Annotated in this window: 50 protein-coding genes, 2 pseudogenes and 1 riboswitch (1 of these 53 running past the window's edge); of the genes and pseudogenes, 6 read left to right on the forward strand and 46 right to left on the reverse strand. The window is 37.4% G+C overall.

The window, feature by feature from the left end:
* The 19 genes and pseudogenes from RCG17_RS09225 to RCG17_RS09315 all read right to left on the reverse strand — a co-directional run.
* Positions 1–1,082, reverse strand: partial view of an acyl-CoA dehydrogenase family protein gene (locus RCG17_RS09225; protein WP_308174878.1) — the 5' portion only. It extends 61 nt beyond the left edge of the window; only the first 1,082 of its 1,143 coding nucleotides appear in the window; the start codon lies at positions 1,080–1,082; its stop codon lies beyond the left edge, outside the window.
* Between the two features lie 248 nt (positions 1,083–1,330).
* Entirely contained in the window at positions 1,331–2,899 is a 1,569-nt protein-coding gene (locus RCG17_RS09230; protein ID WP_308174879.1) for a flagellin N-terminal helical domain-containing protein, read from the reverse strand.
* 251 nt (positions 2,900–3,150) lie between these two features.
* Complete coding sequence (gene csrA / locus RCG17_RS09235; RefSeq protein ID WP_308174880.1) at positions 3,151–3,369, reverse strand: carbon storage regulator CsrA; 219 nt, start codon at positions 3,367–3,369, stop codon at positions 3,151–3,153.
* A gap of 5 nt (positions 3,370–3,374) precedes the next feature.
* Positions 3,375–3,799 (reverse strand): annotated as a pseudogene (gene fliW, locus RCG17_RS09240) (flagellar assembly protein FliW).
* A gap of 15 nt (positions 3,800–3,814) precedes the next feature.
* On the reverse strand, positions 3,815–4,369 hold the full coding sequence (locus RCG17_RS09245; protein ID WP_308174881.1) for a DUF6470 family protein: 555 nt from the start codon (positions 4,367–4,369) through the stop codon (positions 3,815–3,817).
* A 48-nt stretch (positions 4,370–4,417) separates the two neighbouring features.
* The gene (gene flgL / locus RCG17_RS09250) at positions 4,418–5,308 is read right to left on the reverse strand and encodes a flagellar hook-associated protein FlgL (protein ID WP_308174882.1); all 891 of its coding nucleotides are present in this window, start codon (positions 5,306–5,308) and stop codon (positions 4,418–4,420) included.
* 9 nt (positions 5,309–5,317) lie between these two features.
* Positions 5,318–6,868, reverse strand: a complete 1,551-nt coding sequence (gene flgK / locus RCG17_RS09255; RefSeq protein WP_308174883.1) for a flagellar hook-associated protein FlgK — start codon at positions 6,866–6,868, stop codon at positions 5,318–5,320.
* Between the two features lie 16 nt (positions 6,869–6,884).
* Positions 6,885–7,355, reverse strand: coding sequence for a flagellar protein FlgN (locus tag RCG17_RS09260; protein WP_308174884.1), 471 nt, complete (start codon positions 7,353–7,355; stop codon positions 6,885–6,887).
* Positions 7,356–7,366: 11 nt separating this feature from the next.
* Complete coding sequence (gene flgM / locus RCG17_RS09265) at positions 7,367–7,630, reverse strand: flagellar biosynthesis anti-sigma factor FlgM (RefSeq protein WP_308174885.1); 264 nt, start codon at positions 7,628–7,630, stop codon at positions 7,367–7,369.
* Positions 7,631–7,687: 57 nt separating this feature from the next.
* Positions 7,688–8,086, reverse strand: a complete 399-nt coding sequence (locus RCG17_RS09270; RefSeq protein WP_308174886.1) for a TIGR03826 family flagellar region protein — start codon at positions 8,084–8,086, stop codon at positions 7,688–7,690.
* A 183-nt stretch (positions 8,087–8,269) separates the two neighbouring features.
* The gene (locus RCG17_RS09275) at positions 8,270–8,845 is read right to left on the reverse strand and encodes a DUF6609 family protein (protein WP_308174887.1); all 576 of its coding nucleotides are present in this window, start codon (positions 8,843–8,845) and stop codon (positions 8,270–8,272) included.
* Positions 8,826–9,299 (reverse strand): hypothetical protein, encoded by a 474-nt coding sequence (locus tag RCG17_RS09280; RefSeq protein ID WP_308174888.1) that lies wholly within the window; start codon positions 9,297–9,299, stop codon positions 8,826–8,828. Before RCG17_RS09280 ends, RCG17_RS09275 begins: the two co-directional genes overlap by 20 nt.
* Positions 9,300–9,416: 117 nt before the next feature.
* Positions 9,417–9,692, reverse strand: coding sequence for a hypothetical protein (locus RCG17_RS09285; RefSeq protein ID WP_308174889.1), 276 nt, complete (start codon positions 9,690–9,692; stop codon positions 9,417–9,419).
* Positions 9,693–9,753: 61 nt separating this feature from the next.
* Complete coding sequence (locus RCG17_RS09290; RefSeq protein ID WP_374120909.1) at positions 9,754–10,338, reverse strand: ComF family protein; 585 nt, start codon at positions 10,336–10,338, stop codon at positions 9,754–9,756.
* 241 nt (positions 10,339–10,579) lie between these two features.
* Positions 10,580–12,073 (reverse strand): ATP-dependent helicase ComFA, encoded by a 1,494-nt coding sequence (locus RCG17_RS09295; RefSeq protein ID WP_308174891.1) that lies wholly within the window; start codon positions 12,071–12,073, stop codon positions 10,580–10,582.
* Positions 12,074–13,036: a nuclease-related domain-containing protein gene (locus RCG17_RS09300; protein ID WP_308175804.1), complete on the reverse strand. Its 963-nt coding sequence runs from the start codon at positions 13,034–13,036 to the stop codon at positions 12,074–12,076.
* A gap of 258 nt (positions 13,037–13,294) precedes the next feature.
* Positions 13,295–14,140 carry a DegV family protein gene (locus tag RCG17_RS09305; RefSeq protein ID WP_308174892.1) on the reverse strand — a complete coding sequence of 282 codons (846 nt, stop codon included), beginning with the start codon at positions 14,138–14,140 and terminating at the stop codon, positions 13,295–13,297.
* A 104-nt stretch (positions 14,141–14,244) separates the two neighbouring features.
* Positions 14,245–14,937 (reverse strand): response regulator transcription factor, encoded by a 693-nt coding sequence (locus RCG17_RS09310; RefSeq protein ID WP_308174893.1) that lies wholly within the window; start codon positions 14,935–14,937, stop codon positions 14,245–14,247.
* 85 nt (positions 14,938–15,022) lie between these two features.
* Positions 15,023–16,162 carry a sensor histidine kinase gene (locus RCG17_RS09315; RefSeq protein ID WP_308174894.1) on the reverse strand — a complete coding sequence of 380 codons (1,140 nt, stop codon included), beginning with the start codon at positions 16,160–16,162 and terminating at the stop codon, positions 15,023–15,025.
* A gap of 344 nt (positions 16,163–16,506) precedes the next feature.
* On the opposite strand from RCG17_RS09315, the gene RCG17_RS09320 reads away from it, so the two are divergent.
* On the forward strand, positions 16,507–17,145 hold the full coding sequence (locus tag RCG17_RS09320; protein WP_308174895.1) for a YigZ family protein: 639 nt from the start codon (positions 16,507–16,509) through the stop codon (positions 17,143–17,145).
* Positions 17,146–17,595: 450 nt separating this feature from the next.
* Here RCG17_RS09320 and RCG17_RS09325 read toward each other — a convergent pair whose 3' ends face one another.
* From RCG17_RS09325 to RCG17_RS09375, 11 genes are all read right to left on the reverse strand, one after another.
* Positions 17,596–18,672: a glycosyltransferase family 4 protein gene (locus RCG17_RS09325; RefSeq protein ID WP_308174896.1), complete on the reverse strand. Its 1,077-nt coding sequence runs from the start codon at positions 18,670–18,672 to the stop codon at positions 17,596–17,598.
* A gap of 97 nt (positions 18,673–18,769) precedes the next feature.
* On the reverse strand, positions 18,770–19,831 hold the full coding sequence (locus tag RCG17_RS09330) for a glycosyltransferase family 4 protein (RefSeq protein WP_308174897.1): 1,062 nt from the start codon (positions 19,829–19,831) through the stop codon (positions 18,770–18,772).
* Between the two features lie 417 nt (positions 19,832–20,248).
* Positions 20,249–21,094, reverse strand: a complete 846-nt coding sequence (rfbD, locus tag RCG17_RS09335; protein ID WP_308174898.1) for a dTDP-4-dehydrorhamnose reductase — start codon at positions 21,092–21,094, stop codon at positions 20,249–20,251.
* Positions 21,095–21,096: 2 nt separating this feature from the next.
* A complete protein-coding gene (rfbB, locus tag RCG17_RS09340) occupies positions 21,097–22,119 on the reverse strand; it encodes a dTDP-glucose 4,6-dehydratase (protein ID WP_308174899.1) in 1,023 nt (340 codons plus the stop codon).
* A 9-nt stretch (positions 22,120–22,128) separates the two neighbouring features.
* A complete protein-coding gene (rfbC, locus tag RCG17_RS09345; RefSeq protein WP_308174900.1) occupies positions 22,129–22,689 on the reverse strand; it encodes a dTDP-4-dehydrorhamnose 3,5-epimerase in 561 nt (186 codons plus the stop codon).
* Between the two features lie 10 nt (positions 22,690–22,699).
* Complete coding sequence (gene rfbA / locus RCG17_RS09350; protein WP_308174901.1) at positions 22,700–23,572, reverse strand: glucose-1-phosphate thymidylyltransferase RfbA; 873 nt, start codon at positions 23,570–23,572, stop codon at positions 22,700–22,702.
* Between the two features lie 230 nt (positions 23,573–23,802).
* A complete protein-coding gene (locus RCG17_RS09355) occupies positions 23,803–24,510 on the reverse strand; it encodes a glycosyltransferase family 2 protein (RefSeq protein ID WP_308174902.1) in 708 nt (235 codons plus the stop codon).
* A 12-nt stretch (positions 24,511–24,522) separates the two neighbouring features.
* Positions 24,523–25,284: a glycosyltransferase gene (locus RCG17_RS09360; protein ID WP_308174903.1), complete on the reverse strand. Its 762-nt coding sequence runs from the start codon at positions 25,282–25,284 to the stop codon at positions 24,523–24,525.
* Positions 25,285–25,320: 36 nt separating this feature from the next.
* Positions 25,321–26,565, reverse strand: a complete 1,245-nt coding sequence (locus RCG17_RS09365; RefSeq protein WP_308174904.1) for an O-antigen polymerase — start codon at positions 26,563–26,565, stop codon at positions 25,321–25,323.
* Positions 26,566–26,639: 74 nt separating this feature from the next.
* Entirely contained in the window at positions 26,640–27,254 is a 615-nt protein-coding gene (locus RCG17_RS09370) for a YveK family protein (protein ID WP_308174905.1), read from the reverse strand.
* 100 nt (positions 27,255–27,354) lie between these two features.
* Positions 27,355–28,143: a glycosyltransferase family 2 protein gene (locus RCG17_RS09375; RefSeq protein WP_308174906.1), complete on the reverse strand. Its 789-nt coding sequence runs from the start codon at positions 28,141–28,143 to the stop codon at positions 27,355–27,357.
* Positions 28,144–28,410: 267 nt separating this feature from the next.
* Between RCG17_RS09375 and RCG17_RS09380 the strand changes: the two genes are divergently transcribed.
* Positions 28,411–29,403 (forward strand): LCP family glycopolymer transferase, encoded by a 993-nt coding sequence (locus RCG17_RS09380; protein WP_308174907.1) that lies wholly within the window; start codon positions 28,411–28,413, stop codon positions 29,401–29,403.
* Between the two features lie 54 nt (positions 29,404–29,457).
* Here the strand turns inward: RCG17_RS09380 and RCG17_RS09385 are convergent, their stop codons facing one another.
* The 13 genes from RCG17_RS09385 to galU (RCG17_RS09445) all read right to left on the reverse strand — a co-directional run bounded on the left by RCG17_RS09385 (position 29,458) and on the right by galU (RCG17_RS09445) (position 47,011).
* Positions 29,458–32,034: a YfhO family protein gene (locus RCG17_RS09385; RefSeq protein WP_308174908.1), complete on the reverse strand. Its 2,577-nt coding sequence runs from the start codon at positions 32,032–32,034 to the stop codon at positions 29,458–29,460.
* A gap of 93 nt (positions 32,035–32,127) precedes the next feature.
* Entirely contained in the window at positions 32,128–33,102 is a 975-nt protein-coding gene (locus RCG17_RS09390) for a glycosyltransferase family 2 protein (RefSeq protein WP_308174909.1), read from the reverse strand.
* Positions 33,103–33,269: 167 nt separating this feature from the next.
* A complete protein-coding gene (locus tag RCG17_RS09395; protein ID WP_308174910.1) occupies positions 33,270–35,813 on the reverse strand; it encodes an Ig-like domain-containing protein in 2,544 nt (847 codons plus the stop codon).
* Positions 35,814–36,131: 318 nt separating this feature from the next.
* Positions 36,132–38,840, reverse strand: a complete 2,709-nt coding sequence (locus RCG17_RS09400; RefSeq protein WP_308174911.1) for a YfhO family protein — start codon at positions 38,838–38,840, stop codon at positions 36,132–36,134.
* A gap of 1 nt (position 38,841) precedes the next feature.
* On the reverse strand, positions 38,842–39,249 hold the full coding sequence (locus RCG17_RS09405) for a GtrA family protein (protein ID WP_308174912.1): 408 nt from the start codon (positions 39,247–39,249) through the stop codon (positions 38,842–38,844).
* Positions 39,246–40,178 (reverse strand): glycosyltransferase family 2 protein, encoded by a 933-nt coding sequence (locus RCG17_RS09410; RefSeq protein ID WP_308174913.1) that lies wholly within the window; start codon positions 40,176–40,178, stop codon positions 39,246–39,248. Before RCG17_RS09410 ends, RCG17_RS09405 begins: the two co-directional genes overlap by 4 nt.
* 5 nt (positions 40,179–40,183) lie before the next feature.
* Positions 40,184–40,606, reverse strand: a complete 423-nt coding sequence (locus RCG17_RS09415) for a sugar 3,4-ketoisomerase (RefSeq protein WP_308174914.1) — start codon at positions 40,604–40,606, stop codon at positions 40,184–40,186.
* Positions 40,593–41,108, reverse strand: coding sequence for a GNAT family N-acetyltransferase (locus RCG17_RS09420; RefSeq protein ID WP_308174915.1), 516 nt, complete (start codon positions 41,106–41,108; stop codon positions 40,593–40,595). Before RCG17_RS09420 ends, RCG17_RS09415 begins: the two co-directional genes overlap by 14 nt.
* A 12-nt stretch (positions 41,109–41,120) precedes the next feature.
* Complete coding sequence (locus RCG17_RS09425) at positions 41,121–42,215, reverse strand: DegT/DnrJ/EryC1/StrS family aminotransferase (protein ID WP_308174916.1); 1,095 nt, start codon at positions 42,213–42,215, stop codon at positions 41,121–41,123.
* A 223-nt stretch (positions 42,216–42,438) separates the two neighbouring features.
* Positions 42,439–43,857, reverse strand: coding sequence for a lipopolysaccharide biosynthesis protein (locus tag RCG17_RS09430; protein ID WP_374120910.1), 1,419 nt, complete (start codon positions 43,855–43,857; stop codon positions 42,439–42,441).
* 18 nt (positions 43,858–43,875) lie between these two features.
* Positions 43,876–44,838, reverse strand: a complete 963-nt coding sequence (locus RCG17_RS09435) for a glycosyltransferase family 2 protein (RefSeq protein ID WP_308174918.1) — start codon at positions 44,836–44,838, stop codon at positions 43,876–43,878.
* A 30-nt stretch (positions 44,839–44,868) separates the two neighbouring features.
* Positions 44,869–45,849: a glycosyltransferase family 2 protein gene (locus RCG17_RS09440; protein ID WP_308174919.1), complete on the reverse strand. Its 981-nt coding sequence runs from the start codon at positions 45,847–45,849 to the stop codon at positions 44,869–44,871.
* 289 nt (positions 45,850–46,138) lie between these two features.
* Complete coding sequence (gene galU, locus RCG17_RS09445) at positions 46,139–47,011, reverse strand: UTP--glucose-1-phosphate uridylyltransferase GalU (RefSeq protein ID WP_308174920.1); 873 nt, start codon at positions 47,009–47,011, stop codon at positions 46,139–46,141.
* A gap of 478 nt (positions 47,012–47,489) precedes the next feature.
* Here galU (RCG17_RS09445) and RCG17_RS09450 point away from each other — a divergent pair, with 478 nt between their 5' ends.
* Complete coding sequence (locus RCG17_RS09450; RefSeq protein ID WP_308174921.1) at positions 47,490–50,129, forward strand: N-acetylmuramoyl-L-alanine amidase; 2,640 nt, start codon at positions 47,490–47,492, stop codon at positions 50,127–50,129.
* 796 nt (positions 50,130–50,925) lie between these two features.
* On the opposite strand, the gene RCG17_RS09455 is transcribed toward RCG17_RS09450, so the two are convergent.
* The 3 genes and pseudogenes from RCG17_RS09455 to RCG17_RS09465 form a co-directional block, all read right to left on the reverse strand.
* A complete protein-coding gene (locus RCG17_RS09455; RefSeq protein ID WP_308174922.1) occupies positions 50,926–51,990 on the reverse strand; it encodes a phosphodiester glycosidase family protein in 1,065 nt (354 codons plus the stop codon).
* 260 nt (positions 51,991–52,250) lie between these two features.
* Positions 52,251–53,123 carry a UTP--glucose-1-phosphate uridylyltransferase GalU gene (galU, locus tag RCG17_RS09460; RefSeq protein ID WP_308174923.1) on the reverse strand — a complete coding sequence of 291 codons (873 nt, stop codon included), beginning with the start codon at positions 53,121–53,123 and terminating at the stop codon, positions 52,251–52,253.
* Between the two features lie 488 nt (positions 53,124–53,611).
* A pseudogene (locus RCG17_RS09465) lies at positions 53,612–55,159 on the reverse strand (YifB family Mg chelatase-like AAA ATPase).
* Positions 55,160–55,439: 280 nt separating this feature from the next.
* On the opposite strand from RCG17_RS09465, the gene RCG17_RS09470 reads away from it, so the two are divergent.
* The 3 genes from RCG17_RS09470 to RCG17_RS09480 all read left to right on the forward strand — a co-directional run bounded on the left by RCG17_RS09470 (position 55,440) and on the right by RCG17_RS09480 (position 57,584).
* On the forward strand, positions 55,440–55,640 hold the full coding sequence (locus RCG17_RS09470; RefSeq protein WP_308174924.1) for a hypothetical protein: 201 nt from the start codon (positions 55,440–55,442) through the stop codon (positions 55,638–55,640).
* 50 nt (positions 55,641–55,690) lie between these two features.
* Positions 55,691–56,419 (forward strand): SGNH/GDSL hydrolase family protein, encoded by a 729-nt coding sequence (locus RCG17_RS09475; RefSeq protein WP_308174925.1) that lies wholly within the window; start codon positions 55,691–55,693, stop codon positions 56,417–56,419.
* Between the two features lie 199 nt (positions 56,420–56,618).
* Positions 56,619–56,704, forward strand: a riboswitch (cyclic di-GMP riboswitch).
* A gap of 283 nt (positions 56,705–56,987) precedes the next feature.
* Positions 56,988–57,584 (forward strand): DUF5317 domain-containing protein, encoded by a 597-nt coding sequence (locus tag RCG17_RS09480; RefSeq protein WP_308174926.1) that lies wholly within the window; start codon positions 56,988–56,990, stop codon positions 57,582–57,584.
* Positions 57,585–57,671: the final 87 nt, after the last annotated feature.

The following is a 57,671-nucleotide window of genomic DNA, read 5'->3' on the forward strand; positions in this document are numbered from 1 at the left end:
TTATGAAGTCCAGCGCGGACGTTTTGATAATAGCGATGAAGCGGATTTTGCTGTGACAAGCTTCTTGCACCAACAATCCTCATTGCAAGATCAACAATTTCCATCGCATTATTCGTCACAAACGTTTTAACTGCCGCCATTTCAACTTTAAAATCCTTGTCTTGATTTTCTTCATATTGTTTGGCAATTGAATACATAAACTCTCGGGAAGAAATTAATTTTAATTCCATTTCACCGATTTGCTGCTGCATATTTGGCAAGGTACCAATCGGTTTATCGAGACTTGTCGGCACATAGGTTGCGGCAAATTTAACTGCATAGTCACGGGCCGCACCAGCAATTCCAAGATAACAGGCAGGAATATGAAGCAGCCAGCCTTTACGACGTAATTTACTTTCTGTCGTTGAGTATTCATTTAAGTAGTTAACAGAAACTTCTACATGATCAAGAACGAGGTCATGACTAGCTGTTCCGCGCAATGCTACACTATCCCATGTTTCACGGATTGAAACCCCTTCTAGATTTCTTGGAACAAGGAAATTCGCAACCTGTCCATCCTCTAAGGTTGCCGTTACGAAAAAGTAATCGAGTACAGGTGATGCTGAAGTGAATATTTTTTCACCTGTAATAATGTAGGATTGCTTGTCTTCCGATAAGACAGCGGTTGTTCTAGGTTTGGCACCGCGAAGGGGACTGCCGGCATTTCGTTCACTGGCAGCTGAATTGATCAAGGCACCATCTAAAAATGCTTCAGTCAAAAGTGGGATCAGATCGATATTCCAGTGATGGTGTTCGGCGAATTCTAGTATCGTTCCCATATGCCAGCCAATTGACAATGCTGTGGAGCCGCATCCCTTGGCGATTTGTTCTTGGAAGAGAAGAAAATCCGTTAAAGTCATTCCTTCACCGCCGAATTCTTTTGGTAGGGTTAGGGTGGTATAACCGATTGCTTTTAGGTCTTCGATGTTTTTATATGGGAAAGAGTTCAGTTGATCTAATTCGGGTTCGCGTTTTTGGAAAACTGGGGTTAGTTCATGTAGTTTTGAGAGTATAAGTTTTCTTGCATCTATTGGAGCAGACATTAATTGTTCCCCTTCTTTAACTAAGCTTATTTGTATAGTCGGATTACTAAGCTATTAATCCTCTATTAATCAATAGGTGATACATTTTCAAAACAATTGAATTCCTCTTTGATTATAACACGCTGTTTTGGATGGGCATAACTTAGTGAATTTATTTATTTTTTGTTTATACATGTACGTCTATAATGAAAAAGAGCCAGAGTGATTTTCACCCTGACTCCTTTGTATTACTAATAAAAGTTTATCAATTAACGCAATAATTGAAGAACCTGTTGTGGTTGTTGGTTGGCTTGAGCTATCATAGCTTGAGCAGCTTGAGCAAGAATATTGTTCTTAGAGAATGTTGCCATTTCTTTAGCCATATCAACGTCTCTGATTCTTGATTCAGAAGCTGTTAAGTTTTCACTCGATGTTCCTAAATTAGCTATTGTATGTTCTAATCTGTTTTGGAAAGCACCAAGTTTTGCTCTCTCTGTTGAAACTTTCTGTATAGCATTATCTACCACTGTTGTTGCTGTTTCAGCACCTTGTTGAGTTGAAACATCTACTGAACTTAATGATAATGCTTGTACACCCATGTTGTTTATATCAACTTTCATAGTTTGACCTTCATTAGCTCCAATTTGCAAGTTTAATGATGAATCAGTATGAGTATCTTGTGCTGCCTGTGTTTCTTTTAATGAACTTAATTGGTTATTAAATAAATCCCTGTTAGCTACATTTAGCTTTATATCTGATAAACTATTTGCAGTTCCATTAGCACCAGTAACAACAATTTGACCAGCTGCATTTATTGCAGAAGTTCCACCTGTCATATTATTTACAGCTGTTAACAAATCACTCAAATGAGTTGTCGTACCATTTGTTTCACCAACAGTTAATCCTGTATTCAATCCAGCATTAGTTGAACCAGTAGCCTGAACATCTTTTCCTGAAGCTGAAGCAAAAACTAATTTGCCTCCTGAATTAGTAACTGTAATATCGGCTCCAGAACCCGCTGCGGCATTCATTTTTGCTGCAATATCTGTAGCTACAGTAGCCATAGTAGTAGTACCACCAGTGGCTGCAGCTAATGTGCCTGTTGTATAAGTTTGACCATTATAAGAAAATGAAAGTGTGTCAGTATTAGCGATATTTGCGTTAATATTACCACCTCCATCACTTACATCAGCAGATGTAGTGGTGTTACCTGCAACAGTAAATGAACCTGAAATTGCAGAGCCATTCTTCAATCCACTTAGATTTACAACGTCTCCACCTTTTAGTCCAAAATTATTTCCATTAGCATCAGCTAATGATTGTAAAGTAGTTGTAGAACCAGTACCTGAAATAAGGGAACCACCTGATTTTAATGCTACTGTGTTAGCAACAGTTCCTTGAGCTACTGTTCCAGTTGACAAATTACCATTCAATAGATTTTTTGTGTTGAACTGAGTAGTATTGGCTATTCTGTCTATTTCAGTTGAAAGTTGTTTAGTTTCTAATTGCATTTGACCTCTATCGGCATCAGTTGCAGTATCATTTGATGATTGAACAGCCAATTCTCTCATTCTTTGAAGAATTGATGTTGTTTCATTCAAGGCACCTTCAGCTGTCTGAGTTAAAGAAATGCCATCCTGAGCATTAGCAGAAGCTTGGTCAAGTCCTCTGATTTGACCTCTCATTTTTTCGGAAATTGCTAATCCTGCTGCATTATCTGCTGCACTATTGATAGCTAGACCTGAAGAAAGTTTTTGCATTGATTTAGAAGCTGCTGCAGAGTTGGCATTCATGTTACGAATTGCATTCATGCCTGGTAAGTTGTGATTAATAATCATGATTTGTTTCCTCCCTGAATTTGTTTTTAGGACATCCTTGTCCATTATTTATAGTTAAGCTCTATGAGCCTACTAACAAGATTTGTTGCATTTCAGCATACCTTGTTACCTCGCAATGCTGAAACACACAACTGACGATATATGATTAATGCACATTCGTTAGAGTCAAATCAGGTCGGCCGCCCTTATTTTCTCTTACAGTTTTTTTATCGTCATCAAACAGGAATAGTTTAATAGTACTATGTAATTTTTTACTCTTTTTTAAAGAAATTTAGCAATCCTGATATATCCTTAGAAGCTTCTTGGTTTTCAGATTGGATTTGTTCATAAAGTTCTTTGCGAAAAACCTCTATATTTTTCGGAGCTTTAATCCCGATCTTTACTTGGTCATTCTTCGCTGAAATGATGGTGATTTCGATGTCGTCACCAATTTTGATTGTTTCACCATTTTTGCGGGTTAGCACTAACATGGAAATCACCCTTTCTGAATGATAAAATGCTTTGTATTATAGCGTTGGTCATTTAGAATCACTTGCTTTGATTGATGGTTTGATCTATTAACAATAACTGGTGCTTGCAAGTTGGCAGTTGTTGTTTCAAAAGGATCCCCAACTGAAAGGATAGAAAACACCATCACATCTTTCTCAGCTTTTATTTCAAGTTCCTCCAAAACTGCATCTTCAAGCTTAAATTCATAGTCCTTAAAAAAGTTAAACGGACTTGAAATCACGAATGCTACATAAGGGGTATTTACCGATTGCATGATCGAAAATGTTTGGTCATCCGACAATGGCAAAAGCACAAACTCCTTTTCGTCTAAAAAACGGGAATTCCTTTTTCAAAATGAAGGATCTCTCCAGTATTAATTTCAATTTCACCATGATATTTTGTCTGAATCATGCTTACACCATTCCTTTATAATGAAATATCAATGTTTAATGACGGGTATTGCTTCATACTTATATTTACTTTGCCTGAATAATAATTAATAATTGGTTTATGACTTTGGCTGTTGATGATCGGCTTGTGGATGGTCCAATTGATATTCAACTGACTAGGGTCATAGTCAATTTCCACACTGCCATAAGATGGAACCCAGCCAAGGCCAAATTCTTGTTCTGGAATCAAGTTATGCTGTTTGGCTTGCTGCGCAATCGGATTTCCGCCATTTTCAATCTTCATCAGTTCCTCGCCCTCTTGAGCTCGGCGAGCGATTCCCTGTGCGACACTTTGCTGTCCTTGCTGCGCCGCATCTTCTATTCTTTGCCGAGCACTTTTTAAATCAACATCCGCACGTGCTTTTGACTGGTCAATTGTCAGCCTTGATGGAATCCGATTAATGGTCATTTCTGCTTTAGGCTGTTCAATGCTTAAATCAGCTGGCGGTTGTTCGATTGTTAAACTGGCATTTTGCGTGTTGATTTCGATTTGGCCATATGTGGAATGCATCGTAATCTGTGGGAAGTTCATCGTACCACTCCCTTCTAATAAAAAAAGCTATTCTCGGTAGAATAGCTTTTATTTGAGAAAGTCCAATAATGATGGCTGCATGATTCTGGAACCAACACTTAATGCTGCCCGATGGACACTTTCTTGGTTCGTTAAATCCATAATTACTTTTTCCATATCAACATCCTCGTTATCCGACAAGACTTGTGTTGCTGTAACTTCTTGCTGGTCAAGCCGGCTTTCCACCATGTCCAAACGATTGGATCGGGCTCCCAGTTCGGAATGTTCAGCAGACATGTTATCCATGACATTATCAAGCCTTGTCAGCAGGCTGTCCATATTGGTGGAACCACTATTCTGCAAAGACGTTTGGATATCGCCAACAACATTAAATAATTCCTGACTGAACACATTTGCTGGATTCACATTGGCTTTTAGCTGAACTCCATCGGACACTTCAATGCTGTAATTGTCTATTGAAGGTGAATCTAAATTTGTGGCAACTGTTGGTGGATTCTCAACAGGCACAGTAGGATTCATCACATCGTTGCCATGGAATATATATTTTCCGGCTACCTGGGTGTTGGCGGTTTTCACTAAATCCTGCTGCATCTGCCCTACTTCATCCGCAAGTGCCTTACGGTCTACGTCGGTAAGAGCACTATCCTGGCTCTGGACCACAAGTTCACGAATTCGCTGCAACGCACTGTTCGCCTGATTCATACCCGACTCGCTATTATCCATCCATGTATGAAGTTCGGACACATTCCGTTTATATTGGTCAACTGACGCCAAATCAGAACTGTAAGCCATCCCTTTCATTGCGGCAACTGGATCATCAGATGGCTTTGTAATTTTTTTACCTGTCGATAACTGGTCCTGGTATTGCCCCATCTTTTGGTAGCTGTTAGAGATGTTCCTCAGTGAATTTGCCGAGATCATCGATTGTGTGACGCGCATTTATTTCACCTATCTTCCACCGGTACCCATACCGTTAATAATTTTATCGAGCAGTTCATCTTGCAGGGTAATCATTCGGGCTGCAGCATTGTATGCATGCTGATATTGGATCATGTTGGTCATTTCTTCATCAAGTGAAACTGAACTGACGGATTGGCGTTTTTGATCAACTGATGCCTGGAGTGTCGTACTGTTGGTGGTCATTCGCGTTGCTTCTTGCGATTGTACCCCCATGCCGCTTATGACATTTTGGAGATAGCCTTGAAAGTCTGCTTCCTGGCTGTCGGAACCATAATTAAAGCTTGTTTTGATCACTTTTGCTAGTGCAGTTGCATTGCTGGAGTCACCTTTCGTTGCGACGGATGGATCTGATCCGCTTGCCGTAGCAATGTTATCAAGGCTATCCTGGATTTTTTGCGAAAGCCCGATTCGGCTTGCAAAGCCTTTTTTATCGGTAATGTCTCCGTTGACATTATCAGCAAAAAACGGAATATCTTCTGCTTGGTTGTTGGTGATTTCGTTTGGACTCAAGCCCGCTTCATGCACCTTGTTAAATTCCGTAGCAAAGGTGTAAGCGAGATTATCGAGTTCATTTCTCATATCGGTATAGGTACCCTTCGCTTGTCCGTTGCTGTCATATCCATAGGATTCGATTAATGATTTGAGCTGACCACTTGAGTTCATTTTTGAAAAATCAATAGGTTGGCCACCGATTGAAATTGTTTTAACGGATTGGTCTGCTCCATCATAATTGACCGTTAGGTTGTTTGTGCCTGCCGGGCCCAGAAGGACGCCCAGTTCCGAGCCATCATCATTGATCATTTTAATTGATAATTGGCCTTCAGCATTGGGGTTTGCGTTTCCACCGGATTTTTGGTAATCGACCTTAATGTTGACGACGGAGGATAATTCATCGAGCAGCCGATCACGCTCATCGTACAAATCATTTGGCAGATAACCGTTTGGTTCTACTGCCCCAATCTGCTGATTGACATTCTTTAATTGATCAAGCAGGGAATTAGCTTGTTTGACGGTAACATCAAGTTGGTCCTTTTGATCTTTTTGGACGGTCGAAAGTGAGTTTGATAGATAATTAAACGTGTCGGCCACTGCTTCACCGCGCTGACGGACAACGGAGCGTGAGCCAGAGTTGGTTGCATCGCTGGCTAAGTCCTGCAGGGAAGACCAAAATTGGTCCATTGCATTTGATAAACCAGAGCCGGTCGTTTCATTCATGATGCTTTCCATTTTGCTCAGCGAATCGGATCGAGATTGCCAGTATCCAAGTTTACTATTTTCAGTGCGATACTGGACATCGAGAAATGATTCACGTGATCGTGTGATCGAACCTGCTTCGACGCCTGTTCCCATTTGTCCGGGGATACTCGGCGCATTGATACCAACGCTTGGATATGGCTCGGTTTGCTGAAAATTAACCCGCTGCCGCGTATACCCTGGCGTATTGGCATTGGAAACGTTTTGCCCCGTTACATATAAAGCGCTCTGCTGGGTCGCCATGGCACGGCGCGCGATTTCTAATCCCATAAAGGTTGAAGCCATTGAGATTCCTCCATTGTTATGCTTTTAAATTCAGCAGTCCCGGTGTGGCTGCTTGTCCTACCTGCTGGCCATAGTTGTAATCTTCGGGCTGTGGGGCGATTAAATTTAAGGACAAATTGACAAACTGCAGGGATTGAAAGAGCATCTGCTGGTTTAACTCATTCCGCTGTTGAATTTCGGAAATTGTATTTTTCAATTCAGACCTTAAGCGGTCGAGTTTGTTGTGGGAGCTTTCATCCGCCACAGCAAGGCAGTCCTCGATCGTTGGCTTTTCCGTCCTTGGTACCAGCGATGAGGTGACCTTCTGCCGTTCATTTTCTAATAAGTTGATGGCCGTTAGATGGGCCTGCTCGTCCTTGAGTATTTGATTCAGAGCTTCGATGTCGCCAATTTTAACGATTTCCGTCTTTTTTTGGGAAATTTCATAAAGACTTTTATGAAGTTTTAACAGCTTTTCCATCGTGGAAATTAATTTTTCAGCCGACATGATCGAACCCCTTATTTTTTATAAAAATTAACGATGCTCTTCGCAACGGCTTTTGGATCGACTTTATAGGTGCCATTTTCGACCTGGATTTTGAGCTCGTTGACTTTTTCATCGCGTTCATTCGTAATTTGTGATTCCTGCTGCATTTCTTTGGCGGCAGATGAAATTTCTACTTTGTCTGCCGCTTTTCTGGCCATTGTATTGGCTTGATCCTGCTTGTTCATTTGCCGCATATAAGGGTTAATTCCCTGTGATCCCAGTGGATTAATTTTCATAGGTATACCTCACTTTCCATCCTCGAACCTTGTTCTATACCTATTATCGGCTCTTTTTTAATTTTTTTTATACAAATAGGTTCTTTTCTCGCTTTCCTTTTTGCGTTGTTCTTCTTTATGGAAGGTTTCGAGGTCTTCTTGTAGTTCTTTTGAGCATTCTCCACAAAGTTTTCCCTTTTGGATAAACCTGCCGCAGCGGTCACATGGATATCCTAGGTTTGGAAACATGCTCGGCTGGAGCCGACCTTTTTTAATAAATTTTAGGATCAATTCTTCACTCACACCTGTTTGGTCAACAATTTGCTCGATGGTTGCCACACGATTAACCCGTTTCCGCATAAAGTTATTGACTGTCTGAAAGTCTTGCTCTTCTTTTTTCCAGCATTTTGGACAAACATCACGAAATTTATTTTTTTCAAAAATCGCATTACAGTTTGGGCAGTTTATAAGTTCCATCAGGGGTTCCCCTCCTATGTATTTTGCGTTTGGCGAAATAATTTTATTTTCGGCGAAATTATCGTCCGATTCGGCGAAATCATTTTATTTTTGGCGAAATAATCTCCAAAATCGGCGAAATAAACCTTTTTCTTTATATTATAACTTTATGGATTGTTGCTGAATATAAAAAAACCCACTAAATTAAGTGGGCAAAGACTCTTCCATTGCTATAGGATTTTGTGAGAATAATAGAAGTAGTCCGACAATCACCTTAACGATGACATCGATATAGGCGATCACAAAGAACGGAATCGATGGAGTTTGCATGCCGAGCAAAGCATTGATTGATACCAATACACCGAGAACAATCATGGATTTGCCATGAACGATGGCAAAAGGGAAGAAATGAAGTCCGATTGCTAGGAAAGCACCAAGCCAAATCATCCGATAGTTATGTACTCCGTAATAAGGTCCGCCGATGAACACCAATAACACAAACATAATGATGATCGAGGCAAAGGACATTCTTTTTTGGAAATTGGATGGTCTACCATAGGATAATTTACGCATCAGCCATTTGTTACCTACGGTTAGCCACAAGCCTCCGAAGTAACCAATATAAAAGATCGTCTGCTGGATTTGTTGTTCTCCTCCAAAAATGGTGCTTAACAAAATCACAATCGAGATCCAAATCAGCCAGATACCGCAGGTTCGTTTGTTTAAGAATTGCAGTTTTTCTCCTTCCACATAAACCAATTTAGTTAGTAAACGACTCATTTGTTACCTCCATCCTATTTGTTATCTTGGTCGTGGCGATCCACATCGCAATGAACATTAATACACCGAATATATCAGAAACAATTACATAGCGGCCGATGAATAGTTTTTCATAATGAAATAAAGGAGTGTTATAGATGGCAATAACTAGTGAAACAAGCATTGGAATCAGGGTAACCTTGTTTTTTGTTATCGCAAAAGAGCAGTACAAAAATGCCGTATAGGCCCAAAATTGTGCAACATACCAGGCATGGGATAAGCGGATTCCCTCTTTGGTATGGAAGGTGGTAAACACTAACACCATCAGGACCAAAAAGGCGAGGATTGGAGCAAACTTTACAAATTGAAGCAGCCTTAGAAGGCGTTTTGGCATGTTTGATTTTTCCATTACTTTCGTCTGATGGTTTATGAGAAAAATCATCCCCACACTGCAAGCAAAAATCAAAAACTGCATACTTTTCCCCCTTGTTGTTTTATTTATCTATCACTTTAAGATTATATACTATTTTTAGGAAATTTTGTATTTAAATAAAACAAAAAAAACATCAGAAATAATCTGATGGACTGCTTATTAATCATTTATTTTTAGCATTTTACTTAATTGCTGAGTAGAGTAAGGCGTGAATTTTGCTGCATCTTCAAGGGACATTCCACTTTCAATAAGTTTTTTGACTACATTTAAGATACCAGTCTCGAATCCTTTTTGTATCCCTTCTTCTTTTGCATCTTCTAGTCTGCTGCGTTCATCTGAAAGGGCTTTTGCTCTACGCTTGTATTCCCTTCTTGCCTCTGGGTCGGCACTTAATCTTTGTAATTTTTCTTCAGCTTTATTAACACCAACATCCATTTGAACAACCTCCCTCAAATGAATTCTCCTCATAATTTCACCATATAATTTCCTTTATTATCTAGCGAGCAAGTGTGATGGATTGAATTCTCTCGGCTCCTGCTTCTTTAAGAATTTTCGCCGCATGCCTGAGGGTGGAACCGGTTGTATAAATATCGTCGATTAATAGGATTTTTCCACTCACACTCTCTGAAACTTGGAAAACTTGCCGCACATGAATTCGCTCATTCCTTGATTTTTTTGATTGTTTTTCGGAGTGGATCCGTGTGAGGAGAGGTGTCGGTGTATATCCTGCAATAGTCAGCAAAGCCTCAGCCTGATTGAAGCCGCGTTCGTATAACCGTTCCTCGCTCAGAGGAATCGGAACAAGGAAGTCGTATTCGAGTTTTGCCAGTTCTGACTTAATTTGCTCGGCAAATGCTTTAGCAATGACGTAATCTCCGCGGAATTTAAAGCGGGCGATTACCTCTTTTAAAAAATTATTGTATTGAAAAAGCGAGACGTTCTGATCGAGGTAGCCCTGCCACTCAGAATCAGCTTCCCAGCGGACACAATCATTGCATAGGTCCCCATGACGGAATTGCTCATCCATCTGAGAAAAGGGGCGACAGCACATCCTGCAGCATTCGCCACTGACCGTCTCCAATCGGCCCTCACACGTCGAACACAGTAGCTGTTCTTTTTCTGGTGAAAACAAGGTAGTCCAGCTAATGGTTGGCATAATGGGCTCGTGGCAAAGGAGGCAATGGGGTTGTGAAAATAAAACCATGAATTATCACCTCTACTAAAAAATGGAAAAAAGAACATACACAAATCAAAATGGTTCATGGTTTATCTAATTTGGTTCATAGCCCCTAAAAAATGGTTCAAATACTTGCAAAAATCGATCATTCTACATCAATCAACCCTCTTTCCACACCCTCTCGATTCATCGAAACAATTTGCTTTTGCGCTTTGAGCATGGCGTTGGTTTTTCCATAATGAAAAAAAGTCACATTTCCAGTTGGATGATCGGCACTGCGTCCAGCCCGACCAGCAATTTGGACGAGGGCACTTTCTGTAAAAATGGGTTCTTCTGCTCCGATAACAGCGACATCGATATTGGGAAAGGTAACACCGCGTTCAAGGATGGTTGTGGTTAATAGCAAGGCTAGTTCTTTATTGCGCATTTGCTGCACTTTCTCTTTTCGTTCAGGATCCTCGGCATGGACAGCCGCTATTTTGGGTTCGAATTCACGTAGGATAGGCAGTGTTTTTTCCATTAGAGGGATGTGTGGAAAAAAGATCAGGGCTTGCTTGCCTGCTTGAAGGCGTGTTTGGATCCAACGGAGGATATTGGCTGGCAGTTTGTCATTACGGAGCAGCTTCTGCCAATTGCCGCACCAGGCGAATTCAGGCACGGGAAGTGGATGGCGGTGGAAGCGGGCGGGAATCGTGGTATAGTTCCGTTTCCCTTGCTGGCATTCTCGCTGCCATTTTTCATTTGGCGTGGCGGTAAGATAGATCATCGCTGAGGTTGGTTTTCGCGCCTGGGCTGCAGCATATTGGAGTGACGCTTCGACGGTATAAGGAAAAGCATCAACTTCATCGAGGATCACCGTGTCAAAGGCTTGGTAAAAGCGGAGTAGCTGGTGGGTGGTCGCAATGGTCAGCGGGGCGTGGAGGTGGCGGTCTTCACTGCCACCATAAAGGGAAGCGACCTTGATTTCTGGGAATGCAGCTTTCAAGCGGGGCGTTAATTCCAATACCACATCTGTTCTCGGCGTGGCGATGCACACACGTTTCCCTGCCTTGAGTGCAGTGTTGATTCCTTGAAAAAGAACTTCGGTTTTGCCCGCACCGCACACAGCCCAGACAAGTAGTTCTTTGTTTTGCTGAACCGCCTCTACCACCTGGTCCGAGGCGGTCTTTTGTCCTGCGGAAAGGGTGCCGCTCCATGCCAGGGGCTGATCGGATAATGTGGTTGACGGTGGCGGTCCCTTCCAGCCAAGAAGCAGCGCACAAGAACTGACTCGTCCCATCATGAGGCATTTGCGGCAATACAAGCAGGTTTCGCCGCAGCGAGCGCACGGAAACGATGCAAACCACGACAGATCCTTGTTGCCGCACCTGACACAGGTCGGCTTTCTTCCTATATAAATAATCGCTTTTCGATACGTCAGGTGCCCATGCTCATAATGATTTTGGATTTCATTAAGCGAAAAAGGAAGTTCATCGACGAGAAGTTGTTTACCTGTGAGAAACTCTTGGAGTGCAGGATTGAATCGGAACGAAGGATGGAGTGGCGGGTCGGGAATGGAGTTGATTTTTCCAAGAGGAAGGGTGTTTTCGGTTTTGGTCTTTACGGGAATTAGCTTGTCTTCCTGGGCAATGAAGCGCATTTAGGTCAAATCCTTTCGGTGGTAGACTCGGGCTTTGGTATTGCCGGTGTGGGGGAGGTTGAGCTTTTTTAGGTATTTTTGGGCGATGTCTTTTGTTGGGATGTGGAGAAACCTTCTAAATTCTGAACTGGTAATGGAAGCTTTGATGAGATAAAAATAATCGTCCAAACTCTCGATATAAACCGTTTTTGAATAAGTTTGGCAGGATTGGCAAAACCATTTTCCTTTTTGATATTTCATGGGGAGTGCACCGCATTTATCACAAATCACCCCGGTAGGAATTTCTTCAATTGATATTTTAAAATGTTCGAGGATATTGAATTCTTCAGGTGTATGGTGCCTGCGAAGAATCTTGCTGGTTTTTCGAAGCTCTTGCACAGTTACCATTTCTTTTTGATGGGCAATTTCAAGTTGGTTGATTTTATCCAAAAGTTTGTATGGCTTGCATACCTTTTTTAAAACTTCTTTATTATCTGGATCTGTTTTTAATATAGCATTAGGATTGCTTATGACCACGAGGTGATGGATGGGTAGGTTAATAGTGGTGTATTTTTTTAACCATTTGGTTAGAAGGGATTGCTGCCTTTTAACTTGTTCAATGGGGTCATCATAACTTTTTTCTTTGTCATTTTGGGTTTGGATAAGCTGGCTGAATTGGCTTTCAAATTTGAGGGTAGCGGTATAGTTTTTTGCTTCAATAATGAGGGCAAATTTGGTGGTGAGGAGCAGAAAGTCGATCTGGAATGTCCATTTTTTGTACTTTAAGCGGATATGCTGAAAAATGTAGTACTCATCATCCGATAAAAAACTGAGGTAGTAATCGAGGGCCTTCTCTCCCCAGTAGCCTGCATCCTCTCGATGAAACAAATCTTCAATCGGTTGGCGTATGGCATGATAGGGCGGGATTCTCCGCAGCAATTTTTTGGCGGATAAAGCACGTAGCGGGTATGAACGTTTTAGCATTATCAAAAAAATCATCCCTCCTTGAATCTTTGCTTAATAATGTTCTAGATATAATGATAAAATCCCTTTTATATTTTAATAAATTTGGAGGTTTAAATTTTATTTCGCCGATTTTTAAGTTTATTTCGCTGATTTGGGCTATTATTTCGCCGAAATTTAGTTTATTTCGCCAAACTTTGGGATTATTTCGCCAAACGCGAAAAACCCGAGCAAAGCAAAAAAAGCCAGCTGCCCCACCCAGGCAACTAGCTTCTCTTCTTATTTCTTCATCCACCCCATGCCCATTCCGCCTTCGCCAATATGTGTTCCAATCACAGCGCCAAAATAGCTGATCGAAAATTCAACGCTCGGGTACATCGCTTCAAGCTCCGATTTCCACTCGAGTGCCTCTGCCTCGCGATTAGCGTGGATCACCACAGCACGATATGGCTCCGACTTGCCGCTAATCGCTTCCCCAAGCAATTCTGCAATTCGCTTCAAGGCTTTTTTGCGGGTGCGGATTTTTTCCGCCGGAACAATGACTTTATTTTCAAAATGAAGCAATGGCTTAACCTGGAGCAAGCTGCCAAAAAAAGCCTGGGTACTGGACAAGCGGCCGCCGCGTACAAAGTGTGATAAATCATCCGCCATAAAATAGGCATCAGCCGTCGTCTTCAAATCTTCTAATCTAGCCAAAATGGCAGCAGGCTCCTCGCCCCGCATCGCCATTTCTGCTGCATCCAGAACATAGAAGCCTTGAGCCATGCAGCTAATTTCTGTATCAAAGGCATAGACTTTAATTCCTTCTACCATTCCCCCAGCAGCAACAGCACCTTGATAAGTTCCACTGGCACCGCTCGTTAAATGGATACTGATGACGGCCTCATATCCTTCACCTGCCAAGCGTTCGAACAGCTCGACGAATTTGCCAATCGGCGGCTGGGAAGTTGTCGGCAGCTCACTATGCTTTATTTTTTCATAAAATTCACTTGCGCTTATATCAACCTCTTCTTCGTAGGCCTCGTCTTTAAAAATGACTTGCAATGGGACCATATGAATATTCCATTTCTTGCGCACTTCCAGTGGGATATATGCGGTACTATCCGTTACAATAGCAGTTCTCATTCAATCATCCTTATTTTTTCTTTTATTTTATATGAAAAAAAAGAAAAGCGCACGCCGAATTTCCGACGTGCGCACCCATTTGCTGCTTTCAACTCCCTGTTCTCTTAACGAACTTCTACCCAGCCATTTTTAATCGCCACAACAACAGCTTGAGTCCGGTCATTCACATTCATTTTTTGCAAAATATTACTTACATGGTTTTTAACTGTTTTTTCACTAATGAATAAAGCTTCACCGATTCCGCGGTTACTTTTACCATCTGCCAGCATTTGTAGAACTTCGCATTCACGGCGAGTCAACAAGTGTAATGGCCGACGAATTTCGATGGTATGTAAATTGGAATATACGCCGCTTCCTCCGCTTGGATTTGCAGTCAATCTTCTGTATTCGTTGACTAAGCTGTGGGTTACCTTTGGATGTAAATAGGATCCGCCCTCAGCAACGACGCGAACGGCTTCAATTAGTGCATCTGCATCCATTTCCTTCAATAAATACCCACTTGCACCTGTTTGTAGGGCATGCATGACATAGTTTTCATCATCATGAATCGATAAAATAATGACCTTGGCATCGGGATAATTCTCGATAAGTTCTTTAGTAGCCTCCACACCATTTACATTTGGCATATTGATATCCATTATGACAACGTCTGGCTGAGTTTCTTCCACGATTTTTAATGCTTCGCTTCCGTCATCACCTTCAGCCACAACTTGGAATGTTTTTTCAAATTCAAGGATCCGTTTTACGCCTTCTCTAAAAAGCTGATGATCATCAATAATTGCAATTTTTGTAGTCATGTGATTCGCCTCCCTTTGGCATTCTCCTGCTTTTAGCCTAAAGAGCTTGACGGTCAAGCCCTTTGGCGCTTCCCTTATCATTTTATTATGGTAGTGGTACGTGAATATAGACCAAGGTGCCTTTTCCAATTTTTGATTCAATTGTGAGATCGCCTTCAAGCAGCTCGACCCGCTCACGCATCCCAAGCAAACCAAATGATTTCGGGCATGCTTTTTTTACATCAAACCCTTCACCATTATCTTTGATTAAAACCCCAATTTTTGACTTTGTCATTTCAAGTCTTACTAAAATGTCACTTGCTTTTGAATGCTTTAAAGCGTTCTGGACCGCCTCCTGGATTAGTCGGAACACGGCAACCTCGTATTTCGGTGGAAGTCGAAGCTCTAAGCCTAAATTGGCAAATTCAATTTTAGCGCTATTATGATATTCTTCGATTGTTTGTAGGTATTTTCTGAGGGTAGGCACTAAGCCCAGGTCATCTAGAGCCATTGGTCGCAAGTCATAGATGATGCGCCGAACCTCGTAAAGTGCTGAACGGACCATTTTCTTGAAACTTTTTACCTCTTGGATCGCTGCTGGACCTCCCTGATCACGATAGACACGTTCAATCAGATCGGAACGCATAATGACGTTGGCTATCATTTGCGCAGGGCCATCGTGAATTTCTCTTGATAACCGTTTGCGCTCGTCTTCTTGGGCTTCAATAATTTTTAAGCCAAAGTCTTGCTTGGCTTTAGCGTCTTCTAAGACTTCGCCCATTTGCTTAATATCGCTCATCAAATAATTCTGCACAACGGAGATCTGTGAAACGAGATGATCTGCTCGTTCTATGGTTTCATGCAGCCCGCCTATCCGACGATCGAGGTCATCCCTGCGATCTCTCAGCTGTTTCTCAAGCTGGCGGTTAATGGACAGTTCCATTTGCAGCTGGTGCGCTTTTTCATATGCTTCACGAACCTCTTCCTCTGAGTATTTATTGAAATTCATACTAACCTCAGAAAGACGATTGCGTGCCTGCCTTGCCTTCTTTTCTAGAATATCACCTTCATCAATAACCTTTAAAACCATTTGCTTCACATTTTTCAATTCCTCAGACAAATCTTCAAAATCGTTGCGGCACTGCTCACCGATTTGAAAGATTTCATCCTTACTCGATCCCACGGTATTAATCATTCTGCTAATAATGTCATCGAGTGCCTTCGTATCGAATTTCATGATTTTCATAGCTATCCCTCCAGGCATGAGCTCTCTCGATAAGCACCGTATTTTACAAAAATAGGGAATCATTTACTATAAAAATATCGTTTCCCATATTTTAACGTTTTTTATGATTTTGTACCAATTATATCTAGTTGAAAACACATTATTTTTTTGAAAAATCAGTCAAAGGTCGGAAACTCATGCAAATTGACATGACTTTTATCCCGCTTTGATGTTAGTAATAACTTGTTTCATTATAACATGACAACGTTTCAGAAAGATTAAAGTTTTATTACACTGGTGAATCGATTCAGTCCGAATTATAATAGAAACAGCGCCATTACACGTTTTTTAAGGGAGGAGACCTAATGCTTTCCCATTATTATACAGTGAAAACAACCGGGGAACATGAAATAGTCATTGAAAAATCCCGCTTTATTGCCCAAATCTCACGTGCAGAAACCGAGGAGGAAGCCCAGGAGTTTATCCAGACAATCAAAAAGAAGCACTGGAACGCGACACATAATTGTTCGGCCTATTTAATCGGTGAAAACGACCAGATTCAAAAGGCTAATGATGATGGAGAGCCAAGCGGCACAGCGGGTGTACCGATTTTAGAGGTATTGAAAAAGCGGAATCTAAAAGACACGGTTGTGGTGGTAACCAGATATTTTGGCGGAATTAAGCTAGGTGCAGGCGGGCTTATTCGGGCTTACGGAAAATCCACTTCCGAAGGATTAAACACAGTGGGTGTTGTCGAGAGACGGCTTGTTCAAATCATGCATGTTAAAGTTGACTACACATGGCTTGGTAAGCTGGAAAAAGAACTGCGTGCTTCGGTCTACCCTATTAAAGAAATCCACTATTTAGATACGGTTGAAATTGAGGTTTATGTCGATGAGGACAAGGTGCAAGTATTTACAGATTGGATGGTGGAGTTAACAAATGGGCAGGGCCAGATTGAAGGCGGAGACCAGGTTTATTTAGAGGAAGACTACGTAAAATAAAGGTGATTCGTGACTGTCAAAGCTTGATTTGATGGTCTTTTTTTATGGTGGGTTTTACCTGAGGCGGAGATTGTTTGGGCTTCTTTTCTTTCAACTTCTTCTCGTTTTTTTAAGTGAAGTTGAATGAATTGTTCTTTTTCTTTCCACTTCTCCTCAGGTCTTCTTGTGAAGTGGAATGATTAGCTCCTTTTCATTCCACTTCTTCACCGGTTTCTTGTGAAGTGGAATGATTCCCCCGCTCCCTTCTTTTTCTTGAGCACGGGCACTAGTCGGGGCCTTTTGTTCCCCTGCTCTATTCATTTCCTCGAGCACGGGCACTAGTCGGGGCCTTTTGTTCCCTTGCTCTATTCATTTCCTCGAGCACGGGCACTAGTCGGGACCTCTTTGCCTAGATCCACAGAAGAATATACAATTATAAAAGAACGTCGCAAGGGGCCTCTCAGAGGCCCCTTATTCTTTGTTTAATACTTTTCCAGTTGAGAGCTTCAAATTTTTCATAATCCGAAGCAGTGGATGAAAGTCCTTGCCCACAAGGCCAACCTTTTCAGCCACATATTCAATGATAATCAGCAACACACCAATTAACATGAAGGAACCCCAAAACTTGGCTTGAGAATAAATCACAGCTGCCAGTCCGAAAAACATCGACATGGAATAGATCAGTAAAACGGTTTGCCGATGGGTGAATCCCAGACGCAGCATGCAATGATGCAGGTGGGACTTATCTGGAGCGGACAATGGCTGTCTGTTAATAATTCTTCTTAAAATGGCAAAAAAGGTATCGGAGATGGGAACTCCGAGAATAATGACCGGAACGATCAAGGAAATAAAGGTGACATTTTTATAACCCAATAAGGAGAGAACGGAAATCATAAATCCTAAAAACAATGCCCCTGTATCCCCCATGAAAATTTTTGCAGGATGGAAATTATAAATAAGGAATCCCAGTGTACTTGCTAACAGAATCAAACTGACGGCCACAACATATAAATTCCCAGTGAGATAAGCCATTCCGGCCATGGTAATTAATGCGATTGATGATACCCCGGCTGCGAGGCCATCTAAACCATCAATCAAATTAATGGCATTGGTGATGCCGACAATCCAAATAATAGTAAACGGAATACTTAAATAGCCAAAATCAATCCTGCCACCGAAGGGCAAATTGATAAAGTCCACTTGTAAATCCCCTAAAAAAACAACGACAACCGCTGCCGCTAACTGTCCTGCCAATTTAATTTTTGCTGACAGCTCAAAAATATCATCAAAAAAACCAATCAGGACAATTATCGCACCGCCAAGGATGATGGAAGAAGTATTAGCAGCGGGAGATGGCGGTTTCAGTATGTAAAAACCCAGCAAAAAGCTTATATAAATGGCTAAACCTCCTAAACGAGGCATTACAGACTGATGAACCTTTCGTTGATTGGGGCGATCCGTCGCACCTACGATAAATGCTATTTTTTTAACAATTGGTGTCATAACTATAGACGTGATAAAACATAATATCAAGGTAAGATAGATCATAGTAATCCTCCTTGATATTAGGTTATCCATAAAAAAAAGGAAAAAACATTAAAAAATAAAAAGCCCAAGAAACAAAATGTTTCTCAGGCTTATACCATTATCTATTCCTTATATTTACTGGTCTAATTCCCTTAAAGAAGTTTAACAATGGTTTATAATCTTCACGGACAAGGCCGATTTTTTCAACAATAATCTCGATGCAAATCAATAGGGTAAGGACAACGAAGATTGAACCCCAGATTGTTGCTAATGAGAAGATGAAAGCCGCTAATCCTAACAAAATACTCATCGCATAAATAACTAAAACCGTTTGGCGATGGGAGAATCCACTCCGCAATAAGCAGTGATGTAAATGTGACTTATCTGGAGCAGATAACGGCTGCTTATTAACCAAGCGGCGGATGATCGCAAAGAAAGTATCCGAAATCGGAACCCCTAAAATAATTACAGGAATAATCAGTGAGATGAAAGTTACATTTTTATATCCAAGTAATGCTAGTACTGAAATAATGTAGCCCAGAAACAAGGCTCCTGTATCACCCATAAAAATCTTAGCTGGGTGGAAATTATAGAATAGAAAACCGCTTGTGCTGACCGCTACAATTAAAGCGATGACGGAAACAACTACCTGCCCTGTGATAAAGGACATTCCAGCGATTGTAAACAATGCAATTGTTGATACACCAGCTGCTAAGCCATCAAGACCATCGATTAAATTGATTGCATTGGTAACACCGACAATCCAAAGCATGGTCATTGGAATACTTAAAATTCCGAAGTTTATTTGACCTCCAAATGGAAGGTTAATAAATTCAACTCGAATGTCTCCCAAAATAACGACAACCGCTGCTGCTGCAATTTGACCAAGAAGCTTAAGCTTTGGCGAAATCTCTTTCACATCGTCCAGCATTCCTGTCAAAATGATAATGACACTGCCGATTACAATCGGAAAATAGGCAGCATTTATAGGTTTATAGAGTAATGTTCCGATTATAAAACTAAGAAAAATCGCTAATCCGCCCAATCTCGGCATGATTCGCTGATGAACTTTTCGATAATTTGGTTTATCTGTTGCGCCAATTAAGAAAGCCAGTTTTTTAACTAAAGGTGTGAGCAGTATTGACGAAAAGAAACAGACCACTAGTGTAAAGTAAACCATAACGCCCTCCATTATTACGTATCCTGTCTTTTCTTGAACTTGGATTCATTTTAAATGCTGACTCTTAAACTGTTAAACTCTTAAACTTTGTACCCTAAAGGATTATAGCACAGCCAAAAAAATTATGGAACACTTTAGTCGTTTCGACAGCATCTTGTAACTTAAATTTAAACTTTCTAACTTAATATATACTTAAATTATAAGTTTGAAAAGTGAAAATTTTACATAATGCCCCAGTTTTATATGCATATTAGCATTTTTTTCATATATTCGACAACATCAAACCTGCTTTAACTATCCAAAATATCCGTAAGAGTTGCCATTTTATCCGCAAGATTCACCCGTTTATCCGTGAACTTTCCCCTGATATCCTTAACTAAAAAAGAGTCCGAACCCCTTTCATGGGGTTCAGACCCTTTATTTTGTCTCAGCAAGATATGCTGCTAATGCTTCTTTCCAATCACGCAATGGTGTAAAGCCAGCTTCTTCCATTTTTTGTTTACTTAAAACAGAATAAGCTGGGCGTTTTGCCGGACGTGGAAATTGATCTGTAGTTAACGGACTTACTTTTACTTGGCTCATTCCGGCTTGTTTGAAGACCTCAACAGCAAACTCATACCAAGAACATACGCCACCATTTGTCGCATGGTAGGTACCAAATTTGTCTGTTTTCATCAATTCAAGCATAAAGCTCGCTAAATCAACTGTATACGTTGGTGAACCAACTTGGTCATGGACAACGCCGACTTCGCCACGCTCTTCGCCAAGGCGGATCATTGTTTTAACAAAATTGTTGCCACCGATGCCAAATACCCATGCAGTCCGTACAATAAAGTACTTTTCCACATGTTTCTTTAAGAACTCTTCACCAGCAAATTTTGTTTCACCATACACGCCAAGCGGCTTAGTTGGTTGTTCAACCTCGTATGGCTCAGTAGCTGTGCCATCAAAAACATAATCCGTGCTGATATAAAGGATTTTTGCATCAACAGCTTTTGCTGCTTTTGCCATATTCTCCGTACCTACTGCATTAACTTGATAAGCAGTTTCGCGGTCAGCCTCTGCTGCATCAACATTTGTATAGGCAGCACAGTGAAGAATTACATCTGGTTTTACGTCACTGATAAACTTTAGTACATCCGCTTCGTTGGTAATATCTAAGTCATCACGGTCTGTCCCAAAAGCTTCATGGTTTTGCGCTTGTAATTGTTTCATTACATCTTGACCTAATTGGCCTTTTGCACCCGTTACAACTACTTTCATTCTTATTCGACCTCTAATCTATCACCATATTGTGATTTAAAGTAATCTTGATATTCCCCAGAAATAATTTTTTGCCACCATTCTTGATTGTTTAAATACCAATCAATTGTTTGTTTAATACCTGTTTCAAAAGTATATTTAGGCTGCCAGCCAAGCTCAGTGCGTAATTTTGTTGCATCAATCGCATAACGGCGGTCATGTCCTGGACGGTCTTTCACATACTTAATTAAGCTCTCAGGCTTACCTAATTGCTCAAGAATTGTTTTGACAATATGGATGTTTGTGCGCTCATTGTTTCCACCAACATTATACACTTCGCCGACACGGCCATTGTGAAGCACAAGGTCGATTGCCTGGCAGTGGTCTTCCACATGAAGCCAGTCGCGGATATTTAAACCGTCACCGTAAACTGGAAGCTCCTTATCATGCAAGGCGTTAATAATCATTAACGGGATCAGCTTCTCAGGGAAATGGAATGGACCATAGTTATTTGAGCAGCGAGTAATGTTAACTGGCAGCCCGAAAGTTTCGTGATAAGCGCGAACAAGTAAGTCTGCTCCTGCTTTACTTGCACTATATGGACTGTTCGCTGCTAAAGGTGTTGTTTCGCTAAAATAGCCAGTCTCACCAAGCGTACCGTATACTTCGTCAGTAGATACTTGGAGGTATTTTTTCACGCCAATTTCTTTTGCCGCATCTAAAAGAGCCAATGTTCCTTGAATATTTGTTTGGACAAAGATTTCAGGATTGGTAATACTGCGGTCAACATGGGATTCAGCCGCAAAGTTGATCACATAATCAAACTTTTCTTGCTCAAATAGGTTGTTCACAAATGAACGGTCAGCGATATCGCCTTTGACAAACTTATAATTTGGTTTGTCTTCAATGTCTTTTAAGTTTTCAAGATTTCCTGCGTATGTTAATAAGTCAAGATTAACGATTTGGTATTGCGGATATTTATTGACCATAAAACGGACAAAGTTACTGCCAATAAAACCTGCTCCGCCAGTGATTAATAATTTCATAAGGCCCTCCTATTTATCGTAAACAAAGTTAAGATGTGTTGCTTCTTCTAACGTTGGATGTTTCGTATCTTTTTCAGAAAGAATTGGACTTGTTGTTGGCCAATCAATTCCTAATTTAGGGTCATTCCAAAGAATGCCGCCATCATGTTCTGGTGAATAAAATTCATCTACTTTGTACGCAACTGTTGAATCTGGAACCAATGTACAGAAGCCATGGGCAAAGCCTTTTGGAACAAGCAATTGACGCTTGTTGTGCTCGCTCAAAATAACCCCGACCCACTCGCCATATGTAGGTGAACCCTTGCGGATATCAACAGCAACATCATAGATCGCACCAGTTAAGCAGCGTACAACCTTTGTTTGTGCCTTTGGATTTAACTGAAAGTGTAAGCCCCTTAAAGTGCCAACAGGAGCGGATAATGATTGATTATCCTGAACAAAATCATAGTGCAAACCTAATTTTTCAAATAACTCTTTGCTATAGCTTTCCATAAAATAACCGCGGTGGTCACCAAAAACCTTTGGCTCCAGGATTTTTACATCAGGTATTTTTGTATCGATAATATTCATTTTATGAACCTCACTTCGCTTGGTTGGCGATTTTCACTAAATATTCGCCATACTGGTTTTTCATTAATGGCTTTGCGAGCGTTAACAGCTGCTCTTTTGAGATATAGCCCATGTTGAAAGCAATTTCCTCAAGGCAGGCAATTTTTAACGATTGGCGTTTTTCTACCGTTTCAATGAATTGTGATGCTTCTAAAAGGCTGGCGTGTGTTCCAGTATCTAACCAAGCATATCCGCGGCCTAATAGTTCAACATTTAACTCGCCGTTTTCAAGGTAAATTTTGTTGATATCGGTAATTTCCAACTCGCCTCGTGGAGAAGGTTGAATGCTTTTGGCATACTCGACAACAAGATTATCATAAAAATACAAACCTGTTACGGCATAATTGGATTTTGGCACTTCCGGCTTTTCTTCAATGGATACCGCTTTGCCATTTTCATCAAATTCAACTACTCCGAAGCGTTCCGGATCATTGACGTAATAGCCGAAAACAGTAGCACCATTTTCACGTCCTGCCGCACTATTTAATCGGTTTGTTAATCCATGTCCATAGAAAATATTGTCACCAAGGACTAAAGCGACATTGTCATCTCCGATAAATTCCTCGCCCAGTATAAAGGCTTGTGCTAAACCGCCTGGATGCGGCTGAACTTTATAGGAGAAATTCATTCCTAAGTCAGAACCGTCTCCCAAGATTTGTTCAAACCTTGTTATATCCTCTGGTGTAGAAATGATTAAAATATCCTTAATCCCTGCAAGCATAAGCACGGATAGTGGATAATAAATCATTGGTTTATCATATACAGGCAATAATTGCTTTGAAACAACTTTAGTTAACGGATACAGACGTGTTCCACTGCCGCCTGCTAGAATAATTCCTTTCACGAAAGACATCTCCTCAAATATGGACTTTTTTATTTCAAGCAAACTCGCCGATTGGCCCCCTAAGGGCGAAGACAGTGGCGTAGCTGCATTTATGTAACATAATAAAGAATAAGTTTTCGGAAAAATTTACTCCTTATTATTTGCCAAAAAACGACATGTATTTCCTTCCCTATTATAATGACAAGGGGTTAAAAAGACAAACAAAGAAGGAATTTGTAAAAGAAATGTAATCAGTGTCTTCGATAACCGACAATAGCTGAAAGTGTTCTCATTCTCCCCTTTAATTGAGTGGATAAAGACCGTTTCTTCATTCCGGTTACATTGCCGCCGTGGCGGACATATTTTACCAATGGCTTATCGATGAAGGTGATTTTTTTCTTTCCCAACATACAAACCAAAGCAATCCACTGATCGTGCATTTCGATCGAGGCTGGGAATGGAAGAATATCTTCTTTCAACTCTTTTTTAAAGGCCATAAATGCACCCGTATAAGCGTTTTTTAAAATATTCCCAAAAATCCCTTGATTTATGTTGTTATGGTTGTAATCATTCCAAGATGGATTGATTATCTCCAGGTTACCATCGACAACGCGGGCATCATGGACAACCAGGACGGAATCCTGTTCCTTGAACGTGTTTATAACCGATTCAACTTTGTCATCTTCCCAAACATCATCCTGGTCACACAGAAAAAGGATATCTCCCTTTGCTAAAGATATCGCCTTTTCAAAGCTATGAATAACACCTAAGTTTCTTTCATTGACATAAACCTGTACTCGGGTGTCATATGTTTCTCGAATTACTTTTACCGTGTTGTCTTTCGACCCATCATCAACAACAATTATTTCATCATCGGGTCCGAGCTGTTTGAGGACCGAATCAAGCTGCCGAACAACAAACCGTTCTCCATTGTAGGTTGCCATACAAACAGATAACATTTTAAAACTCCTTTACATCGAAAAAAAACGGCGCAGCGTATAAAGTGCAATTTTCTTATTTTTAACTGTCAACACCTGTTTTAAAAAGCGCTTAGCCAGTTGGATTCGATAGGCTTTATATAAGTCCTGTTGATAATTCCTGAAATATTTAATTTCAGACTCCAAAATACTCTGATACCTTTTTAGTGAGACTCTGCTGTAATCCATTACCGATAGTTCGTGCTCCAACATTACGTCGAGCAACCGAACCTTATAACCATGATCGTAAATGACATGGAACAGCCAATGATCCAAATAGTCCAGTGGAAACTCCTCATTGAAACCGCCGATTTTATTTAAAAACTCTATGCGGATTAAGGCCCCTGAATTAATCGCCATCACTGGTCTCTCCTGAATTCCGGGAACTGGCTTATCACCCTGCAATGGCCTTAGTGTATGGCTATAGATCGGTGATATCATCTGATTTTCGCTATTGATCTTAGGAACAATCGCAGCGACACTACTGTCTTGCTCATCACAATTCATGACCGCTTCCGTATATTCAGAGGTAATCTCAGTATCATGATCTAGCAGCATCAGCCATTCGCTGCCATTTTCCCTGGCAGCCTCAAGTGCATAATTATATGCTGAAGCAATGCCAAGGTTCCTTGGATCATGTTTATAAGAGATTTGAACATTTTCATACTTTTTACTATCAAAATGTTGACTATTTGGGCTATTGTCATAAAGTATGACAGAAAGATCTTTTGTCATCTTTCCATTTAAAACACTCATCAACGTACTGAATGTACTTGAGTTTTGGGGTGCATTTTATATAACACTATTACTAATGTTGTTTTCATCATTAACAGCCTTTGGATTGATTTTTTTTACACTAAAAAGAGAAAATAAAATTGGATAAACTAACTGGAAGCTTAATCCAGTAAAAGCAAACATGTTACTAAAAGTGTTGAATACAAATATTGAGTTAAGGATGGCGACACCTACTACAAAATACTCACTGTTGATCCTTTTCAATAACAGAATATAGAAAAACGAAAACATGAAAGCAAATATTGCAAAAAACGAGATCCCGACCCAGCCCATAATCACATACGGCTGCGCAAATGCAGTAGAAACATTTAATTCAGGAGCAATTTGAAGCGGGTTCGGAACGGTAAAATCATATAGTTTCACAATTCGCTTACTAATAAAATCCGGTAATATTTGCGTGGTTGTAAACTTAAAAGAATCAGTTAATGAAATGTCCTTGTTCATCTCATACTTATCGATTGTTTCTTGCAAATTGGCTATTGGGGATGCAGCATATATATATGTCCAGAAAAACTCCTTTGGTATAAGAGATTCTTTAAAATCCTTAGTCGCCCCACCAATTTGCAGGAACATACTATTATCAAATCTAGATGTTTGAGTTTGGTATGTTTTATTTACACGCATGTTTCCGACCATACCAAAAAGGTATAAACCGATGATTGCTAAAACGAGGAGCCCGGCTATTTTTCGAATAGTAATTTTTGATTGATACTTAATTAAGTAGACAAAAACACAACTCATTAAAATAATAATCAACATACCCCTATTTAATATCAATAAAGATGGGACTAGATTAAGCACAAAAAGAATAATCAGCTTCTTTCTGTTCTCTTTTACAGAAAGAATTAATTGGAACAGGTAAATAGAAAAAAAGGAATTAAAGGTAACAAGGAAAACATGAAAAGTTGGGATCCCAAAATCGGTATAGCTCATGGTGGATTTGCTGAAAACAGCCAGGAGCGGGAAATTTCTAAAGTATAAAATCTCAATTCCATAACCAATTAAAATCGCATAGGTAATCCAATTGACATTATCTTTATATTCCACATTATTAAATGTGATTATTTTTCGTTTTGCAAAAGACCTTCCAATAAAAAGAGCAACTAGTATTGAACAGACTAAAAAAAGTAAAAGTGAAGAACCTAAAGGCGGAAACAAATTAGACCAGCCTAATAGGTAGGCAGCTAATACTCCAAGAAAAGAAAAGACATAAATATAATACGGATTTATCAAGCCACTCAAAAACTCCTTTCCTTTAAAGTCTCCACCAATAAATATACATTACTATCTAATGAAGACACAGTTTTAACGTTTGCTTATACTGTTGCTTTTTTACGTCCAAAAGAACCTAAAATGAAGGCCAATGCTAATCCAATTACTAACCCAATAATTACTCCCATTACAACATTTGCCTTTGTTCTAGAATGCAAAATAGCAGTTTCATGGCCAGCTTGGGCAGGTTCTACAACTTGTGCAGATTTAACACCTAAATAGTTTTTAATATCTCTTTGGAATACGTCTGCAGTTTTATTGGCAATTTTTGTTGCCCTCTTAGCATTCGCATCTGTTACCGTTATATTGATAATCTGTGAACCATTTTCGATTGTACCATTTACTTCTGTACCTAACTTACTTAAGGAATCTTTCAAACCTAATTCACTTTTTACTGATTTTAATATCGCAGGCGTACTGACAAGAGTTTGCGCTGTTGTTAGAAAACGATTGTAATCATCAGGCTGATTAATATTTAAGACTGTTTTATCAGTTTGTTTCTCAAGAAGCACTAAGGCTGTATTTTGATATGTTGGGGGTTGTCCATTGGAAGCTAAAAATTTTCCCGCCACGCCCCCGATGACTGTCACAAGGATAATTAACCATAAGTATTTTTTTATTACTAGCATAATATCTTTTATTAGCATTGACTCTTCCATTTCATGCCTCCGAATTGTTGTGATTAAATTGTTTATTACTAGCTAAAAAATATCAAATTAACTTTCTAATTTCAAATCACTATTTAAATTTCAATTATCCTTAAAATAACCTCCAGCCCCACTTATTAAAAAATTTATACATTGAGTGTACAAAAATTTTAAATAGCTTAGAATTTTTATGTGCACCTCTTTCATAGTAATGGATTACCTCTGAAAAAGGAGTATAGATGATTTTCATGTTCCTTTTTTCCATTTGCATGCAAAGGTCTGTATCTTCAAAATACATAAAATAACGGTCATCAAATCCGTTTAATTTTTTAAAAGTCTCTCCCCTAAACAGCATAAAGCAACCAGAGCCAATGCGGATTTGAACATCCCTGTCATCTGGAAGATCTCTGCACTCATACGAAGCAAGTCTTTTTGCAAACATTTTCTTCACAAATTGAAAAGGGACAAATCTTAGAGCATAATCGAAAACAGTAATCCGATTTCGCATTAAATGCTGTGTAGTGCCATCCGAGTTCAAGACCTTTGGAACCATGAGAGATATGCTGCTATCCTTTTCCATCTTTTCAACCATCGTCATAAGTGTTTCTTTTTTTAGAATAATATCAGGATTAAAAATCAAAAAATAATCCTCATCAGCATGTAAAAGATTATAGTTATGTCCAAAGCCGAAGCCATTATTTTCGTGGTAAAAAGTAATATCGGCAAAATCTTGATATTCCTTTAGTTGTTTTTGGTAATCTTCACTTGAATGGTTATCAAAAATAACAATACGAAAATGGCTGTCTTCGCCAAATTCGCTCTTCAAATTTTCCAGAACATCAAATATATGATTACTGTTGTATGTCACAATGCTTATAGCAATCTTCGCTTTTAAATCCATTCTCACACACTCTTCCATGTCATTTATTATCGAAATTAATACAAGCCTTCCTATTGCTGGAACAAAAATGTATTAGATCAGTTTTTCGACAATCCTAAACCTTGCTTTCATTTACAAAGACATATTATAGCATTATCCTGTCGCATTTTGTATAATTTATTTACCATTTATTCATTAATGGTTGAAATTATGACATATCGCAATTATACTTTTAAATATGCGCTGTTAGATTGTGCAGCCAAAAAACTTAAAAAGGATGGTTTTTAAGTGATTAGTAGATCCCAAAGACCAAGAAAGAGAAAAAGAAAACTCCGAGTATTTAGAGTTACTCTTCTTGCCATTTTCATATTACTAGTCGGTGCTGGTGTCTATTTTTACAATGTTTATAACGATGTTGTTAACGCTGTTGATAAAATGCATAAACCAATCTCACGTACAGTTTCCCAGAAACGCACAACGGAAGTTAAATTTTCCAAAAAGGATCCAATTACCATTCTTCTTGTTGGTGTAGATAAACGTAAAGGCGATTCTGGACGTACAGATTCAATGATTGTTGCAACAGTTAATCCTGAGAAAAAAACAACAACTCTTGTAAGTATCCCTCGAGATACAAAGACTAAGATTGTTTCAACAACTAATCCTAGTAAAAATAGAATTACAAAAATAAATGCTGCTTATGCATATGGCGGCATTGAAATGACGATTGATACGGTAGAAAATTTCTTGAATATTCCAATTGATTACTATGTTCAGGTAAATATGGAAGGATTCAAGGATATTGTCAATTCTGTTGGCGGTATTGATGTAAATAATCAGTATGCTTTTGAATTAGACGGTGTAACCCTTAAAAAAGGACCGCAGCATTTAAATGGCTTGCAGGCGCTTGAATATGCAAGGATGAGACACCAAGATCCACGCGGAGATTTCGGCCGTCAAGACAGACAGAAGGAAGTAATTACAAAGGTAATTCATAAAGGTGCATCCATTTCTACTCTAACAAACTATAATCATATTTTAACTGCTTTAGAAGATAATATTGAGACCAACCTAACAATGGATGATATAATCGGTGTTCAGTCGAATTATAAAGCAGCAGCTAAAACCATTAATAAAGTAGAAATTACAGGTGATGGCAAAAATACAAATTCTGGATGGTATTATTTTGTTTCTGATAAGACCCGCCAGCAGCTATCAAATCAGTTGCGCGTACAGCTTGGACTTAAACCTGGCACAGTTTCTAGAATAAATATTTACCAATAAAAAAACTCCAGCGCCATACCAATGACGCTGGGGTTTTTTTATAAGGAAAAATTCCTAATTTTCCTTTGTTTGTTTCCTTTTTAAAATAACAACGATGTAAATCAACAGTAAAAGCAGACTTCCGATTGATATTGCACACCCCGTTTTAAAACCTTCAGGCAAATAGGATAAAGCTATTGTGTGTTCTCCTTTGTCCAAGTTCACGCCGATAAATCCACCAAGCTTTTTAATTTGCTCATTTTTTCCATCCACTGAAATTTTCCATCCTTTATCGTATGGAATAGACAGGAATAATGAGCCTGAATGTGATACGTTAATATTCCCTTTAACGGTAGTCTCAGTCCAACTTTTTACATGAAGTGGTTCTTTGTTTAATACACCTATCCGTTGATTAAAACTCGAAATATCCAATCCGTAAAATAATTGTTGCGTCAATTGTGTATCTGGGACAGAAAATACAATTTTAACAGTTACCTTTTCATTGGAAAAAGCCCCAAGATCTAAAACCCGATCATTATGATAGGTAGGATATACTCCTAAAGATTTCCCATTAACAGATATAGTTGTTTCATTATATCCGGCAAATCCCTTTCCTGCCGAGAGCGACGTATACAATTGTTGTTTATTCTTGACATTAAGAACCATCTCAATAGATCCCTCTTGTTGTGGATCTATTTTTTTAATATATTGTATATTTCCTTGGTTAGTTACTGTTAAGTTTTTATATGAAATAGAGAGAGCTCTTATTTGTTGGAAGTAACTGTTATTTTGATTTACTGGACCTAATAATTGATTTTGGTTTTCAAAGGGATTATCATCATTCGTATTAAATTCAAACTGCTTCTGATTAACCATAAAGCCGATCGGTAACGAAAATTCGTTCTTATACAAACAAATACCATTCTCACACTTCTCCATTTTGTAACCATATTTACTTAAAGGTTCTTGTGTAATCAAATATTTAAAACCAAATAAGGCATCCGAAGTTAAAATACCTTGATTTTGCGCCAAAGAACGTGAACCTAAGGTTGTACTATATCCTATATTATTCATAAATTGATGAAGTACCCCATTCGACAAGGTATTAAAGTTGGTCATTCCTTTATAGCCATATCGGATTGAATCATTTGGAGTAAGACGAACCAGTGAATTGGTCCGATAAAATCCCTTATCAGCATTTTTTAGTTGATTTACAATTTTTTCAAATGACTGATTTTGTATGTTATATTGATCACGAGTAAAGCTGTAGCCAGTATAACTGTTAATCGTTCTAAGGTGAAGATAAGCATTTAATCCCAAATCCATACATGCAACAATTAACAGTAAAACTTGAAATAATGATTTTAGATTTGCTGAAACTGCTTTTCCATAAAGTAATAAACCAAAAACAGTTAATATAATGATATTAAGCAAAGCCTTATTCACTGACATCATATCAGGAGATAGCTTTGTCAGTAACATTAAAATAAAAACATTTGCTAAATATACCTTAAATAACGCTGAAATATTCTCCTTATCAAAGGTAAGGTAGCTCTTAAACGATAATAAAATTAGAATAAAGGAAACTACAAACGCAAATCGCTGATAATATCCTGTTGGAGGTGAAAATGCATGCCAGACTAAATTTAAACCGTTTATTTGCATACTTAATAGAAGAATAAAAGATAAAATAAAATAAATAACTTTTTCTCTGCTTTTTATTTTGTTATTCATAAAATAGATTGGAAACAAAAGCATTGCTAATAATCCACAATAAACATCTGGCAAATCAAAAAGATGGCCGCTGCCGTTATAAAATTTAGGCAATAGATCAAAAAAGCCGAACCCGAAATTTAACATATCACCCCATGTTACCGATGGACTCCCGTTACTTTTCAATAACAAAAATGTTGGTAACGTGATAAATGCAGAGATCCCACCTGCAATAATCGTAGACAACATAAATAATAAAAAGGATTTAATAAATTCTTTTATTGTTGTTGGTGTTGAAAAAATTCTGAGAAGATAATAAAGAAATGCGAACAGACCAACAATATAGGCCATATAGAAATTAGATACAAATAAAATGGATAAACTAATAATCAACAATAATGCCCTTTTCCTAAGGAGAAACTCGATTCCCAATAGGACAAGTGGTAGCATATAAACACTATCTAACCACATAATATTAAAAAAGTATCCGATAGAATAAGAAACCAGAGAATATAGTGTAGAAAAGATGAGAATTGTTAACTTATTGGTCTTAAATAGTTTCGAAAGATAAACATTCATCATTAGACCAGCTAACCCAATTTTAATTAGTGTCATTATGACAAATGCCTCAGGCAAATGAGACTTTTGAAAAAAGAGAACGACAATAGAAATAGGGCTTGATAGGTAATAAGCAAATGTTCCCCAAAAATTTAATCCCATTCCTTCTTCCCAGGTGTAAAGGAGACTTCCGTTTCCACCTTTTATCACATCATAAAAGTGATTATAGAATTGAATATATTGCGTATATTGATCTGCCATTAATAAAGATTGGTTCCCGAATGGATAAATCCTCCTTAATACAAGGACACCACCGAGTATAAAAAACGGCAGAAGAAAGGAAATAATTAAACCAGTAAATCGAGTTAAAGTCCTCTGCATCATTTACCCCCAAAAATATAAACCAAAGTATTTTAAACAAAATGTGAAAAGGGAGCCGACAAGTTCTTTCAGCATAAAATTTTTACATTATATTTATCTTTTTAAAACTGCGTGCCTTCCTTTAACTTTTTTAGCACTAGATGAAGATTGTTCCTTTATAATATAATTAGGCCTAGCCTTCACCTCAATGAAGATTCTGCCTATGTATTCTCCAATAATCCCAAGGAAAATAAGCTGAATCCCGCCAAAGAATAATATGATCGTCACTATTGAAGCATAGCCGCTAACAGCATTTCCAAAAAGTATTTTCTTAAAAATGGTATAAAACATAAATAGAAACGCAGAACTGGCGGTAAGGAAGCCAAAATAAGTCGCCCATCTTAATGGAGAAATAGTAAAAGACACTATACCATCTATAGCATATTGCACTAATTTCCAAAAACTCCAGCTGCTAGTACCTACAGCTCTTTCTACATTTTCAAATTCGATACATTTTGTCTTATATCCAACCCACATGAATAGACCCTTTGCAAAGCGATTTCGTTCTTTTATTCTTAAAAAGCTATCTACCGCTTTTCTGTCCATTAAACGATAATCCCTTGCTCCATCAACTATCTGTACATCGCTTATTGCATTAATTAATTTGTAAAACTGTTTTGCAAACCAGCTTCGGATGGGAGGTTCACCCGATCGTGTAGATCGCCTTGTGTATACAACATCAAATCCTTCAACAAACCAATCTTCTATCATTTGAGGCAACAAGTCAGGAGGATCCTGTAAATCAACATCCATTAATATAACCGCATCGCCTTGTGCGGCCTCAATACCCGCTAACATGGCTGACTCTTTACCAAAGTTCCTGCTAAAACTAATATATCTGACTTTCATTTCAAGCTTGCTTAACTCTTTTAATTTTTCCTCTGTTGCGTCTTTACTCCCATCGTTCACATAAATAAATTCATAATCAATATAATCTATCCCCTCTAGTATAGGCTGTACAGTAGAATAAAATAATTCGATTGATTTTTCTTCATTGTAACAAGGAACAACTATAGAAATTAATTTCAACTTTAAATCACCTTTCTAATTAAATTGTTCAAAATATACCTTCAGATTTTTATTTGTTCAAAAAGCTAGTCAGTTAATTATTTTACTATACATTAAATAGCCATTCAATTGACACAGCCATAAAAAAAGGAAATGCTCATCATAATGAGTCATTTCCTTTTTGGATTTTACAATGGTGGTGTCGGTTGACCAACTGGAATTGAAGTACCATAGCTTGATGGTACCGTTGATGTTGCTGGTAGAATATTGGTTTGACTATAATATGCATAATCTGTTGCATAATTATATGGTTTTATTTTTTCCATAATGCTTGCTATACCATTCGCCCAGTTCTGGTCAGATGCATAACGAACATTCATACCTTTTAAGGTAGAACCATTATAATATTTGCCAGTTGGGTCTAAATAATTTTTCCGCACAATGTATCCTTCATAATTGATACTGTCTACATCACTTGGAAAATAATAAGCCCCGTTAAATGGATTGGTATCATAGGCACCATATCCGAATAAATTGTGCTTATAGTTATAAATATCTGATTTTCCCCAGCCTGTTTCCCAAATTGCATGTGCTGCAAGGTACTGCGCATTCACACCATATGTTGCTTGCGCATTTATAAAGTACTGGACATCTTTTAAAAGAGGGCTCCCCGGATAATACTTATTAAAGAAATTAGTAAGATCGGCTGCCGTTATATTTGTCGGTTTTCTCAAATCAATAAGAGTATACGGATCCCCATTACTTACTAGAATCGTACTTGATAGTGTTGTAGATGTACCATTTGTACCGATTTCCTTTACAGACAAAACGTGTTGTCCATCTGGAAACTGCTGTGTATCAAAACTGAATTGATAACCTGAATTTGAATTTTGATATTGTGAAAAAGCAGTTGCTACATCTGTTCTTGTATTTCCATACTGAGCATTTCCAATGCTTTTTCCATCAACCAATACTTCAACTTTAGCTACGTCACTTCCATCCAAGAACCAGCCTTGGACGGTTGTAGTTCCTTTAATTGTAGTAAGATTCAAAGGAGCATCAATTGAACCAACTGAAGGTAAATTTTGTACATTCACATTTAAGTTGCCAAGTACTGTTGTAGTTCCATTATTCCCTGTCTCAACAACGGTTAAATTGTGTGTTCCATTCGTTAAAGTCCTTGCATCAACCTTATATTGATATCCGGAATTTCCATTTTGATATGCTGGGAAGACTGCCGCTACATCAGTACGAATAATACCAAGTTGCGCTTGTCCAGCACTTTTTCCATCTACAAAGACCTCGACTTTATTAACTCCGCTTCCATCTAAAGCCCAGCCTTGTACGTTGATTTCCCTTTTGATTACATTCCCATTTACTGGTGTATCAAGAGAGCCTTTGACTGGCAGGTTTTGAACATTTACAGTCTGATTGCCAATTACTGTAGTTAATCCGTTATTCCCTGTCTCCCTAACAGTTAGTGAGTGCTGACCATTAGGTAGGCTCTTGGTATCTAGTGTGTATTGATATCCTGAATCTCCATACTGATAATCCGGAAAAGCTTTTAGTACATCTGGGCGAGCAATTGCTAGTTGCGCTAATCCCACACTTTTCCCATCGACTAGAACTTCAATTTTAGATACTCCGCTTCCGTCTAGAGACCAGCCTCTTACTACAACTTGATCTTTAATCATGGAGCCATTTGTCGGACCATCAATAGAACCTATTGGTGATAGATTTTGAACATTTACGTTTTGAACTCCTATCACTGTGGTAATTCCGTTATTCCCTATTTCTCTAACAGTAAGAGAATGTTGACCATTGGTTAAACTTTTTGTATCAAGTGTATATTGATATCCGGAGTTTGTATCTTGGTACGTTGGAAAGACTCTTGCCACATCTGGACGAGCAATTCCAGTCTGTGTTGTTCCAACACTTCTTCCATCTACTAAAATCTCAATTTTGTTTACTCCACTTACGTCCAAAGCCCAACCTTGTACTGTAACTTGACCTTTAACAGTTGAGCCATTTGCAGGGAGATCAACGGAACCTATTGGTGATAAATTTTGAATATTCACCAATTGACTGTTTAATAGTGTCGTGCCTCCGTTATTACCCGTCTCTCTAACCGTCAGTGAATGTTGACCAACTGAGAAATTCCTTGTGTCAAGGGCATAATGAAATCCGAAATTTGGATCTTGATAATCTGGCAGAGCTTTTGCGACATCGGGACGAGGATCTCCAGGTTGCGCTAATCCCACGCTCTTCCCATCTACCAATACCTCTACTTTGTTTACTCCACTTAAATCCATGAACCATCCCTGCAACGTAAATACACCATTAATGGTAGAACCTGGAGTAGGGGAATCTATATATCCTCTTACCGGTAAATTTTGTACATTTACCATTTGATTGTTAAGGACAGTCGTTCCTCCGTCATTACCAGTTTCTTTAACAGTTAGTGCGTGCTGCCCACTGGTTAAACTTTTTGTATTAAGGGCATAATGGTAACCCGGAGTAGGATTTTGATAGCCAGGAAATGCATTTGCTACATCCGGGCGAGAATCATTAAGCTGTGCCAATCCCACACTTGTTCCATCGACCAAAATTTCAATCTTGGAAACACCGCTTGAGTCTACAAACCACCCTGAAACATTACTAATTCCGCTAATAGCAGAACCTCCAAGCGGATTATCAATATATCCTCTAGCAGGAAGGGTAGCTGCTGACACCCTACTAATATTAAAGATTAGTATAATAGTAAATAAGGTCACACAAAGTATTAAATTGTTAACTTTATGTCTAATGAAATTCACCTCCTAGGTCATTATTAAATTTATAATGTACCTAGACAAATATACCAAACAATATACTAGTAAACAATTGAATTTTGTTAGATACTTTTGTAAAATAAAGAATTTTTCTCTTCTTTTCCCAATAACATTTCCTTACCGATAAAAAACTAACCGGTTACTAGAAGTAACCGGTTAGTAAGGTTTGTTGAGAGGGTATTTTCAAAACTTATTAGCAAAGGTGGATCGACACTTTGACTAATCAGTTAGTTTTTTTATTTCATTGTTTTTTTTCTTAAAAAAGATGATTTGTAAAATGATTAGGACACAGCCAATCAATGATATGGCCGTTCCTATAGTTAATAAAGGCTGCTTATATTGAAGCTCTACAATATGGTTCCCTTTTGGGATAAGGGCACCTATAAATCCAATGTTTATTTGTTCTGTCTGAACTTCTTTTCCGTCTACTTTAAGTTTCCAACCTTTATCATATGGAATTGACAGAAACAACATTTGCTTCTTATTAACATTTATTGTGCCTTTAATATAACTGTTTTTAAAATCAACGATATTTAATTTATTCATTTTTAGCTTTTTAATTGAATTTTGATCGTTTACATTGCTAACAGGAACTATTCGCAAATTCCTTATCCTATAGACTCCTGGTGCATCTCCAGGATCAAAACGCAATTGATTTATATTTTTTACATCTATTTCGAAGGCAACCTTTTCCGAGTTACCCGTAACATTAAACCAATATGCATTCGTTTGATTATAGTCCCCGCTTCCACTTTTCCAATAAATCTGACCGCTTGTGTTGTTTGGCCCCTGTACCTCAAATTCCACTTTCCAGCCTTTTTCTGGTTTAGTTACAGGAACAATAATCCCCGGGTCCCCAACTTCGCTGGATATTTCAAAGTCATTATTCCCTTTTACGTTACGAATAGAACCATTATTAACCTTTAATGTTTTAATATTATACTTTAAGTTACTTTCACTTTTTGGTATTACGTATTTATTTAATGGGCTTTCATTCTTTACCACTGCAGCATTCAGCAGTACACCATCTTTTTCAAAAGGCATAAGTTGATTGAATTCTTTTTCTGTGACATAAGAATTATAGGTAAACCCAATTGGTAAGGCATCCGGATTTTCAAATAAGTGAACATCTCCAAAGTTCTTTTGTTTTTTATAATCTATCGGCACATTATTATCTTTACTTAAAACATATTTTACACCTGTTAAATCTCTTAAAACTGGCCGTTGATCATATCCACCGGCTAAATTATTGTCGTTTAATCTGGTATTTAATTCCTTTAAAAAGGTTAAGTAATTTGGATTATTTAATGAATTATACGATTTGACACCATTATAATTTTGAAATAATGAATCATTGAAAGAATAAGAAACGTAATTTTTATCTAAGCGATATAAACTGCTATCCTTATTTTTAATATAGTCTAGTGTCTCATTTGTATAATCATAATAACCCTCTTTAATTTTACTAACATTTGCAGGAACAGTATACCTATCATTTACTGTTTGATAATTAAAAGTAATTAATTCAACTGAAACAAGTGCAAGTAATATAAGCCAGGTAAAATAATTTTTTTTATGTAAAAACATCAAAGTGACGGAATACACAACTAAAAAGATGCCCACGATTAATGCCATTTTTTTTATAAAATGACTTTGTACATAAGCTGCAGGAATCATATTATGTAAAATCATCACTTTATCACAATAGTACCATCCAATTACGACAAATATAAAACTAATGAAGAGACCTGCATAGGATACTTTCTTCAATTGTGAAATAGAATGTAGTACACTAGCAATTGTTAATACATTTAAAAATTCAATAAGAAAGTTCCATCTATAGTTAAAAGACGAAAAGGCACTAAAAAAGGTTGAGAAGAATGGAAAAATCAAAATAATGAAGGATAATATGCTTGCTGAAATCAGCAATATTTTATTTTTCATACTCATCCTCATAAAGAATAATTGAGGAAAAGCCAAGATCCATAAAAGGCTGCTGCAAAGTAACGGTCCTTCATAATAATTGATAGAACCAAAATATTGCAGACCTACTCCAAGCGAATTGTTGGAAAACAGTCTTAAAAAGATGGAAACATATTCTTTATAGGTAGCTAAATAAAAGATATGTCCATTAAAAAGAGATCCGCTCGTACGAGGACTAGATAATATTAAATAGGCAACAGGCAAAAATACAATAGCTCCAGCTCCCAATCCAACGAAGTAAGATACAAAGAAGCGAGTGATTTTTCCTAACACTTTCTTAACATTAATTTTTGATTCAATCCATTGCAGGCGGAATAATACATAGAAAAAAATAAAGACACTAACCATAAACAAAAAATATGGTGAATTGATCGCCATAATGGCAATACTGATCGAAAATAAGTAAGGTCTTTTCCCCATTATCCATAACTCCAGTGTATAGATAATAAATGTGAAAAAAACAAGCATCGTAGCAAACCAATAATGCTGACCCCACAACATCATGTAGCCATTAAAAGCCCAGATTAAAGAAGAAATCACTGCTGGGAACTTTTTAATAGAAAATAAATATAAATATGCATAAAATATGATACCGGATATAAATATTTTAATTAATGATATGATCAGAATTCCATATGCCAAAGACTTAATAGGAAATAAAAGTAAGATAAGCATGAACGGATCAAATAAGAAGGCATAAAGTGCAAAGGTACTTGTGCCCAGTCCCATTTGAAAAGACCAACTTCCTAATGTTCCATTTCTGATGGAATCAAGAATATATTTATACATCGGCCAATACGATTGTCTTGTATCACCACCGATATCAAAAAATATATATAAACGTTTTTGAAGGATAAAGTCAAAAAACAGAAATCCGGCAATGATAAACATGAATAACAAAAGCACAAAGAAATATTTGTCTCTTACGAAAACTCTTTTTTTCACTTTACTTTACCCCATTTTCTTCTTTAAATGTCCATATTTTATTTAAAAAATAATTATAAAAAACATTAAAACACGTCACTATAATCTGTGCAAAAAGCTTTGATAAGTGAAACAGATCAACTAATATATATAGAATTGCTAGATTTAAAAGCAAGGATGTTAAATAAACTCCAAAAAACTTCAAACCCTTGTTAAGATTCATTTTATTTTTAAACACAAAAGAAGAACTTAAAAAATAGCCGTTTATTAATCCGGCTAAATAAGAGATTGTACTCGCTACTAAATAATTAACATTCAGCTTCAATAATAAAGCATAAACCAATAGGGAGATACCAGTGTTTGTTGCGCCAACCAAACAAAATTTAATAAACTGTCCATACTTTGTTATGGACAGTTTTAATTTATTCATTTATGAAATCCCACTTTCTCATCTATTATAAATACCGGTCGTTTTCTTGCTTCATCCATATTTCTCCATAAATATTCACCGATAATCCCCATCATTATCATTTGAATTCCTGCAATAAACAAAAATAATACCATTAAAGATGTCCATCCCTGGACGTTAACCCCAATTATTAATTTATTAATAATTAGAACAATGCCTGTTAAAAAAGATAGTAAAGATATAATGACTCCCAAGAGGGACATAAAACGGATGGGTACATATGAAAAAGCCAAAAATGAATCTATAAATAATTTAATTTTTTTAGCTAAGGTCCATCTAGATTTTCCAATTTCTCTTTCTTTTCGAATATAATAGATCTTTTCAGTTTTAAATCCACACCAAAGAATTTGACCCATTAGTGTAGTATTTTTTTCTTCAATACTTGTTAATATTGTTATCACTTTTCGGTCGATTAAAAAACAATCAAAACCGCCTTCTGGCATATTCGGTAAAGCATAACGTTTCATCATTTTATAGTATGTATTAGAAAAAAGTTTTTGTGTAAATGATTCTTCTCTATCCTCTCTAACGGCGAGAACAACCTTATTACCGCTTTTCCACTTTTCAAACATCCTATTAATAATTTCCGGCGGATCTTGCAAATCCGCTGAAATTACAGTTGCACAATCTCCAGTAGCATACGTCAAGCCTGCCAATATCGCAGTATGAGAGCCAAAGTTTCTTGATAATTTGATAACTTTTACACTAGAATCTTGGCTTTGAAGCTTTAATAACTCACCATATGAGTTATCTCCAGATCCGTCATCAACAAAAATTAATTCATGTTCATATGCAGGATTGGAGAAAATTTCCTCATTCAATTTATCAAAAAGAAAGGGGATATTTTGTTCATTATAATATACCGGTATAATTATCGATAACTTTGACACTAATATCACCTTTCACTAATTATTCTCTGGTTATTAACTTCTTTTAAAAATTGATCATAGCTATCTATATATTCTGATTTGTCATAAAGCTCGCTTGATAATACCAATAAGATGGAGTCACTTGAAAAGTCAAACATTTCTTTCCAAACCAATTTATCTAGATATATTCCTGTGTGAGGCTTATCCAAGCAAATGACTTCACTATGTTCTCCATCATCGACCAAAACCTTACAAGTTCCATTAAGATTGATTAAAACAAATTGTGAAAATCTATTTGCATGTTGTCCGCGAGCAACATCACCCTTTGTGCCATACAAATAAAATATCCTTTTTAAATCAAAGGGAATATTCTTTAACTGCTCCACTACTACTAATTGACCACGATCATCACCCAATTGAGGAAATTCAAGCATTCTATATTTTTTCATTAACGTGACCCTCCTTAAAAATTGCATACCAGCTTAAATCATTTAACTGCTGATGCGCAAATACATGTTTTTTAAATACGCCCTCTTTTACAAATCCACTCTTTTCATAAAACCTTATCGCCCTTTTATTATTAGTAAGGACATTTAAGTAGACTTTTTCTAACATTAACTCGAAAAACGCTTTCGAAAGAAGCAACTTTGTTGCTTCCAAAGCGGCACCCGTACCAATAGCCGTTCGGCGCAATGCAATAGCGTACTCTCCATTTCGGCTATCCAAATCAATATTCTTTAAGCTGATTGTTCCAAGATATTCATCTTTTTCTGAAGCAATCGCAAAATGATAATTGACATCATCATGATGAGAATTATTTATAAACAACTCAACTTTCTGTCTTGTCATATTAGAGGCATCAAAGCGAAAATTCTTCATTAGCTCAGAATCATGCATCCATTCCAACATTCCTTCTGCATCTTTTAACTGCAGTTTCCTTAAATGAACCATTCCAACGCATCCTTACTTAAAGTTGTTCAGTACCTCAATTACATAGTCTTGTTCTTCCTCAGTCATCCCATTGTACAAAGGAAGACTTAAAATGCTATTTGAGTATTCCTCCGTAATAGGAAAATCATTTTCTTTAAAACCTAAATATTGATACGCTTCTGATAAATGTGGAGGAATTGGATAATGAATCACTGTTCCAATTCCGTTTAACGTTAAATATTCCTGTAATCGGTCTCTTTCTTGAGAACAGATTACAAATAGGTGCCAAACTGAACTTGCATGTTCTCTTACCATTGGTAAGCTAATTTTATTATTTTTAACAAGGTCTAAATATCGATGAGCCAGTTTCTCTCTTTCTTGATTAAGTTCATCAATATGTTGGAGCTTTACTCTCAATAACCCTGCCTGTAATTCATCTAAACGAGAGTTAAAGCCAACAACCATATTATGATATCTTTTTTCACTTCCATAGTTTCTTAAAACTTTAACCATTTGCGCTAACTTTACATCATTGGTTGTAATAGCCCCGCCATCACCAAAACCACCGAGGTTTTTACTTGGATAAAAACTAAAACATGCAATATCTGAGAATGAACCAGATAATGTTCCTTTATAAACAGATCCATGTGATTGTGCGCAATCTTCAACTATTTTTAAATTATGCTGCTTAGCGATTAGCTGAATTTTTTCCATATCAGCCGTTTGTCCATATAAATGAACCACTAAGATAGCTTTAGTTTTCTCTGTAATCTTTTCTTCAATTTTACTCGGGTCAATATTATAAAACTCATCAGGTTCTACAAAAACGGGCCTAGCTCCATTAATTGTTATACCCATAACGCATGCAATATAAGCGTTTGCTTGTACGATTACTTCGTCTCCCTCTCCTATACCAAGGGCACGAAATGCAATAATTAAAGCATCCAGACCGCTCGCAAGTCCCACTGAAAACTCCGTTCCAATATAACTGGCAAATTCCTTTTCAAAAAGAGTTACTTCTTCCCCAAGTATGTACCAACCTTTTCTTAAAACTTTTAACGCCTTATCTTCATATTCACTTTGATACATCCGATATTGCCGATCTAAAACATTAAAATTTATTTGCATATTTTTCCCTCTTTGAATAGTTTTTCAAAATGATTTGCAAAAATACCAAGGAATTCCTCTAAAATGTTAATACAATCATGTAATTAAAGAACATTTATATGTTCATCCCAGTGGTAACCAATTAAAAAATAAGAAACAAGTGAATTATTTCAAACCTACCTAAAAAAATCAAGTTGGCATTTAAGAAAAGAAATTTATTGATACACTAAATTTCCAAAGATATTTATCTTCTTACTAGTTGTTTAACCGTTTGTAATGTTGCTTTAATTTCCTTTCTTTGGATAAGCAAATACAATCCGTAGGCAGCAAGGTAAAGGACCAGTCCAAACCAGGAAGTCACAAACCAGCCAGCAAGAATAAAAATGACCGTCATAGCAAGCTCAAGGAATGTATCCTTAAATACAGAAACGTGGAGAAACTTGGATAAAAACACTTCCGCAAGCGCACTTCGGAAGGCCAAAAGAATAACAATAGACACAATTGCTAAGGATAAACTCTTAAAAACCATTGTGAAAAGGAGTGTAAGAATAAGGCTTAATGCCACTGATGCTAAATTAAAAACAAGCATTAGTTTTTCTTTCCTTAACGTCTTTAAGTAGGTATTAATTAAAAGGGCCATCTTTCCTTCATATATACACATTGGAAAAAGGAGGGCCATATACATTAAGCTTTGACTGTATTTAGGTAGCCATGCAGGTAGGATCACTTCCAATGGATAATAAACGATCAGCAGTCCCAGCAAAGGAACCATTAAAGTAATCCTCATCGTTGTATATAATTCGGGCAGCTTGTCCTCACTCGTCCTTCTTAACACAGGAAACATGACAATTCCAACCGCATCGATAAAAACCATCATGAGACTGGATACACTCATGACAAGTGATACCTTGCCAAAAGTCGAAACATCCCAGGAACGTTCTATACCAAAACGAACAATTCCAATAATTAACATGCTAGCAATGTTCGCAAACATTAGCTTTATGCCTGCATTGATGTTCTTAGCAGTTTCTCCTACATTAAAAGTGAAAGTAGATATTTTATTAAAAACAATATCTCTGCAGCAATACATTGCATACACGAAAGCAATAAATTTTGCAATCAAATCCGTAACAATCAATAACTTAAATTGCCTTATTCCGATTAATAGGCAAAGCAAGATTAAAACGCAATAGATCACTCTTTCCATCATAGTAATTTGAGCGTACTCTTTGATCCGATTTGTGCTCTGCAGAATATAAACCAACATCAGTCTCACATTGACAATCAACATACACAATGCAGTCATTTCAAGGATAAATAACCGATTGGCATCTGCGGTAAAAATCATTGAAATACCAATGATGATTGCCCCTATTACAATTTGAGAGAGCATTAACATCCAAAACTGTGAAAAAAATAGTTCCTTATTTAATTCCTTATATTCTTTTCCACCGTATCTAAGATAGATTCCGTCATTCCAGCCAAAGTGTAAAAAACCTACATAAAACGAATAAAAAAGATATAACTGCCAATATCCGTAATCTTCAACACCTATCAACTTTGGAACGATAAAAACTAATACCGTTGAAATGATCAATGATATTAGATTCGATGATAAGGTGTATGAAAAGTTTTTTATAAAAGTAAATGCCTTATTATTCAACACTCATCCCTCATCATTCTAAACGATATTTCGGTCATTTCTTAATTTAGAGTATTTTCGGAAATGCCCCCATGTTTTGCTCAGAAAAGCCAAATAATCATAGAAGGAAAGATTATATCGCTTTTTTAATTTTTTCATAATTGGAATGATCGCACGGTCCAAGTAAATAAAAAGTAAAACCGAAAGATTAGGCTTATAGCATTTTGACAAGAAGTAGATTTCGCTTTTTATCATTTCTGTATCAACAAACAAGTTGTCTTTTCCTGTTGTTAAACCATGGTGATGAACGATTTTTGCATCAGGCAAAAAATATGCTTGAAAGCCAAGCTTACTCATTTTATTAGATAGAATATCTTCTTCATAATATAAGAAGGTATTCTCATCAAATAACTCAACATTCTCAAGCATTTCGCGTTTCGCCATAAAACAACAGCCTGAAAACTTATAAATAGGTATCGGATCATTTTTTATGGATTCACCCGATAAAAAATATCTCTCGTTGTATTGATTCTTGGAGTTATTAGAAGCAAACTTACTAAGTTTGGTATTATATAATAGATAATCAGAAGTTGTTACAGGTTTTAAAAATGGTACATCCCGCAACTTTCCTTCCGTTGAAAGAACGTACGGAGCCACCACTGCTGCATTCTCATTTTCTCGAAGAAATGCAGACATGCGATCAATGCATTCATCCATAAAAATAACATCATTATTGACAATTGTAATGATGTCATATCCATCCTGTATAGCCTGTCGAATACCCACATTATTCCCTTTTGCATACCCTAAATTTTCATTTTGAATAACTACTACATCTTTCCGATTTTGATATTGTTCTTTTAGCTGATGATAAGAGTCATTGGTAGACCCATTGTCTACAATATAGAGCTTATAATCATCTTTATATGTTTCCGAAATGGAATCTACACATCGTAATGTCATTTCCCATGTATTGTAATTTAAAATAACAAAAGCAATCATCTTTTCAACTCCAAAATATACTTGTAATGATCATAATTCCTTCTTGATTTTATCCCAGTATAGTCGGTAGAACATTACTAAGAGACTTGGGGAGAAAACCCCAATCGCTAACATCAATTTTTTCTTCCGATCATAATCCTGTTTGAATAGTAATGGCTTTAATTTTTTGCGATCCATATTAATTAAATATTTATACTGCTTCTTTTCACTCTGATAATACTTCTCAATATTGATATAAAGCATTAAACCTGTTAACACCCATTCAGCGTATAGTTCATTTGCCAAATCGGGATAGTTTTTCAGATAAAATAAGTACATATCTTTCCTAACTTCGTATTCATCTAACCGCTTTTTGGAAAATCCTTTCCTCATCGTGCTCTTATCATTGTAACGGTAATTGTATAAGGCTTTTCCTGTATAAAAAATCTTCTTTGCCTGATGCATCACTCTATATGAAAAATCCATATCCTCGAGAATATATCCTTCTTTGAACCGAATATTTTCGAACAGTTCCTTTTTATATAATTTGTTACAAGGACTAAATGTGAGTCTTTCATTTAAATAAAGTTCATGCATGGCTGAATCTTGATCATATGAAATATCATCTGTCTTATTACAGTATAAATGTTTGCCTGATTCCTTATCGTATTGCATGATGTTACATGCTGTAATATCGGCATCTGCTTCTTTCGCTTTCGTATAAAGGATATTGTACATATCCTTTTCGACCCAATCATCACTGTCAATGAAACCTATATAACTTCCCTTAGCAGCAACAATACCTTTATTTCTAGCCGAAGACTGACCACCGTTTTCTTTATGAATCACAATAATACGCTTATCTTTTTTTGCATATTCATCACAAATATGCCTACTTTGATCAGTGGACCCGTCATTGACTAAAATAAGTTCAAAATCTTTAAACGTTTGGTCAAGAATACTTTTTATACATTCGTGAATAAAACTTTCAACATTGTAAACAGGTACAACAATACTTATTTCAGGATTCATATTAGTCTCTCCATTTAAATCTGCAAATTAATGTTTTCATCTATGTGATATTTGCTGACTGATAATTAGGAAATAAAAAGTATTATAACATACAAAACCAATATATTATTTTTTTCGACAATAATTTCAGTCTTTCCAACCATCCATTTTACAACGAATTACAAATTATTTGTAGTTTAAACTTTAATTTGTAAATTAATCCCATAGCATAAAAAAGGAAGCCATGAATATATACGGCTTCCTTTTCACTGATATTAGACTCAACTACTAGCAAATTAAATACTATTTTTTATTGCAGCTCAAGCTTTTGGACCATAAACTTTAGTAAATCATCTCGTAATTCCTCTTTTTGAAGAGCAAATTCGATCGTTGTTTCGATAAAACCAAGTTTTTCTCCCACGTCAAAACGTGTTCCTTCAAATTCATAACCAAAAACGCGCTGGATTTGGTTAAGCCGTTGAATGGCATCCGTTAATTGAATTTCTCCGCCTGCTCCAACCTCTTGTTTATCTAAAAACATGAAAATTTCCGGTGTAAATACATACCGACCGATAATCGCTAAGTTTGATGGGGCAGTTCCTAATTTAGGTTTTTCAACAAAATTGCGCACTTGGAACGTACGATCATTTTGATCTTCAGGATCAATAATTCCATAACGGTTAGTTTCATTATCCGGTACCCGTTTAACCCCAATAACAGAAGAATGTGTATGGTTATAAACATCCATTAATTGTTTTAGGCAAGGCGTTTCCGCTTGAACAATATCATCGCCTAGAAGTACGGCAAATGGTTCATTGCCAATAAAGTTTCGGGCACACCAAACTGCATGTCCCAATCCCTTAGGCTCTTTTTGACGTATATAATGGATATCAACCATTTTTGAGGTTTCGCGAACGATTTCTAAGAGTTCAAGTTTTCCTTTTTCTTGTAAGTTCTGCTCTAATTCAAAAGCGTTATCAAAATGATCTTCAATAGAGCGTTTTCCTTTTCCAGTAACAATAATAATATCTTCAATTCCAGATTCAATTGCCTCTTCTACTATATATTGAATAGTAGGTTTGTCTACAATTGGCAGCATTTCCTTTGGCATCGCTTTAGTAGCAGGTAAAAAGCGCGTTCCTAGACCAGCTGCTGGAATAATGGCTTTCTTAACCCTTTGCATATTGAAATCAATCCTTTCCCACAACAACACGAAAATTACTGAATGTAAATTATTTTTAAATTTAAACTGTAACCTTAATTATTCCATATTGAAAATAAATGTACAAGTACACTTTATAACAAATAATAACAATAGAGACCCTCACCATCTCCTGTTAATTCAACAACTTTTTAACACAAGTTTTGTCTATACGGTTTTATTACTTTCAATAAAGGATATTCAAATTGAAATATTTCAATTCCCATATTCATAAGCCTACTAATCTCAAAAACCTTTTGCTAAAAAATTTAAAAATGCTGATAATTAACGACAAAATTATTGGTTGAAATTAATTATTCTTATCTTCAATGGGTATCAAGTATAACTACATAAAAAAACAAATAATAGCAAATTATGACTTTTTTAATATTTTTTTTTAACTAAAAGAATTGTATTATAGTAACGTATGATAATTTGACTAGTTAGAAAGGATGGAGAAATGAAGCTTTTTAGAAATTTTTTAGTAATTTTGTTGGCTGTCTATGCCATTTTATTGTGTGTGAAAACTCCAAATGATGTATCTGCACAATCAAATTTGAATCCAATAGGATGCATGGATGCACCAGCAAATGGTTCCACTGTTAAGGGACAAATTGGTATAAGAGGCTGGTTTCTTGATGGAAACGGTGTTTCAACACTAGATGTATTAGTCGATGGTGCAGTGACTGGCCAAGCAGTCTATAATGATTCAAGACCTGATGTCCAGAATGCTTATCCTGCATACAACAACGGAAATTCAGGATATCACTATACACTTGACACAACCAAACTTAGTGATGGAATACATTCGATTGCTATCAGAGAAACTGGGGCAAGCGGTCGAGTAACAGTCTTGCCTGCCAGTACGGTTACAGTTGCAAATGTAAAAGGATATATGGACACTCCTTTAACTGGCAAAACCTTAATTGGGACCACAACCGTTTCAGGATGGCTTTTGGACGAAAGCGGCATTGCCTCTTTAGACGTTCTTGTTGACGGTGTTGCAGCAGGACAGGCTTTTTCTGGTGATGCAAGACCGGATATTCTAAAAGCTTTTCCTAATTACAGCGGCAGTGCAACGGCAGGCTATCATTTTGCGCTTGACACAACCAAATTTAGTGATGGACAACATACCGTTGCCATCAGGGAAACCGGCAAGAATGGTCATGTAACGACATTGCCCGCAAGTACAGTTACAATTGCGAATGTTAAAGGTTATATGGATAACCCTGTTTCCGGCAAAACATTGGTAGGAACCAAAGATGTTTCTGGTTGGTTTTTGGACGAAAGCGGCATTGCCTCTTTAGATGTTCTTATTGACGGTGTTGTAGCAGGACAGGCTTCATCTGGTGATGTGAGACCTGATATTCAAAAAGCTTTTCCTGATTACGGCGGCAGTGCAACGGCAGGCTATCATTTTGCGCTTGACACAACCAAGTTTAAGGATGGACAACATACCGTTGCCATCAGGGAAACTGGGAAGAACGGACATGTAACGACATTGCCTCCAAGCACAGTTACGTTTGCGAATGCGAATGTCAGAGGATATTTAGATAGTCCAGTTACGGGTAAAACCTTGATTGGAGCCAAGAATGTTTCAGGATGGCTTTTGGACGGAAGCGGCGTTGCCTCTATAGATGTTCTCGTTGACGGTAACATCGCTGGTCAGGCTTACTATGGAGATGACAGACCAGATATTCAAAAAGCTTTTCCGGATTACAGCAATGCAGCAAAATCAGGCTATCACTTTGCGCTTGATACAACAAAATTTAGTGATGGACAACATACAGTTACAATCAGAGAAACCGGGAATAATGGACAAGTCACAACACTACCTTCGAGTACAATCATGATTGTAAACGTTAGAGGGTATATGGATAATCCAATTTCGGGGACAACCCATAGTGGAAAAAGCTACAATGTTTCGGGATGGTTTTTGGATGAGAGCGGTGTAGCTAATATAGATGTCCTTATTGATGGTGTCGTAGTTGGCCAGGCAACCACTGGTGATGCAAGACCTGATATTCAAAAAGCTTTTCCAGATTACAGCAGTGCCCAAAATGCAGGCTATCATTTTGCGCTTGATACAACAAAATTTAGTGCTGGACAGCATAGGATTGCCATCAGAGAAACTGGAAACAATGGTCATGTAACGACACTTCCTGAAGCTACTTTTTCCATTGTGAATGTTACAGGTTCTTTAGATTATCCCTTTTCAGGTAATTCCTTAAAAGGAACTAAAAATGTGTCGGGTTGGTTTTATGATGTTAACGGAGTTTCAAGTATTGATATATTAGTTGACGGGACAGCGGTGGGGCAAGCTACCTATGGAGATGCGAGACCTGATGTCCAAAATGTATACCCTGACTTCGACACTAATACTGGTTATCATTTTGCACTTGATACAACCAAATTTAGTGATGGACAACATACCATTACGGTCAGAGAAACCGATAAAAACGGTCATGTAACAACATTGCCGACTACCACGGTAATATTCAACCAAAGGTCTAAAATAATCTTTTTAGATCCAGGCCATGGTGGAAGTGATCCAGGTGCAATTGGCGGTGGATATAGAGAGGCAGACTTGAATTTAGCAGATGCGTTAAAGGTTAAAGCATTATTAGAAAGCCGCGGTTACACCGTTTATATATCTCGTACCACTGATACGTTTGTGTCTTTACTAGATCGATCAGCAATGGCGAATAATTTACATGCAGATATTTTTGTAAGTATTCATCAAAACTCATCAACATCATCTTCACCTTTCGGCATTGAATCTTTTTACTATCAATTTGATCCAGCTTACCCTTCAAAAATCAATGCCGGTATGGATACGAATCCTGACAGGATTGCAAAGAGCATCACACTTGCAAGCTTGATTCAGCAAAAAATGGTTGCCTATACAGGAGATTCGGACCACGGAATTACTGGGGATACACTTTCAGTCGTACGTGAATCTGCAATGCCAGCAACATTGCTTGAGGTTGGGTATATAAGTAATTCTAGCGAACGTCAAAACTTAATATCCGATTCTTATCAAAATACACTGGCAAGGGCAATTGCTGACGGAATCGATCAGTATTTTCTAAGTTACTAAGTTTTTAGTTCACTAAACTGATAGTGACTCGTTTAATAATAAAACACCAGAAATCTATTAATGATTTCTGGTGTTTTGCTTTTTAGCACTTTTGCCTTATTCCTAACTATCTCCTGCTACTTTTATCCCAGAAACTTTCATGTGATTCTTACAAAATCCTTCAAAATTCCACAAAACACGATAAATTAGTAGCAGATACAAAAAAATGGTTAGGAATGATCACAATGAGGTCCAAAGCCCCCAAAATCAAATGGATATTTATCATATGTTCTGCAATAATTCTTACTTTGGCAGCATGTAACAAACCCACGAGCAATCCAATTCCCGACCCTATTCGAAAACAAGTAAATGACATGACCATCTCGGAGAAGGTCGGTCAAATGTTAATGGTTGGCATAGATGGGGATATAGTAGTTTCAGGGTCAACAAGCTTTATTCAAAATAATCACATCGGTGGAGTGATTATTAATGGATATAATGTCAAAAGTCCCTCGCAGCTTTTACAATTAAACAATCAGTTCAAAAAGATCAATTCACAGGAGAACAAGAATCCCTCTCTTCCTTTCAACAGATGAAGAAGGCGGAAAGGTATCAAGAATGCCACCTGGCGTTATGAATTTACCGAATAGTAGAGATATTGGCGATTTTGATATATTAGCATAATAACCTATGATAAATCCCTTCCTTTCATCAATATTGTTATTACAAAAAATGCATCATTTATTATGATGCATTTTTTGAGGGATATTCAATTATCTGATTGTCCTATGGCTTGTTTTTTCAAAAATACTGCGTGCTATTTAGGAATTACTACCCAAGCATCTGGCAAATACCGCATTCCAACACTTGTGCTTGTGGCCGGCTGCAATTGTAGCTGCCCATCATTAATCATGGTGGTGGAACCTCCGCCATCCATTGCTATAGCGTTAACTACATTATATTTTTCAAAAAGCTTTGACATATCTGACATGGATGCTCCGCGGTGGGTTTTATTCCAATAAAAACGGCCATCAGTGATAATCATGATGATACTTCCATCAGCTTTTTGGCCAATTGCCGTTCTTGGTGCCCACCCCCATGCACCATCGACTGCAGGTGTTACGCGATTTACACCGTCCACAATAAGCTGTGGCCCAAAACTGATGGCCTCTCTTACTCCCATACTCACCAATTGATTTACTGAATAATTTCCAGTAATAAATTGACCGTCCTTGAGAAAGGCTGCTACTAACGCAGGGACATTACGATTGCCTGGAACGGACAATACATTTCCATTACTGATAACAGTTCCTAGCATTTGTCCGCCTGATCCACGTCCGCTTGGGTCATAAAAACCGCCTGCGTTTATTCCGGCAACCCCATTATTATCTTTAATCAAATCTGAAAGAGGTTGTCCTTTTGATGTATATTTGGTTGCCACTACATGGACTGTATTCGGGTCAGGAATAGTCATTATTTTTGCTGTAAAGTTTGAAGTTTCTACAGTATCTATTGTAATTTTTTCAGGGGCTGTTGAAACCTCTTTCGCCTGTACATGATTGGTTTTCGTTTGCTTCTTAATAGCTGATTGCACGACATCAGGATTGTTTCTTTCTTGTAACATTTTATCGATTTCTGATTTTGGAAGTAAAAGCTCCATAAACTTTTCATATTGTGGGTGATAAGTCGATAAAACTGTCCCTAAAAACATCCTCCGCAGCTGCAAGCCTTGATTTGTACCATAAATAAAACTGCCGCCGCCTATTAAAATAACGAATATGATCATCCAAAATAAACGCCAAAATCGTTTTCTTTTTGGTTTGGGTTTAAGGTCACGATTTGAACTTGGAACATAGGCTGTTTCTTTAGTCATTGCTTCCATGCCATTTCTCCCTTCCTCTATAAAAAAATAAAACCATCATCATATATGGTTTTAAAAACAACAAGTCTATCATTTTGTTTACATCTGAAATGGTAACATAGTTACATTAAAAAAGACTTAAGAAATCCTTATTTTAGATTAAATTCTACTTCCTGTTTTGGAAGGTCACACCTGTCTTAGAGTATGTAATTGATTTCACAACATAAAAAAGGAAACCCTGGAGTTTCCTTTTTGCGTTATAGAATTTTAACGATTATTAATTACTGCAACTCAAGTTTTTCAGCCATGAATTTTAATAAATCATTGCGTAGTTCTTCCTTCTGAAGAGCAAATTCAATCGTTGTTTCAATGAATCCGAGCTTTTCTCCCACGTCATAGCGTTTGCCCTCAAACTCATAACCAAAAACACGCTGAATTTGATTCAATCGTTGAATAGCATCGGTTAATTGAATTTCTCCGCCTGCGCCAACTTCTTGTTTATCTAAAAACATGAAAATTTCTGGTGTAAACACATATCGGCCAATAATCGCAAGGTTTGAAGGGGCCGTTCCTAACTTAGGCTTTTCGACAAAGTTGCGGACTTGGAAGGCACGTCCGTTTTGATCTTCAGGATCAATGATTCCATAACGATCAGTTTCATTATCCGGTACCCGCTTAACTCCAATAACAGAAGAATGTGTATGGTTATAAACATCCATTAACTGTTTTAGGCATGGTGTCTCCGCTTGAACAATATCATCACCAAGCAGTACAGCAAACGGTTCATTGCCTATAAAATTCCGAGCACACCAAACGGCATGTCCTAATCCCTTAGGTTCTTTTTGACGTATATAGTGAATATCCACCATTTTTGAAGTTTCCCGAACGATTTCTAAGAGCTCTAATTTCCCTTTTTCTTGCAAGTTCTGCTCTAATTCAAAAGCGTTATCAAAGTGATCTTCAATAGAGCGCTTTCCTTTACCGGTTACAATAATAATATCTTCAATCCCGGATTCAATTGCCTCTTCTACTATGTATTGAATGGTGGGTTTATCTACAATTGGCAACATTTCTTTAGGCATTGCTTTCGTTGCAGGTAAAAAACGTGTCCCAAGTCCTGCAGCTGGGATTATAGCTTTTTTAACCCTTTGCATTTAAAAATCAATCCTTTCCTAACAAGTTACAAAAATAACCGAAGGTTCCATTTTAAGCAAAGTAAATGGCACTGTATCGTTTATTATTTCATACTGAAAAAAAATGTACAAGGACAACTTATTAAAATATTGGTGATATTTGTATATTAAAATAATAATCCAAGATAAATCCTTTTCCTACAGATTATTTTCTTTTTAATATATTCATTATTTCAAGGCAAAAGAACTATAAAAATGGATACAAAAAATACCAATTGCTATGTCCTTTCACCTAGTAATTTCCTAGGAAATTTTTACAAAACCCTTCAAAATTCTACAAAACAAGGATAGTAGCACAGACAAAAAAAACGGTTAGGAATGTTCACATTGATATACATCCCCCGCAAATAGTTGCACTTGGTGGAATCTTATTTTCTATTCGAAATAGAAAATAAGTGAATAAAAAAGATTTAAGAAGCTGATCAGCTTTTGCTGATTGGCTTTCTTTATTAGGTACCTAATGGCATAGTCACACCTGAAGCTTTTTGATCACTTTTTGCTGCTGATAGACTATGCAGCTTTAGAGCTTCCCAAAGATGCTGTTCAGTAATCTCTTGTTTTTGCTCGAGATCAGCTATGGTGCGAGCAAGGCGATAAATTTTTAACTGGGCACGATTGCTCCATCCATACTTGTACGCTAATTTTTGCAGAAAACGTTGTTGCGACTGTGTAAGTGGGCTTGTCTGGGAAAGTGTTTCATAAGCAACTCTGCTATTCGTGATTACTTTACTATAACGCTGGCTTTGCCTTTTCCTTGCATCGGCTACTCGCTGGCGAATTTCCTCTGATGATTCTCTTTGATTCTCCATAGCATTATTGAGATTTAAAGGTTTTAATGAAAGAAAAATATCAAAACGATCTCGCATCGGACCTGATATTCGATTTTGATAGGCATTAATTTGCTTTGTTGAACAGGTACAATAGTGATTTGGGGATCCATAATATCCACATGGGCATGGATTCATTGCACCAATAAGGATAAATGAGCATGGATAGGTTACTGTGGTACGGGCTCTGCTGATGGAAATTGTGCCTGCTTCTAATGGTTGCCTAAGCATTTCAATTGTTTTTTTCGGGAATTCAGCTAATTCATCTAAAAACAGGATTCCACGATGGGCAAGGGAAATTTCACCAGGTTTCGGGTTTTGTCCCCCGCCAATGATGGATACTCCAGATGAAGAATGATGGGGATTACGATAAGGCGGAATCATGGGGTATGGGTTCGTTATACCGCTTAATTGATAAATACTCATCATTTCAAGACGGGCTTCTTTTGTTAATGAAGGTAGAATAGATGGAAAACTTTCAGCCAGCAGGCTTTTTCCGCAACCGGGCGGCCCAGACATGAACACGTGATGTTCCCCTGCCGTCGCTACTGTTAAAGCATATTTAGCAAAGGAATGGCCAATGATATTCTGAAAATCCGGATAAAAATAGATAGGTTCCTCTTCTACCGCTCGGGTTACATTTAGTGGAATAGACCTTATTCCTGCCAAGTTGTCTATAACTTGCTGCAAATGGTTAACAAATATTAACTCTAAATTTTCAATTTCCAAACCAAGGAGATTCTCAGTAAATGGCAGGAATATTCTTTTCACCCCAATTTGTTTCGCTGCTAAAACTGCAGCAAGCATTCCATCCACCGGCTGAATACTACCATCTAAAGATAGCGCACCGATAAAACCGGTAGACTCGGGAATATTCATTGTAATTTCTTGAAGACAAGAGAGAATGCCAATAGCAATTGGTAAATCAAACATGGGGCCATTTTTCTATTGTTCAGGCGGCGAGAGGTTAATAATGATCTTCTGCTGATGGAGGAAAACATTAAGTGAATGAAACGCTGCAGTTATCCGTTGCTTGGATTCTTTTACAGAGGTATCTGGGAGGCCAACAATGACAATAGAATTTAACCCAGGAACAGCTTGTACTTCAACTGTTACCTTGTAACCTTCAAGACCCTTGAGTCCTATACTTGTTACCTTTGCAGACATCATAACACCTTCTTCCTTGAATAAAGAACATTTGTTCTTGTTTATAATTATAAGATTTTTTAAAAAGTCTGTCAATTAATTTTGGACTAGAGAATAAATCTATAATGGTCATGATTGCTCCTGATAACGAGATTCCCCAATTCTTGTTACCTTCAGATTTAGTTTTGGATACTCATGGTCACGACTTTTTCAATCTTGTTACCATTAAGACTGGTTATGGCTGTTCATGGTAACGAGATCCTCATTCTTGTTACCTTTAGAATACTATTTGAGGAGGCTTCCAATGGGCGGACTCAGCCTGTTATTGTTTAACCTCTTGAAGGCATTTGCCCTCTTTTACATATTCATTTTGTTAGGTGAATGGTTTGTTCAAAAAAAGGGCTATAATCTATTCGAGCGGGCATGGATTATTACGATGATTGCCCTTGTACTTTTAACCTTCATTGCTTGGCGGAGCCTTGGCAGGTACCTTCTTTTTTTATAAACTAAAATTTATGGGATACTATATAGGGAATAATTCTTTGGGGGAACAAAATGAAGTACTTTGCCGTTATACTACTATGTATTTTTTCCATCTTTATATTGATGTTTGGACGTTTCAACTATCAGGAAAAAATTAGAATGAACATGGCATCTGCCCAAAAAGAGCAAGCAGACACGATGTGGAAAAATAAAAACTGGCTTGCGATTGGCGATAGCATCACCTATGCTAATAAATATCAGCCCCTTGTCCAAAGCGCCTTGAAAATAAAGTCGGTTCAAACAGACGCAGTCCCTGGTCGGCCGATCAAACCAATGGCAGACAACCTCACAGCTGAAAGGTTAAAAAATATTGATTTAATTACCGTTTTTGGCGGAACCAATGATTATGGAAGCAACAAGATTCTTGGCACGATCAAGGACGAAAAAAATCAAGATACCTTTTATGCCAATCTGAAAAATGTCATTGAGAAAATTATCGCCAATAAACAAGAGAAGACGACAGTAGTTTTTTTTACACCACTCAAGCGAGGTGTTTTTAAGAATCAAGTCGTTTATCCAAATGCAAATTCGAGTGGATCTAAACTTGATGATTATGTAAATGCTGAAAAACAAGTATGTAAACTTTATTCCATTCCAGTCATTGACCTGTTTCATAAAAGCGGCCTTGAAGTCGACAATCTTTCCAAGTTTACGATTGATAACCTTCATCCCAACGACAAGGGGCATAAAATGATATCAATAGTAATGATTAAAGAACTCAAAAAAGTGGCTGCCCATTAACAACCACTTTTTTAGTTTTTTTACAAGACTTTGTTAAGTTTGCCTGATGATTTTCCTCGGCACATGCCTTCTATTCCAATCATCTGGATAAAAAAATCAACTATGACTATTAACACAGCCTTTAAAAAACGTTCTCAAAAAAATAGTTCTATAGAACTATTAAAAAAGAAAGCTTTTTATTCGAAAATAATAATAGATTGGTTTTTAAAGGCAAAGTCACTGAAAAGTGATGACGCAAAGCTACAGGGGCCCACCGCCGAACGGCGCAGCCAGCCAGCTGCCATCAAAAAAAGGAAAGCAGGAATTTTGATGTCAAACAATTACGGCTACACAGCAGAACAACTTTTAAAAAAGAAAAAAAGAAACAAGTATATGTTATATTCCACTCTCTTTGTTTTGACCACACTGGTCACCGCAATCATAACAGTACTAGTGAGCAGCATATGAACGAAGATCCTGGTGTTCACCTGGATCTTTTTTGAGTTTATATGATAGCTATTATTCTAAGATTACTTTTTACTATTCTCCCAAAGTTGTTCTATACTAAATAAAGAATCTAGGTGACTACATGGTATTTGATGGGATCATTATCTCTTTAATTGTTGGATTTTTCCGAAAAGGAAATTTAAAAAGCCTGCCATATCTTAAATTTAAATACGGTTGGATTTTCCCGCTCCTGCTCGTCATTGAAATCTTCGTTTTTGTTTTTCAAAATAAAATTAAAATCCTTGGGCAGGTTAGTGGTTATATTTATATTGCCGTGTATATATTGGGACTGGTTTTTCTATTCCTGAACAGAAAAAATCATGGGTTTCCCTTAATCTTTCTTGGCGTCCTCCTTAACTTTCTGCCAATTGTCTTAAACGGCGGGAGAATGCCGGTATCTCCAAAAGCAGCGGCCGTTTTAGACCCAAGCTATTTTGATACTCTAAAAAATGAACTGTACGCAAAACACACAGTGTTAACAAGCTCATCAAAGCTTGGATTTTTAGGAGATATTATCCCGCTCACAAAACCGTACCCCAAGACACAAATCATAAGCATTGGCGACATTGTGATGAACATCGGAGCCTTCTTATTTATTCAATTTCTAATGCTCCGCCATCCAATGTCCCGAAAAAATTCAGACTCCTCCTTATCAATGGAAGGAGGTGAAAAAGAATGAGAGAAAAAAAAGTTAATGGCATCAAATTAACAGGAATATTGTATAATGCTATTATTATAGGTTCAGTTATTATTGCACTAACTTCTG

The sequence above is a fragment of the Neobacillus sp. PS3-12 genome (genome assembly GCF_030915385.1).
Lineage (GTDB): Bacteria > Bacillota > Bacilli > Bacillales > Cytobacillaceae > JAEVLT01.

Excerpts from the sequence above, each read along its gene's own strand:
- RCG17_RS09230 (WP_308174879.1), bottom strand. The coding sequence starts at position 2,899 with ATGATTATTAATCACAACTTACCAGGCATGAATGCAATTCGTAACATG.
- csrA (WP_308174880.1), bottom strand. The coding sequence starts at position 3,369 with ATGTTAGTGCTAACCCGCAAAAATGGTGAAACAATCAAAATTGGTGAC.
- RCG17_RS09245 (WP_308174881.1), bottom strand. The coding sequence starts at position 4,369 with ATGAACTTCCCACAGATTACGATGCATTCCACATATGGCCAAATCGAA.
- flgL (WP_308174882.1), bottom strand. The coding sequence starts at position 5,308 with ATGCGCGTCACACAATCGATGATCTCGGCAAATTCACTGAGGAACATC.
- flgK (WP_308174883.1), bottom strand. The coding sequence starts at position 6,868 with ATGGCTTCAACCTTTATGGGATTAGAAATCGCGCGCCGTGCCATGGCG.
- RCG17_RS09260 (WP_308174884.1), bottom strand. The coding sequence starts at position 7,355 with ATGTCGGCTGAAAAATTAATTTCCACGATGGAAAAGCTGTTAAAACTT.
- flgM (WP_308174885.1), bottom strand. The coding sequence starts at position 7,630 with ATGAAAATTAATCCACTGGGATCACAGGGAATTAACCCTTATATGCGG.
- RCG17_RS09270 (WP_308174886.1), bottom strand. The coding sequence starts at position 8,086 with ATGGAACTTATAAACTGCCCAAACTGTAATGCGATTTTTGAAAAAAAT.
- RCG17_RS09275 (WP_308174887.1), bottom strand. The coding sequence starts at position 8,845 with ATGAGTCGTTTACTAACTAAATTGGTTTATGTGGAAGGAGAAAAACTG.
- RCG17_RS09280 (WP_308174888.1), bottom strand. The coding sequence starts at position 9,299 with ATGCAGTTTTTGATTTTTGCTTGCAGTGTGGGGATGATTTTTCTCATA.
- RCG17_RS09285 (WP_308174889.1), bottom strand. The coding sequence starts at position 9,692 with ATGGATGTTGGTGTTAATAAAGCTGAAGAAAAATTACAAAGATTAAGT.
- RCG17_RS09295 (WP_308174891.1), bottom strand. The coding sequence starts at position 12,073 with ATGCGCTTCATTGCCCAGGAAGACAAGCTAATTCCCGTAAAGACCAAA.
- RCG17_RS09300 (WP_308175804.1), bottom strand. The coding sequence starts at position 13,036 with ATGCTAAAACGTTCATACCCGCTACGTGCTTTATCCGCCAAAAAATTG.
- RCG17_RS09305 (WP_308174892.1), bottom strand. The coding sequence starts at position 14,140 with ATGAGAACTGCTATTGTAACGGATAGTACCGCATATATCCCACTGGAA.
- RCG17_RS09310 (WP_308174893.1), bottom strand. The coding sequence starts at position 14,937 with ATGACTACAAAAATTGCAATTATTGATGATCATCAGCTTTTTAGAGAA.
- RCG17_RS09315 (WP_308174894.1), bottom strand. The coding sequence starts at position 16,162 with ATGAAAATCATGAAATTCGATACGAAGGCACTCGATGACATTATTAGC.
- RCG17_RS09320 (WP_308174895.1), top strand. The coding sequence starts at position 16,507 with ATGCTTTCCCATTATTATACAGTGAAAACAACCGGGGAACATGAAATA.
- RCG17_RS09325 (WP_308174896.1), bottom strand. The coding sequence starts at position 18,672 with ATGATCTATCTTACCTTGATATTATGTTTTATCACGTCTATAGTTATG.
- RCG17_RS09330 (WP_308174897.1), bottom strand. The coding sequence starts at position 19,831 with ATGGTTTACTTTACACTAGTGGTCTGTTTCTTTTCGTCAATACTGCTC.
- rfbD (WP_308174898.1), bottom strand. The coding sequence starts at position 21,094 with ATGAAAGTAGTTGTAACGGGTGCAAAAGGCCAATTAGGTCAAGATGTA.
- rfbB (WP_308174899.1), bottom strand. The coding sequence starts at position 22,119 with ATGAAATTATTAATCACTGGCGGAGCAGGTTTTATTGGCAGTAACTTT.
- rfbC (WP_308174900.1), bottom strand. The coding sequence starts at position 22,689 with ATGAATATTATCGATACAAAAATACCTGATGTAAAAATCCTGGAGCCA.
- RCG17_RS09355 (WP_308174902.1), bottom strand. The coding sequence starts at position 24,510 with ATGTTATCTGTTTGTATGGCAACCTACAATGGAGAACGGTTTGTTGTT.
- RCG17_RS09360 (WP_308174903.1), bottom strand. The coding sequence starts at position 25,284 with ATGAGTGTTTTAAATGGAAAGATGACAAAAGATCTTTCTGTCATACTT.
- RCG17_RS09370 (WP_308174905.1), bottom strand. The coding sequence starts at position 27,254 with ATGGAAGAGTCAATGCTAATAAAAGATATTATGCTAGTAATAAAAAAA.
- RCG17_RS09375 (WP_308174906.1), bottom strand. The coding sequence starts at position 28,143 with ATGGATTTAAAAGCGAAGATTGCTATAAGCATTGTGACATACAACAGT.
- RCG17_RS09385 (WP_308174908.1), bottom strand. The coding sequence starts at position 32,034 with ATGCAGAGGACTTTAACTCGATTTACTGGTTTAATTATTTCCTTTCTT.
- RCG17_RS09405 (WP_308174912.1), bottom strand. The coding sequence starts at position 39,249 with ATGAATAAATTAAAACTGTCCATAACAAAGTATGGACAGTTTATTAAA.
- RCG17_RS09415 (WP_308174914.1), bottom strand. The coding sequence starts at position 40,606 with ATGAAAAAATATAGAATGCTTGAATTTCCTCAATTGGGTGATGATCGT.
- RCG17_RS09420 (WP_308174915.1), bottom strand. The coding sequence starts at position 41,108 with ATGGTTCATTTAAGGAAACTGCAGTTAAAAGATGCAGAAGGAATGTTG.
- RCG17_RS09425 (WP_308174916.1), bottom strand. The coding sequence starts at position 42,215 with ATGCAAATAAATTTTAATGTTTTAGATCGGCAATATCGGATGTATCAA.
- RCG17_RS09435 (WP_308174918.1), bottom strand. The coding sequence starts at position 44,838 with ATGATTGCTTTTGTTATTTTAAATTACAATACATGGGAAATGACATTA.
- RCG17_RS09440 (WP_308174919.1), bottom strand. The coding sequence starts at position 45,849 with ATGAATCCTGAAATAAGTATTGTTGTACCTGTTTACAATGTTGAAAGT.
- galU (WP_308174920.1), bottom strand. The coding sequence starts at position 47,011 with ATGCAAAGGGTTAAGAAAGCCATTATTCCAGCAGCTGGTCTAGGAACG.
- RCG17_RS09450 (WP_308174921.1), top strand. The coding sequence starts at position 47,490 with ATGAAGCTTTTTAGAAATTTTTTAGTAATTTTGTTGGCTGTCTATGCC.
- RCG17_RS09455 (WP_308174922.1), bottom strand. The coding sequence starts at position 51,990 with ATGGAAGCAATGACTAAAGAAACAGCCTATGTTCCAAGTTCAAATCGT.
- galU (WP_308174923.1), bottom strand. The coding sequence starts at position 53,123 with ATGCAAAGGGTTAAAAAAGCTATAATCCCAGCTGCAGGACTTGGGACA.
- RCG17_RS09470 (WP_308174924.1), top strand. The coding sequence starts at position 55,440 with ATGGGCGGACTCAGCCTGTTATTGTTTAACCTCTTGAAGGCATTTGCC.
- RCG17_RS09475 (WP_308174925.1), top strand. The coding sequence starts at position 55,691 with ATGAAGTACTTTGCCGTTATACTACTATGTATTTTTTCCATCTTTATA.
- RCG17_RS09480 (WP_308174926.1), top strand. The coding sequence starts at position 56,988 with ATGGTATTTGATGGGATCATTATCTCTTTAATTGTTGGATTTTTCCGA.